General features: G+C 58.9%; 46 protein-coding genes (1 of these 46 only partly in view). 16 read left to right on the forward strand and 30 right to left on the reverse strand.

Annotated features, from left to right (window positions below; translation table 11 throughout):
- Positions 1-772 (reverse strand): RNA-guided endonuclease InsQ/TnpB family protein (locus BN1125_RS06785; RefSeq protein ID WP_156993186.1); only part of this gene is annotated, 772 nt, incomplete at its 3' end.
- A gap of 267 nt (positions 773-1,039) precedes the next feature.
- Between BN1125_RS06785 and BN1125_RS06790 the strand changes: the two genes are divergently transcribed.
- Positions 1,040-1,882 (forward strand): hypothetical protein, encoded by an 843-nt coding sequence (locus BN1125_RS06790; protein WP_042011388.1) that lies wholly within the window; start codon positions 1,040-1,042, stop codon positions 1,880-1,882.
- 117 nt (positions 1,883-1,999) lie between these two features.
- Complete coding sequence (rplY, locus tag BN1125_RS06795) at positions 2,000-2,287, forward strand: 50S ribosomal protein L25 (protein WP_042011389.1); 288 nt, start codon at positions 2,000-2,002, stop codon at positions 2,285-2,287.
- A 115-nt stretch (positions 2,288-2,402) separates the two neighbouring features.
- On the opposite strand, the gene BN1125_RS06800 is transcribed toward rplY, so the two are convergent.
- Positions 2,403-2,798 carry a MerR family transcriptional regulator gene (locus BN1125_RS06800; protein ID WP_042011391.1) on the reverse strand — a complete coding sequence of 132 codons (396 nt, stop codon included), beginning with the start codon at positions 2,796-2,798 and terminating at the stop codon, positions 2,403-2,405.
- A gap of 122 nt (positions 2,799-2,920) precedes the next feature.
- On the opposite strand from BN1125_RS06800, the gene BN1125_RS06805 reads away from it, so the two are divergent.
- Positions 2,921-4,084: a thiolase family protein gene (locus tag BN1125_RS06805; protein WP_042011392.1), complete on the forward strand. Its 1,164-nt coding sequence runs from the start codon at positions 2,921-2,923 to the stop codon at positions 4,082-4,084.
- On the opposite strand, the gene BN1125_RS06810 is transcribed toward BN1125_RS06805, so the two are convergent.
- The 10 genes from BN1125_RS06810 to BN1125_RS06860 all read right to left on the reverse strand — a co-directional run bounded on the left by BN1125_RS06810 (position 4,081) and on the right by BN1125_RS06860 (position 15,133).
- Complete coding sequence (locus BN1125_RS06810; protein WP_042011393.1) at positions 4,081-5,304, reverse strand: EAL and HDOD domain-containing protein; 1,224 nt, start codon at positions 5,302-5,304, stop codon at positions 4,081-4,083. The two genes, BN1125_RS06805 and BN1125_RS06810, sit on opposite strands and share 4 nt — an antisense overlap.
- 421 nt (positions 5,305-5,725) lie before the next feature.
- Complete coding sequence (locus BN1125_RS06820; RefSeq protein ID WP_042011395.1) at positions 5,726-7,006, reverse strand: outer membrane protein transport protein; 1,281 nt, start codon at positions 7,004-7,006, stop codon at positions 5,726-5,728.
- 402 nt (positions 7,007-7,408) lie between these two features.
- Positions 7,409-8,188, reverse strand: a complete 780-nt coding sequence (locus BN1125_RS06825) for a DUF3379 domain-containing protein (RefSeq protein ID WP_042011396.1) — start codon at positions 8,186-8,188, stop codon at positions 7,409-7,411.
- Positions 8,181-8,780, reverse strand: coding sequence for a sigma-70 family RNA polymerase sigma factor (locus BN1125_RS06830; protein ID WP_042011397.1), 600 nt, complete (start codon positions 8,778-8,780; stop codon positions 8,181-8,183). The genes BN1125_RS06825 and BN1125_RS06830 overlap by 8 nt, the downstream gene beginning before the upstream one ends.
- A gap of 13 nt (positions 8,781-8,793) precedes the next feature.
- Complete coding sequence (locus tag BN1125_RS06835; protein ID WP_042011484.1) at positions 8,794-10,305, reverse strand: BatD family protein; 1,512 nt, start codon at positions 10,303-10,305, stop codon at positions 8,794-8,796.
- Positions 10,306-10,325: 20 nt separating this feature from the next.
- Entirely contained in the window at positions 10,326-11,783 is a 1,458-nt protein-coding gene (locus tag BN1125_RS06840; RefSeq protein WP_042011398.1) for a vWA domain-containing protein, read from the reverse strand.
- Positions 11,774-12,766, reverse strand: a complete 993-nt coding sequence (locus BN1125_RS06845; protein ID WP_042011400.1) for a VWA domain-containing protein — start codon at positions 12,764-12,766, stop codon at positions 11,774-11,776. The genes BN1125_RS06840 and BN1125_RS06845 overlap by 10 nt, the downstream gene beginning before the upstream one ends.
- Positions 12,763-13,302 (reverse strand): DUF4381 family protein, encoded by a 540-nt coding sequence (locus tag BN1125_RS06850; protein WP_042011401.1) that lies wholly within the window; start codon positions 13,300-13,302, stop codon positions 12,763-12,765. Before BN1125_RS06850 ends, BN1125_RS06845 begins: the two co-directional genes overlap by 4 nt.
- Positions 13,287-14,192, reverse strand: a complete 906-nt coding sequence (locus BN1125_RS06855) for a DUF58 domain-containing protein (RefSeq protein WP_042011402.1) — start codon at positions 14,190-14,192, stop codon at positions 13,287-13,289. Before BN1125_RS06855 ends, BN1125_RS06850 begins: the two co-directional genes overlap by 16 nt.
- The gene (locus tag BN1125_RS06860; protein WP_042011403.1) at positions 14,183-15,133 is read right to left on the reverse strand and encodes an AAA family ATPase; all 951 of its coding nucleotides are present in this window, start codon (positions 15,131-15,133) and stop codon (positions 14,183-14,185) included. Before BN1125_RS06860 ends, BN1125_RS06855 begins: the two co-directional genes overlap by 10 nt.
- A 182-nt stretch (positions 15,134-15,315) precedes the next feature.
- Between BN1125_RS06860 and fadI the strand changes: the two genes are divergently transcribed.
- Complete coding sequence (fadI, locus tag BN1125_RS06865; protein ID WP_042011404.1) at positions 15,316-16,626, forward strand: acetyl-CoA C-acyltransferase FadI; 1,311 nt, start codon at positions 15,316-15,318, stop codon at positions 16,624-16,626.
- Entirely contained in the window at positions 16,626-18,773 is a 2,148-nt protein-coding gene (gene fadJ, locus BN1125_RS06870) for a fatty acid oxidation complex subunit alpha FadJ (RefSeq protein ID WP_042011485.1), read from the forward strand. Before fadI ends, fadJ begins: the two co-directional genes overlap by 1 nt.
- Before the next feature lie 165 nt (positions 18,774-18,938).
- Here fadJ and BN1125_RS06875 read toward each other — a convergent pair whose 3' ends face one another.
- From BN1125_RS06875 to BN1125_RS06890, 4 genes are all read right to left on the reverse strand, one after another.
- Complete coding sequence (locus BN1125_RS06875) at positions 18,939-20,459, reverse strand: SpoVR family protein (protein WP_042011405.1); 1,521 nt, start codon at positions 20,457-20,459, stop codon at positions 18,939-18,941.
- A 9-nt stretch (positions 20,460-20,468) separates the two neighbouring features.
- Entirely contained in the window at positions 20,469-21,740 is a 1,272-nt protein-coding gene (locus tag BN1125_RS06880; protein ID WP_042011406.1) for a YeaH/YhbH family protein, read from the reverse strand.
- Between the two features lie 23 nt (positions 21,741-21,763).
- Positions 21,764-23,686 (reverse strand): PrkA family serine protein kinase, encoded by a 1,923-nt coding sequence (locus BN1125_RS06885; RefSeq protein ID WP_042011407.1) that lies wholly within the window; start codon positions 23,684-23,686, stop codon positions 21,764-21,766.
- Between the two features lie 595 nt (positions 23,687-24,281).
- Positions 24,282-26,195 carry a RecQ family ATP-dependent DNA helicase gene (locus tag BN1125_RS06890; RefSeq protein ID WP_042011408.1) on the reverse strand — a complete coding sequence of 638 codons (1,914 nt, stop codon included), beginning with the start codon at positions 26,193-26,195 and terminating at the stop codon, positions 24,282-24,284.
- A gap of 355 nt (positions 26,196-26,550) precedes the next feature.
- Between BN1125_RS06890 and sstT the strand changes: the two genes are divergently transcribed.
- A complete protein-coding gene (sstT, locus tag BN1125_RS06895) occupies positions 26,551-27,801 on the forward strand; it encodes a serine/threonine transporter SstT (protein WP_042011409.1) in 1,251 nt (416 codons plus the stop codon).
- Between the two features lie 560 nt (positions 27,802-28,361).
- On the opposite strand, the gene BN1125_RS06900 is transcribed toward sstT, so the two are convergent.
- The 3 genes from BN1125_RS06900 to pabB form a co-directional block, all read right to left on the reverse strand.
- A complete protein-coding gene (locus BN1125_RS06900; protein WP_042011410.1) occupies positions 28,362-29,660 on the reverse strand; it encodes a serine/threonine transporter in 1,299 nt (432 codons plus the stop codon).
- A 216-nt stretch (positions 29,661-29,876) separates the two neighbouring features.
- On the reverse strand, positions 29,877-30,443 hold the full coding sequence (locus BN1125_RS06905; protein WP_042011411.1) for a CoA pyrophosphatase: 567 nt from the start codon (positions 30,441-30,443) through the stop codon (positions 29,877-29,879).
- Positions 30,444-30,485: 42 nt separating this feature from the next.
- Positions 30,486-31,769 (reverse strand): aminodeoxychorismate synthase component I, encoded by a 1,284-nt coding sequence (pabB, locus tag BN1125_RS06910; RefSeq protein WP_042011486.1) that lies wholly within the window; start codon positions 31,767-31,769, stop codon positions 30,486-30,488.
- 294 nt (positions 31,770-32,063) lie between these two features.
- On the opposite strand from pabB, the gene BN1125_RS06915 reads away from it, so the two are divergent.
- Positions 32,064-33,590, forward strand: a complete 1,527-nt coding sequence (locus tag BN1125_RS06915) for a fumarate hydratase (protein WP_042011412.1) — start codon at positions 32,064-32,066, stop codon at positions 33,588-33,590.
- Positions 33,591-33,800: 210 nt separating this feature from the next.
- On the opposite strand, the gene BN1125_RS06920 is transcribed toward BN1125_RS06915, so the two are convergent.
- Positions 33,801-34,379 (reverse strand): PhnA domain-containing protein, encoded by a 579-nt coding sequence (locus BN1125_RS06920; RefSeq protein ID WP_042011413.1) that lies wholly within the window; start codon positions 34,377-34,379, stop codon positions 33,801-33,803.
- 218 nt (positions 34,380-34,597) lie between these two features.
- Here BN1125_RS06920 and BN1125_RS06925 point away from each other — a divergent pair, with 218 nt between their 5' ends.
- The gene (locus tag BN1125_RS06925; protein ID WP_042011414.1) at positions 34,598-35,782 is read left to right on the forward strand and encodes a methyltransferase; all 1,185 of its coding nucleotides are present in this window, start codon (positions 34,598-34,600) and stop codon (positions 35,780-35,782) included.
- Between the two features lie 143 nt (positions 35,783-35,925).
- On the opposite strand, the gene smrB is transcribed toward BN1125_RS06925, so the two are convergent.
- Positions 35,926-36,450 (reverse strand): endonuclease SmrB, encoded by a 525-nt coding sequence (gene smrB / locus BN1125_RS06930; protein ID WP_005333198.1) that lies wholly within the window; start codon positions 36,448-36,450, stop codon positions 35,926-35,928.
- Between the two features lie 65 nt (positions 36,451-36,515).
- Between smrB and prmB the strand changes: the two genes are divergently transcribed.
- From prmB to BN1125_RS06945, 3 genes are all read left to right on the forward strand, one after another.
- Positions 36,516-37,451 (forward strand): 50S ribosomal protein L3 N(5)-glutamine methyltransferase, encoded by a 936-nt coding sequence (prmB, locus tag BN1125_RS06935; protein WP_042011487.1) that lies wholly within the window; start codon positions 36,516-36,518, stop codon positions 37,449-37,451.
- A 12-nt stretch (positions 37,452-37,463) separates the two neighbouring features.
- A complete protein-coding gene (gene aroC / locus BN1125_RS06940; protein ID WP_021230156.1) occupies positions 37,464-38,552 on the forward strand; it encodes a chorismate synthase in 1,089 nt (362 codons plus the stop codon).
- Positions 38,553-38,875: 323 nt separating this feature from the next.
- Positions 38,876-40,282, forward strand: coding sequence for a DEAD/DEAH box helicase (locus tag BN1125_RS06945; protein WP_042011415.1), 1,407 nt, complete (start codon positions 38,876-38,878; stop codon positions 40,280-40,282).
- Positions 40,283-40,403: 121 nt separating this feature from the next.
- Here the strand turns inward: BN1125_RS06945 and BN1125_RS06950 are convergent, their stop codons facing one another.
- The 3 genes from BN1125_RS06950 to cra form a co-directional block, all read right to left on the reverse strand.
- Entirely contained in the window at positions 40,404-40,790 is a 387-nt protein-coding gene (locus BN1125_RS06950; RefSeq protein WP_042011416.1) for an MAPEG family protein, read from the reverse strand.
- A 217-nt stretch (positions 40,791-41,007) separates the two neighbouring features.
- The gene (locus BN1125_RS06955) at positions 41,008-42,201 is read right to left on the reverse strand and encodes an aromatic amino acid transport family protein (protein WP_042011417.1); all 1,194 of its coding nucleotides are present in this window, start codon (positions 42,199-42,201) and stop codon (positions 41,008-41,010) included.
- A 557-nt stretch (positions 42,202-42,758) separates the two neighbouring features.
- Positions 42,759-43,757, reverse strand: coding sequence for a catabolite repressor/activator (gene cra / locus BN1125_RS06960; protein ID WP_042011418.1), 999 nt, complete (start codon positions 43,755-43,757; stop codon positions 42,759-42,761).
- 296 nt (positions 43,758-44,053) lie between these two features.
- On the opposite strand from cra, the gene fruB reads away from it, so the two are divergent.
- From fruB to fruA, 3 genes are read left to right on the forward strand one after another with little or no spacing between them, the layout of a single operon-like run.
- On the forward strand, positions 44,054-45,169 hold the full coding sequence (gene fruB, locus BN1125_RS06965) for a fused PTS fructose transporter subunit IIA/HPr protein (RefSeq protein ID WP_042011419.1): 1,116 nt from the start codon (positions 44,054-44,056) through the stop codon (positions 45,167-45,169).
- Entirely contained in the window at positions 45,169-46,158 is a 990-nt protein-coding gene (pfkB, locus tag BN1125_RS06970; protein WP_042011420.1) for a 1-phosphofructokinase, read from the forward strand. Before fruB ends, pfkB begins: the two co-directional genes overlap by 1 nt.
- Complete coding sequence (gene fruA / locus BN1125_RS06975; protein ID WP_042011421.1) at positions 46,155-47,885, forward strand: PTS fructose transporter subunit IIBC; 1,731 nt, start codon at positions 46,155-46,157, stop codon at positions 47,883-47,885. The genes pfkB and fruA overlap by 4 nt, the downstream gene beginning before the upstream one ends.
- 95 nt (positions 47,886-47,980) lie before the next feature.
- On the opposite strand, the gene BN1125_RS06980 is transcribed toward fruA, so the two are convergent.
- Positions 47,981-48,232: a DUF1289 domain-containing protein gene (locus BN1125_RS06980; protein ID WP_042011422.1), complete on the reverse strand. Its 252-nt coding sequence runs from the start codon at positions 48,230-48,232 to the stop codon at positions 47,981-47,983.
- Between the two features lie 148 nt (positions 48,233-48,380).
- On the opposite strand from BN1125_RS06980, the gene mltA reads away from it, so the two are divergent.
- Positions 48,381-49,532, forward strand: a complete 1,152-nt coding sequence (gene mltA, locus BN1125_RS06985; RefSeq protein WP_042011423.1) for a murein transglycosylase A — start codon at positions 48,381-48,383, stop codon at positions 49,530-49,532.
- 117 nt (positions 49,533-49,649) lie between these two features.
- On the opposite strand, the gene yfaE is transcribed toward mltA, so the two are convergent.
- From yfaE to ubiG, 5 genes are all read right to left on the reverse strand, one after another.
- Entirely contained in the window at positions 49,650-49,970 is a 321-nt protein-coding gene (yfaE, locus tag BN1125_RS06990) for a class I ribonucleotide reductase maintenance protein YfaE (RefSeq protein ID WP_042011424.1), read from the reverse strand.
- Between the two features lie 73 nt (positions 49,971-50,043).
- Positions 50,044-51,177 (reverse strand): class Ia ribonucleoside-diphosphate reductase subunit beta, encoded by a 1,134-nt coding sequence (nrdB, locus tag BN1125_RS06995; protein WP_042011425.1) that lies wholly within the window; start codon positions 51,175-51,177, stop codon positions 50,044-50,046.
- 80 nt (positions 51,178-51,257) lie between these two features.
- Positions 51,258-53,525, reverse strand: a complete 2,268-nt coding sequence (nrdA, locus tag BN1125_RS07000) for a class 1a ribonucleoside-diphosphate reductase subunit alpha (protein WP_042011426.1) — start codon at positions 53,523-53,525, stop codon at positions 51,258-51,260.
- Between the two features lie 659 nt (positions 53,526-54,184).
- On the reverse strand, positions 54,185-54,871 hold the full coding sequence (locus BN1125_RS07005) for an HAD family hydrolase (RefSeq protein WP_042011428.1): 687 nt from the start codon (positions 54,869-54,871) through the stop codon (positions 54,185-54,187).
- Positions 54,871-55,587: a bifunctional 2-polyprenyl-6-hydroxyphenol methylase/3-demethylubiquinol 3-O-methyltransferase UbiG gene (gene ubiG, locus BN1125_RS07010; protein ID WP_042011429.1), complete on the reverse strand. Its 717-nt coding sequence runs from the start codon at positions 55,585-55,587 to the stop codon at positions 54,871-54,873. Before ubiG ends, BN1125_RS07005 begins: the two co-directional genes overlap by 1 nt.
- A gap of 199 nt (positions 55,588-55,786) precedes the next feature.
- On the opposite strand from ubiG, the gene gyrA reads away from it, so the two are divergent.
- Positions 55,787-57,671 carry the 5' portion of a DNA topoisomerase (ATP-hydrolyzing) subunit A gene (gene gyrA / locus BN1125_RS07015; RefSeq protein ID WP_042011430.1) on the forward strand. Its footprint extends 863 nt past the window's final position, so the window shows 1,885 of its 2,748 coding nt (coding positions 1-1,885); its start codon is at positions 55,787-55,789; its stop codon lies beyond the right edge, outside the window.

A 57,671-nucleotide genomic window follows, 5' to 3' on the forward strand; every position in this document is an offset into this window, starting at 1 on the left:
TCGTGCGGGAGAGTTTGTGCTGAAAATCGGCGCGGGCATTGGCTACCCGTTCGTGCAGGGCGGCCAGTTGTAATCTGGCCTTACTACGATTGGCACTGCCTTTTTTCTTGCGAGACAGGGCCTTTTGCTTTCGCCGCAGATTGCGGCTCGCATTAATAAGATGGCGAGGATTGTCCGTTTTCTTGCCATTGGATTGAATCAAGTAGTGAGACAGACCGAGATCACAGCCGATTACATCTGTTATAAGAGTTGGCTTGGCTAGGCACTCACATCCATCATCACAAAGGATGGACGCATAGTATTTCCCTGTCGGGCCACGGCTGACCGTGATGCTGGATACCACGCCGATAATATCTCGGTGAATGACCGCCCTGATGGGCGTCATCTTCGGCAACAGGATAGCATCGGTCAGCACTTTCCCATTGGGGTGGTAGCTCGATTGCCTGCCTCGCTTGCTCTTGAAGGTAGGCATCCTGGCGTTGAGCTTGGGGTTGAAAAAATTGGCAAATGCCTTATCCAGGTTGATCACCGCCTGCTGTAAGGCTTGTGAATCATACTCTTTCAGCCAGCAGTATTTACGCGACTTTTTTGCTACTGCGAGCAAGGGTTTTAAATCGCGCTTTGGCTTTAAAGACACGCCATGGTGACGATACATGTGTCGCTGGATCGCAAGCGCCTTGTTGTACGCGAACCGCACCGCGCCGAACTGGGCATTCAAGAATGCCGCTTGTTGGTCGGTGGGGTAGAGGCGTACCTTGGTGGCTCTTTTCATGGTTAAAAACACAGGCTGGTTATAAAACCAGTTATAGCATACTGGTGATATGAGCAACAGCCGTAGGTGATACCATTGATGTCCAGGCACGATGGGGCAAGAGATCACAGACCAGATTAGCTCCCCTTATATCCCCGCCCGATTGGGCGAGGGTTTACGGGGCATCTGCTAAGCTGCTATCTGTTTGTTTTAGCTGTGTGATAGCGCGTGATGGGCAGGGGATGCCGGCCAGACAGCCCCTTCACACCGCAAGTCTGGGAGGCAAGGATGCTGGGGATCTGGTTGAGTGTGGCGCAGGTGGTGATCAGCGGTTATCAACCCATCGCGGAACAAACCTGGGTGCAGTTGAACTCGGAATATTACCCGCTGGTGCGTACCCCGCCTGCGATGTTTGTGGCCTGGCGTGGCAATCAGTTTCCGCCGTTGGCCCAGAAGCAGAAGCATGGTCGTTGGCAGATCCTCTTTCCGGCCAGGCTGGTGCCCCCCTTCGATCTGTTCGAGGGGGAGGCGCAGCTCTCCAAAACCTATCTGGCAAGGCTGAGGCGTATCGACGAGATGGCTTATGGGGTCGCCCCCGGCCAGGCGGTAGCGGCTGTTGTCATCGAGCAACAGGGGCGTGTTTCGCCTCTTGAACCCTCGCAACCTGTCGCGCCCTTTATCGCCGAGTTCAACACTCCTCGTGCCATGCCAGTTCAGCTGGCGGTAGTACCCCGCTACGCGTCGGAGCCACTGCTGGCGATGCTTGGTGCAGCGGTTGGCGGGATGGGGGAGGACGGTGCTGGTCTGTCGACGACCAGCGAGTCATCTGATCGCACTACGCTGACACGCTCTGTGCCGGCAACAGGCGAGGGGCGCACAGTGTGCCATCGGGTTGCAGCGGGTGAGACGTTGTGGCGCATCGCCAATCAGCTATCCCGCAGGGTGGGGGCTGATACTTACAGCTATCTGTTGGCCTTGGCCGCTGAAAATAGAGCCGGCCTTGGCAACAGCATCCGGGTCAAAATCGGGGAGGGGCTCTACTGCCCTCGTGCCGAGACGCTGGCACAGTTTGATGCCTTGAGTCCGGCCCAGCGCCAGCAGCAATTTGCCCGGCTGGAGCAGGGGGGGTAAATGCAAGGGGCGCGCCTTGTATCCGAATTTGGCACGTGGTAGTATTCGCGCTCGTTTTGCGAGGTGCTGACCGGTCGCAGTCAGTACCATAAATTCATCTTAAAAGAGATACACACTATGTCTTTCGTATTCCAAGCTGAAGTCCGTTCTGACCTGGGGAAAGGTGCGAGCCGCCGCCTGCGTCATGCTGACCAAGTTCCTGCCATCGTTTACGGTGCAGGCAAAGAAGCCCTGTCCATCACTGTTGACCACAAGAGAATGGTTCTGGCTCAAGAGAAGCCGGAATTCTATGAGTCTGTACTGACTCTGGTTATCAACGGTGAAGAAGTTAACGTAAAAGTGAAAGCTATCCAGCGTCACCCGGTACGTTACAAGCTGATCCACCTGGACTTCGTTCGCGTTTAATAGCGAGCTTTCAGGTTGAAGAAAAGCCACTCTCAGGAGTGGCTTTTTGCTACCTGGCATTTGGCATTGTGCGGACGTTGGATAAGAAGGGCGCGAAACCACCACCCCACTGCGGTTATCCCAGCTGACCCAGCGCCTGCTGGCAGCGCCGCTCGGCGGCATCCAGCTCCAGCAGCACCATCCTGATATCTTCCATCTGTTGCTGCAGCGTCTCCCGCTTCTCGGCAACCAAATTGAGCATGGTTTGCAACTGGGTGCGGCTGCTCTTGTCGGCATCATAGAGATCAAACAGCTCACGGATTTCGGCAAGAGTAAAACCGAGCCGTTTGCCACGCAGAGTCAACTTGAGACGAACCCGATCCTGCTTGCTGTAGATGCGGGCCTGTCCTTCTCTGGCGGGGTTGAGCAGTCCTTGATCCTCATAAAAGCGGATGCTGCGAGTAGTAATGTCAAATTCCCGTGCCAGCTCACTGATGCTGTAGCTCCGGGCTTCATCCTTGTTTTTGTTCATACAGACTTCTTGGCGAGCTAAATCCTGCTGGCACCTTACCTAAACGTAAACTGCACTGCAACTCTTGTGCCCATGGCATAGAAAATCTATGTTATGGCCATGTAACAAACAGAGGCAGGCAAATGGATATTGCAATTGTGGGGGCAAAACGTACGCCAATGGGGGCGTTTCAGGGGGCATTGGCAGAGGTGACTGCTGCGGAACTGGGGGCCTGTGCCATTACCGCTGCGTTGGCGCAGAGCGGGCTTGTTCCCGAGCAGATCGATGAAGTGTTTATGGGCAACGTGCTGTCGGCCGGTGTGGGACAAGCGCCGGCAAGACAGGCGATGTTGAAGGCCAGTTTACCCTCATCAGTGCCTGCCACCACGGTCAACAAGGTATGCGGATCCGGTATGAAGGCGGTGATGCTGGCGGCGGATACCATTCGTCTGGGGGATAACAAGGTGGTGGTAGCGGGGGGGATGGAGAGCATGAGCCGGGCCCCCTATCTGCTGGATAATGCCCGCAATGGTTTTCGGATGGGCCATCAACAGCTGTTGGATCACCTCTTTCTCGACGGATTGCAGGATGCCTATGATGGCCAGTTGATGGGAATACATGCCCAGCGCAGCGCCGATCAGGCCGGTTTGACCCGCCAACAGATGGATGCGTTTGCTCTGGCCTCGTTACATCGTGCCCGTGAGGCTCAGCAGGCCGGTTATTTTTCCTTTGAACTGGCCCCTTTCTGGCGCCATGACCGTTTGCTGTTGGCAGAAGATGAACAACCGGGCAAGGGCCGGCCCGAGAAGGTCCCGACCCTGAAGCCAGCCTTTGGCAAAGAGGGAACGATTACCGCCGCCAATTCGAGCTCTATCTCGGACGGCGCGGCGGCACTGATCTTGATGGATGGAGCCATGGCCGCCGCGCGACAGGTGCCGGTATTGGCACGGATTGTCGGTTATCAGAGCCATGCAGCATTGCCCGCCGAGTTTACCTCTGCGCCCATTGGCGCCATTTCACGGTTGCTGGCGCGTCTCGACTGGTCAGTGGATGAGGTCGACTTGTTTGAAGTGAATGAAGCCTTTGCCATGGTCACCATGCTGGCCATGAGCGGGGTCGGTATCCCTCATCACAAAGTCAATGTGCATGGGGGGGCATGTGCGCTCGGTCATCCGCTGGGGGCGAGTGGTGCGCGCATTCTGGTGACGCTGATTGCGGCATTGCGGCAGCGCAGAGGGAGACGAGGCATAGCCTCCCTTTGTATCGGTGGTGGCGAGGCGACGGCTATTGCGGTAGAGATCCCTTAATCACCGGTATCCATTGCTTGCAGCTGCTCGTTCACCCAGGTCGTTGCCGCGAGATAAAGGTGGCTCACCTTATCCTCGCTCAGCCCCAAGCGGGCTGTTCTGGCCGTTACCCGCGACCAGTTGGCATTCTCGTAATCTTCACAAAACGCCAGGTAGAAACCCAAATTGCCTTTGCGCTCGAGCAGTGCCAGCCGAATATCCTCGATCAGGGGGATGGTCCCCAGCAACTTGTCCATCGGCTGTTCCATCAGCACATCCAGCAGCGAAAAGAGGCCGGTGATAAAGGCTTGCTGAGCTTGTTGAGTCGGCGCATGGGTATGTGCCAGCAGCTCGCAAAAACGGGCCCGGATCATCGACATCCGATAGAGCTCGGCACTTTTGCCCTTGCCTACACTGGTCGCCGCCACCAGCGAGACAAAACGCTTTAGCTGGGGATTGCCCAGGTAAACCGCTGCCTGGCGAAATGAGGAGATGGGGTTGCTTTGGCCTCTCAGGTGGTTAACGTAGCGCAGTAACTTGAGTGACAGAGAGATATCCTGGTTGAGCAGCTGCTCAATCTTGTTGATATCGGGGTCTGTCTCGTTAACCACGTTGAGCAACTGCATCACAACGACTTGCGCTGGCTCCATGGTGGCTTGCTTGACCATCTCGGGGCGGCTGAAGAAAAAACCCTGGAACAGTTGGATCCCCAGTTTTTTAGCCCGCTCGAACTCCGCCTTGTCCTCTACTTTTTCCGCCAGATAGACGAGCCCCAGCGCCTGATGATGCTTGATGAAGACCTTGATCTGCAGCAGGGGCGTGCTACGCAGATCAAACTTGATGATATGGATAAACGGGAGGAATCGCTCCCAATCCGGTGACATGGTGAAGTCATCGAGTGCCAGCTGATAGCCCAGTTTGTGCAGCTGTTTTACCTTGTCCAGCAGGGCATCATCCGGGGGCGCGTCCTCCAGAATTTCGATCACCACCTTTTCAGGCGGCAGGCACTCTGCCAATCCCTCTAGCAGCAGTGAGTGGGGGAAATTGATAAAGCAGGGGCGGCCCCCCAACAGCTGATCGATATTTTGTTGCAGGAACTGTTCGACCACCAGGTGTGACGTCGCCTGTTGGGAGGAGATGCTCGGGAAGACATTATTCAGACTATCGCGAAAGAGCAGCTCATAGGCATGGGTATTGAGGTCTCTGTCGAGGATCGGCTGTCTGGCTACGTAGGAATACATGCCTTGCTCCAGTATGGGTACTGGGTTGATTTTATGGTGTCGCAGAACACTATGCCAGTATTGATCCGGCTCGCTGAGTCAATGACTGGCATAGTGTTTGTTTGCAAGAAAAATGAGTTAGCCGCGATCACCAGCAGGGCAATGGCGGGCGGTTTGATGATGGGATGCATGGCAAAGTTCTGGCTGTTACCAGAAGGTTAAATAGGTCATATGAATAGATGCGGGATTTTATATGGTATGACCAGCAAGCCAATGATGATGGCGGTTCACCGGGAAAAACAAGATTGAATGCTGGGGTAGTACACTCTAATAGATTGATTAAGAAGGAAAAATAAACGATTTTATGCTGCATCTGTGCGCTGAAAAGGAGTTTTTGATAAAAAAAGAGCGCCTGGTGGCGCTCTTTTAGGGGGTGTGTTAATCAGAACTTCATATTGAACTGGGCAGAGGCCAGGAAGGCGTCGCCGTGGGAAGTACCAACCCAATGTGGATTTTGTGGGGTTGCAGGACCATGAGTGCCCCCCAAGCTCTCATCTACATCTACTTCCTTGCCATCGATATAGGTCAGGCCAAAATCGAAACTCATATCGGGGTTGATGTGGTAGGTGGCGCCAGCGCTGTACCAGACGCGGTCGGCGTCAGGGATACTCAGGTTACGATATTCGGATTTAATCGGGCTTTCATCATAGGCAAAGCCGATACGGGCTTCCCATGCCGGGTTGATATACCAGGTGCCGCCGAGTGCATAGCGAGTAGAGTCTTTAAATTTTTCCTCTTTTTTTAGCAACGTTGCACCACTGCTTGAAGTTGCTTTCAGTTCTTGGAATGCACTCCAGTCAGTCCAGTTGACGGAGTAATGAACAGCAAATTGCTGATTTAAACGATGGTAACCAGCGAATTCAGCTTGTGCTGGTAAATCGAGCTCCAGATTGCCGTCAATCGTTCTACCAGCCAAGCCGCCAGCAAGCCTAGGGAGGTCATTCGAATAATCACCGTCAAAGCTCATATCGACTTGTGAACGGTAGGTCAGTGCGAAGCGGTGGTTTTCATTGACTTCATACAGGGTACCAACGTTCCAGCCAAAGCCCCAAGTGTCACCTTTCATGTGAGCAACACGAGTATTATTAGGTAGTTGAGGAATCAAATCTCCGTTGTAGCGATTCAATTCAGCCGAGCCATAAACGGCATTAATACCAGCACCGATGCTGAATTGCTCGTTGATTCGGTAGGCAATGTTGGGGTTGATGTTGAAAGTTACGAGAGATGTATCACCTGCGCCGGTGCCTGCTGCAAAGCTTTTATCGTATTCAGTAGACAAGCCATAGTTGGAGAACAAACCAATACCCCATGCCCATTGATCATTCAATGGTTGGATAAAATATGAGGCGGGTACAAATGCTGCGGGGGCAATGTCATTTTGGCTGGCATTAACTCCACGTAACGGAACGGTTCCATCCACATCCACATCCGGCTTGATATAGGTACCGGACACAGACACCGCCATCTTGTCGAAGGTGGTCATGGCGGCCGGGTTACGGGCCAGCACGGAGGCGTTGTCGGCAATCGCTGCTTCACCGGCATAGGCACGACCCAGACCGGAGGCCGAGTGCTCGTTCAGCTGGAATGCCGCAGCATGGACTTGACCGGTGGCCAGTGCAATGGTGGCGGCAATCAGGCTCTTTTTGAAAATAGTTGTCGTCATGGAGTTCTCTCTTGTAGGCAGATTTTTTTGCCGATATTGGCTGCACGTTCAATGCAAACCTCGACAAAATCCGTTTTTATTTCAGCTTCTTCCCAATTCATTCTGGCGTGATTCTATGGGTCTGGTAGGAGGTAAGAAATCAGACCAGTGACAGCAGAATACATAAAAGTGATCGATGTGTTAATCATTTGTTTTAACTAGCTGTTTAATTCATCGTTTTCAGGGTTTGAAGGCGGATTATTGACCTGGATTGCCGATCTCCGTCACAAAAATAATTTTGTCAATTTTTCGAAATCGTGAGGCAAATGAGTGACAAAGGGGAGTAAACAGGGGGGGAACAGGCAGCAGCGGGTGACCGCCGCCTGCTATTGAGGATGGCTCTGAGGTTGTTAACGGGCGATGTTAAATATCCCACTGCAGACGTGACTGCAGGGCGTTGGCAACAGGGGCAAGTGGCTCTTTCATCTCGCCAATCAGTACCATATTGGCGCCTTTGAGCTGGACTATCTCCCCTTTGAGGGTGCCATCTTCAAAGTTGGCCTGTTGCAGGGTTAATGGCACATGTTTGGGCACTATAAAGAGGGTGACTGGCCCCCTCTTTCCCTGGAGCACCATGTGCAGGGCCGGTCCCTGATAAAACGAACAGTGATTGACATAGGTCACCTTGAGCCCATCCATCCCGCTTAAGGTGGCGCCATACTTCTCCATCTTGGCATTGATGTTTTGCAGATTGACCTGCTCATCGACACCTTCGATAAAGGGCGCTTCGCCATAGACATGAGCCATCGCCACTTGTGCGAGGGAGAGGGCCGTGGACGTTTTCTCTGGCAGCGTGATCCAGCGGGTGCTCATTCCGAGCAGGAAGGCGACCGATGCGGCCATGGCGATCTGGCGCCAGGATGTCGAGCTCCGGAGCTTGACTGGCGCCATGCCAAGGGGCCGGGATGGCGGCAAATCATTTTGCGCATCGCTGTCTTGCTGCATGGCTTGCCTGAGCAGGATCCGCTCGGCCAGTCCGGCGGGGACCTCTACCTGCATGGCACGCTTGAGGCTTCTGTCGAACTGCTTCATCTCGTCGAGGTAGTTCCTATTGGCCTGGCTGGTTTCGGCGGTTTTGAGAAAATCCGGCTGTTGATCGTTGGGCTGGATCATGGCGTTGCGGCGAAATTCGAGTTCATCCATGTCCGTGTCCTCTTGCTTGGTTCTTCTGTTCCATCGCCTCCTTGATCTGGTTGCGGGCGCGAAACAGTCGGGTCATGACGGTGTTCTTGTTCAGGCAGAGCATCTCGGCGATCTCTTCACCACTGAATCCTCCCACGACTTGTAGCAGGAGTGGCTCCTGATACTCCTCGGGCAGGCGGGCGATGTGACGGTGCAACCACTCGTTCTCCATCTCCTGTTCGCTGTGCAGCGCATCGTGCTGGGGCTGAGGGTGATCGTCGAGATCCACCAACTCCAGCTGCTTGCGTTCAAAGCGGCGGGCGTTCTCCCGTCTGAGGATGGTGATCAGCCACCCTTTGGCCGCCTTGTCATCTTGCAGGGTATCGATAGCCTTCCAGGCACGCAGGAAGGTCTCTTGCACCAGATCTTCCGCCACGTTGGGATCCCGGGTCAGCCAATAGGCATACCGGTAGAGATCGCCGTGCAGCGCATGAACCAGTGCTTCAAATTTGGTTTGTTTGTCAGCCATGGGATCAGAGACCGGCGAAGTGGCTGGATCATTTCCACCAATATGCTGTTGAGCGCGTTTTTTTCTAAAAAACAGCAGTGCCATAGGGCAATCCTTGTCAGGGTTTGTGGTGGCGGGAGCGGTAACTCCCGTGCGCCAGCAGGTAAATCAGGTGCGCAATACCGGTAGTTTCATCGGCCCTGAGGGTACGCGCCAGAGCGCGCCACGCGATGGGCGGGCCAGAAGATGGCCGTGCAAAACAGGCTCGCTCGAGTTCGCCAAGCGCGTTGCCGACCCGATTATGCCCAGCGTCAGGCAACTGGCCTAATTGATAATAGGAGACCTGCCAGCGCAAGGTCGCCCACTGGATCAGCGCTTTGCGGCTGGCATCAGGCTGATGTTGGCCAAGGGATCGCTGCAGACGATAGAAGGCGCGCCAGCGGGGGCCGTGGCGCCATAGCGCACGCAGCGCCAGGGCCAGCAAGACCCACCAAAGGCTCTCTCGCAGCGCTATCTGCGAGGGTTGCTGATCAGGTTGCCGATTTGTCGTTGTCTGAAACGTCAGCGTGATGGCGGGCAGGCTGGCCTGCTCAATCCGGCCGCTTTGGGTATTAAACCAGGGCAGATCAATGGGGGGGAGCAGATAGTCGCCGCTCTGCTCCACGACCAGGGTCTGGCGCCATTGCCGCTCAAACAGCAGCTTGCCATCGCGGTAACGCTCCTGCTGTTGCTCGCCATCGGGATGGGCCTGTATGCCGCTGGGCAGTTGATGGGCCATCAGGGGGGCAAGCTGGATCTGGCCGCTGTCACCATTTTCCATGGTCAGGGTGAGGATCCGGATCAGCGGTTCACCCACTTCCCCTATGGTGGCAGGTTCAAGCCGTTGACTCAGGGTGAGCCGGGTGGCCACCGGCGTGGCAGGGGCCTTGTCCACCTTGATCTGGAGTGGCGTGGCGCGCGCCGAGAGTTTTTGCGGTTTGCCCCCTTGCTGCGTGAGCTGTGCCTGCAAGCGGGGCGAGTCGAGGTGCCAGAGACCCGGTGCTTTTGCCTGAACGAGCCAGTGGCGGGTGAGCCTGCCGGGCAGACCCGCCTGAGGGGGGGCGATCCACTCGTCACTGCCGAGGCGACGGATGGTGAAGTGGGCGGAGTTAAGCTCGCCGAGCGCCGGGTGTTGCATGCTGGTGGGCAGCCAAAGAGTCAGGCGGTAGATCACCGGCTGGCCGGGATAGATCGGGCCCTGATGATCAAGGCTGGCCTGCATCTCGAGGGGCGAGGGGGCTGGGGGCTTGGGCAGCGCCGCTGTTTGCGCCTCTCTCAATGGCACGGTGAGCGAGGGGGTGAACGCATTGCCCAGCTTGAGCGGGGCAATCACCACCTCGGTATTGGCGGGTGAATTGCTCTGGTGCAGCGGGATCTGCCAGCGAGTCAGTTGTTGTACCGGGGTCGTGACTCGGCTCATGGTCACTCTGCCCACCGCAAACTGGCGTAGTAGCGGGGTGATCTCCAGCTCTCCGCTCTGGCGCTCACCATCCGCTTCGATGACTAGCAGCCAATCGCCGGGATTGGCCCCCGGCAGCAACTCGGCCCGTGGGGGCAGGGCCCAGCCAAGCGGACTCGCCAGTGCGAGCAGTAGTCCCCATCCTGCCCGCGTCACCAGGGCTCCTCCACCTTGATCATGTCCCGGCGCAGCGCCTCTTTGCGCAGACGCTGCTCCAGCAGCAACACCGGGGGAGAGGGGGGCAGGGGCATTGCCGTTGCATGCTGATCAGTTGTTGGTTCGGGCTGCTTGCTGTTGCTGTTATCGGGAGCGGCTACCGCTCCCGCACCACCCTGTAACAGAGAGAGGTTATAGAGCGCATCTTCATGGTCGGGTTTCAGCGCCAGAGCGGCCAGATAGGCCTCTTTGGCTGAGGCAAACTCCCCCAGTTGCAGCAGGGCATTGCCGCGGTTGTAGTGGGCGGTGGCGCTGGCCGTTTCCTGATAGGCTGCGATGGCTAGCCGGTAGGCTCCGGCCCGATACCAGGCATTGCCACGCCAGATCGGGTCGTTGAAAGTGCGAGCGGCACGCTGAAAATCCCCCTGTTGATAAGCCTGCATCGCGTGCAGATCCCCCCTCTCTACCGCTTGCAGATCTTGTGGCGCAAGCAGTTGCGATCCCATCATCATTACCACCATCAGCCGTGCGCCGACTCTGGCCAGCAAGGCCAGCGGTAATAAAGGGATCAGCAACCAGGGGCCAAGATCCAGTGGCGCCGGGGTGAGGGCCGAGGTAGTGGTGGGGAGGGGGGCAAAGCGGGGGACATCGCTGCCAAGCCACTGTAGCTCACCGCCGAGACGATTGGCCAGTGCGGCAATGGCCTGACTATCGGGGGTGGGCAACTGTGCAGGCATGCGGGTGGCAAACCCCAACTCATTGGCCGGGATGGCGGGCATGGGGGCCGGTTGACCGCTGCTGGCAAGCAGGATATCGAGGCGTGCCGACTGGGTATCGCGGCAGAGAAGGCGCTGCTGGCAGGGCCACAGGGCGGCAATTTGGGTCATCTGACTCTGGGTGAGGTCGTCGGTGATCAGCAGCAGGCGCGCCTGTTCATCGGGGGCCAGCTGCTTCATGGCAAGTTCCACCGCCCGTGCCGGGTTGCTGCCTTGCAGCGGCATGATATCGGGGCGCAAGTCGGGTAGCAGCAGCGAAAGGGCCTGATGATCCCGGGTGGGCGGCATGGCGAGGTAGGCATCGCCAGCGTAGAGGATCAGCGCGATGCGCTCGCCCTTGGCACGGCTCAGTAGTTGCTGCAACTGCCACCTGACACGGGTTGCCCGATCCGGTTTGAGGTCGGTGGCGTTCATTGAGCGTGACAAGTCCAGCAGCCAGATATCGAGGGGGGCCGCAGGCTGCGCTTGCAGCCCACCACGCAGGGCTGGCCCGCTCAGGGCCAAAATCACCGGCAGGGTTGCCAGCCAGCGCCAGTGGCGCTGAGGGCGGGATGCTGGCAGCAGATAAGCCTGCATGGCTGGCGCGAGTAGCGGGGGCTGGCGATGGCGGCGCCACCCTTGCCAGAGCCAGGGAATGAGTGCGATCAGCCACAGGGGGCGGAGTAAGATCAGCTCCATCTGCGTGCGCCTCGTGCCAGCCAGCTACGCACCGTGCGAAACTCCAGTCTGCCGCGCCCTGATGGCAGAAGCAGCAAGCCACAAAGCAGTGCCAACGGCCACGGGTAGAGCTCGATCACCGGTTGGTAGTGGGCAACCGGCATGGGGGCCGGCTCAAGGGCATTGAGGGTCGTGTTGATGGCATCGAGGTCGCTCTGGGTGCGCGCCCTGAAATAACGCCCCTGGCCTGTCTGGGCCAGCTCTTGAAGAAGCGGCTCGTCCAGTTCGCTGCTGGGGTCAGCTTGACCGCTGCCTGCCTCATCGTAGGGTTGGATAAAGGTATCGGGATCGGCCCCCACCCCCAGCGTATAGATCCGTATGCCCTGTGCTGCGGCGAATTTGGCCTCCTGCAGCGGGTCGGCATTGCCTGCGGTATTGCGGCCATCGGTGACCAGCAGCAGGGCGGTGGGGCGATGGGGATCCCCATGCTGGCGTGCCAACTGGATCGCCTCGCCAAGGGCGGTGGTACGGCCGACCAGATCAAAGTCGAGCTCGTCGCTCAAGGTCAACAGCGCCGGGATCTCCTGGGTGAGGGGAGAGAGCAGGTAGGCGTGATCGGCAAAGACGATGAGGCCCACCCTGTCACCGGCCCGTTTGGCGATCAGCGCCTTGATCTGCTGGCGCACCGCCGTCAAGCGCGCTTGTTGCTCGCCGTTATCGAGCATATCAGGGGTGCGCATGCTGTCTGACAGATCCACCGCCAGCAGCAGATCCCGACTCCCGTCATATTGGATTACCGGTTCTCCCCACCATTGGGGGCGGCACAGGGCGAGGATAAGGGCGCACCAGAGCAGCATGGCGCGCCAGAGCGGTAATCCGGCCTGGGGGCGCAGCAGCGCAAACCCGGGGTGAGCCAGATAGCCGCGGCGCAGGGGCGGCAAGGCGAAGCGCACCAGCAAGGGCAGCACCAGCGCCAGCGCAAACCAGGGCCAGGCCAGGATCATGGATGCCTCCGCGCGGTTTTGCGCTCCGAGCGGAGAGATCGCTGTAAAAAGAGGGTTTGACCCCAGCGGCGATACTCTTGCCGCAACTGTTCGCACTGTTCGCGAGCCGGGTTCTGGCTGCCATAGAGCCAACTGCGCCAGTGAGGCGAGAACTGGCTGAAGTTGCTGCCGCCGTGACGATCGATGAAGGCGAGCCACGCCTCTCCCTGCAGCTGGCGTGCCTCGGGCCAGCGTTGCAGCGCTTCATGACGCAGGGCCTCCTGCATGCGCATCACCAGCAGCGCCGGATCTCCCTCCAGCTGGCGGTACCAGCGGCGGTAACGTATCACCCTACGGGCAATCAGGACGATCAGAAACAGAAGTAAACTGGCGATCAGGAGCCACCATAGCGCCTGTGCTCTGGGATCCAGGCTCTGTTCAATCAGATCCGGCCCCGGGTGAATGTCGCGCATCAAGGCGGTCAGCGGCGGGGTCATGGCGTCGGAGGCAGGGCTGGCACTGTCGAGCTCGGCGGGCGAGATCATCCCTGATGACATAACCCCTCCTGCCACTGCTGTTGCAGCGTCTGGCTGTTATCGAGCAGGTAAAGGCGCTGCACCAGCGGCAACAACTGCTGCTTGCCGTGGGCCAGTTGCTGTTCGGCCGCTTGCCGGTAGCGGCGGGAGAAACCGGCATGGCCCCCATCCAGCCAGCCCTGATAGTGCTGCCCTGGCCGATCAATGGCCACTGGCAGCTGGCCGCCTCGGGGAAGGGCTGCCTCAAGGGGATCACGGATCTGCCAATAGTGAATATCGTGGCGCCGCGAGAGCAGTTGCAACTGCTGACAGAGTGCCGATTCGCAGGGTCTGTGATCGGTGATGATCGTCAGCTTGGCGCCGTGAGGCAGCTTTACGCCGGACAAGGTGTCGGCCAGCGAGTGAGAGGGTACCCGACGTGCCAGCCCTTGCTGATAGTGATGGCAGAGGGATTCGAGCAGTGGCAGCACGCTGCCGCGCTGGCTCTGCTGGTGATGGGGGATAAGCCCGTGACAGATCAGGGTGTTGTGCTGCTTCTCCCCTTGCCAGATCAGGGCTGCCACCAACTCGCACCCCAGGCGCGCCTTGAGCTGCAGAGTGGAGCCGAAATACATGGCGGGAGAGAGATCGAGCAGCAGCCAGTGCGCCTGATCGAGCTCTTCACTATAGAGGCGGGTATAGGGGCGACCGAGGCGTGCGGTCACTCGCCAGTCGATATGGCGTACCTCGTCACCGGCCTGATAGGCGCGCAGCTCCCGAAACGTGAGCCCGGGGGAGCGGCCCGGTTTGCCGCGTTCGCTGCTGCTTCTGCCCGCGTGAGGTGGCGTCTTGGCCTTGGCCCAGAGCCGGATATTGAGCAGCCGTGGCAGCGACAGGGCGATGTCGGGATGCAGGCTGGGATCTAGGGGCATGGCACCTGATCCAGCAGTTGGGCGATCAGGATGTCATTATCCAGATTGTCGGCCAGTGCCTGATAGCTGGGGATTAGACGGTGTCGTAGCACCGGATAGGCCTGCAACTGGATATCTTCCGGCAGTACATAGTCACGCCCGGCCAGCCAGGCGCGGGCGCGGGCGGAGCGAGCCAGCCCCAGTGTCGCCCGGGGGCTGGCCCCCACGGCAATCAGCGGCTCAAGGGCAGGGCAGAGACCGCTGCCCGGGCGGGTGGCGCAGACCAGCTCCACCAGATAGTGCTCCAGTCTGCTTTGCATGGTCACCGCCAGCACGTCGCTACGGGCTCGTTGCAAGGTGGTCTGGCTCAGGGTCACCGGCGCCGTGCCAAGTTGTTCGCCACTGGCGTTGAGCTGCAAGATGGCGAGCTCCATGGTGGGGCTCGGGTAATCCACCATCAGTTTGAGCAGAAAGCGGTCGAGCTGCGCCTCAGGCAGGGGGTAGGTTCCCTCCTGCTCGATGGGGTTCTGGGTGGCGGCCACCATAAAGAGAGGCGGTAGCCGCCAGCTCTTTTTGCCCACGGTGATCTGGTGTTCGGCCATGGCTTCCAGCAGCGCTGATTGCACCTTGGCTGGCGCCCGGTTGATCTCGTCTGCCAGCACCAGATGGTTGAAGAGGGGGCCCGGTTGAAATACAAAACTGGCATCCTGCGGGTGAAACACCTCGCTGCCGGTGAGATCGGCGGGAAGCAGATCGGGAGTGAACTGGATACGGGCAAAGCGCCCCTCAACGGCGCCAGCCAGCGCCTTGACGGCGCGGGTTTTGGCAAGACCGGGAGCCCCTTCGATTAACACATGTCCTTCACATAACAGGGCAATCAGGAGTCCTTCGATGAGCTCCTCCTGCCCCAGGATCTGACTGCCAAGATAGTCCCTAAGCGCGCTGAACTCGGCCGCTGCCATGCGATAAACCCGTTGTTTTTATGGAAGTTGATCTTTTTATACTCCAGTTGCTTCCCAAGGGCGAGCAAAGGGGGCTTGCCGTGCTTAATTTAGTTTCAATCAGCTGTATGAAACTTGTGATTGGATTGTTAAGATGTGGCGCAATGAGGTCAGACCTCTGCCTTTTAAACCAAGGAGCCAGGATGAAACAGCCATTGAAACTGACGACTCGCCAGGGCGAACGGATTGCCGTCGTGGCGGGGCTGCGAACCCCCTTTGCCAAGCAGGCGACTGCCTTTCATGGCGTGCCTGCAGTCGATCTCGGCAAACTGGTGGTGTGCGAGATGCTCGCTCGCACCGATCTCGACCCCAAACTTATCGACCAGTTGGTGTTTGGTCAGGTGGTGCAGATGCCGGAAGCCCCCAACATTGCCCGCGAGATCGTGCTTGGCACCGGCATGAGCGTCAGCACCGATGCCTATAGTGTCTCCCGCGCCTGCGCCACCAGTTTTCAGGCGGTGGCTAACGTCACCGAATCCATCATGGCCGGTACGGTGGATATCGCCATCGCTGGCGGTGCCGACTCCTCTTCCGTGCTGCCCATCGGGGTAAGCAAGAAGCTGGCTCGCGCCCTGGTGGATCTCAACAAGGCGCGTAACCTACAGCAGCGTTTCAACATTCTGCGTCAATTGCGGGTCAAGGATCTGCTGCCGGTGCCGCCTGCAGTGGCGGAATACTCCACGGGACTTTCCATGGGGCAGACGGCCGAGCAGATGGCCAAGAGCCACCAGATCAGTCGCGAGGCGCAAGATGCGCTGGCTCACCGCTCCCACACCTTGGCTGCCCAGGCCTGGGCCGATGGCAAGCTCAGTGGCGAGGTGTTTACTGCCCATGTGCCGCCCTACAAGTCACCGCTGGAGCGAGACAACAACATCCGTGAAAGCTCGGATCTGGCGAGCTACGCCAAGCTCAGGCCGGTGTTTGACCGGGTTCATGGCACTGTGACGGCGGCCAACGCCACCCCGCTCACCGACGGTGCCGCCGCCGTGCTGCTGATGCGGGAAGGGCGGGCGAAGGAGCTGGGTCTCGAGCCGCTTGGGTTTATCCGCAGCTTCGCCTTCTCCGCCATCGATGTCTGGCAGGACATGCTGATGGGTCCCTCCTATGCCACGCCGCTGGCGCTGGACCGTGCTGGTATTACGCTTGCTGACCTGACGCTCATCGATATGCATGAAGCCTTTGCAGCCCAGACCCTGGCCAACCTCAAGATGTTTGCCAGCAAAGAGTTTGCCCAGAGCAAATTGGGGCGCGATCAGGCTATTGGCGAGGTGGACATGGAGAGGTTCAACGTCCTCGGTGGTTCGCTTGCCTATGGCCACCCCTTTGCCGCGACCGGTGCGCGGATGATCACCCAGACCCTGCACGAGCTGCGGCGTCGCGGCGGGGGATTGGGGCTTAACACCGCCTGCGCGGCGGGTGGATTGGGCGTGGCGATGGTGTTGGAGGTTGAATGATGAGCGCTAAGACTTTTTCCCTGGATGTTCGCAAAGATGGCATCGGTATCCTCACCATGGATGTGCCGGGCGAGAGCATGAATACCCTGAAAGCCGCCTTTGTCGAGGAGATCCGCACCGTGCTGGCCGAGGTGAAGGGTAACAAGGATCTGATCGGCCTGGTGATCGCCTCCGGCAAGAAGGACTCTTTCATCGCCGGTGCTGACATCACCATGCTGGCCGCCTGCACCAGTGCCAAGGATGCTGAAACCCTGTCACGAGATGGGCAGGCGATTTTTGCCGAGATCGAGGGGCTGACTATTCCGGTGATCGCTGCCATCCACGGCCCCTGCCTCGGTGGCGGACTGGAGTTGGCGCTGGCCTGTCATGGCCGGGTGGTGACCGAGCACGGTAAAACCGTGCTGGGATTGCCGGAAGTGCAGCTCGGTCTGTTGCCGGGATCTGGTGGTACCCAACGTCTGCCGCGCCTCATCGGGGTGGCCAAGGCGCTGGATCTGATGCTGACCGGCAAGCAGGTGCGGGCCAAACAAGCCAAGAAATTGGGGCTGGTGGACGATGTGGTGCCGCCGTCAATCTTGCTGGATGCTGCCATCAAGCTGGCCAAGAAGGGCAAACCGCGCCATCAGTTGAAGCGGGATCTGCAGGGCAAGGTGCTGGAGACCAACAAGCTGGGCCGCAAGGTGCTGTTCGATCAGGCCAGCAAGGGGGTGAAAGCCAAGACCCGTGGCAACTACCCGGCGCCGGAGCGGATCCTGGATGTTGTGCGCATCGGCGTGGAGGAGGGGATGAAGGCCGGTCTGGCCGCTGAATCCCGCCACTTTGGCGAACTGGTGATGACGGCTGAGTCTGCCGCCCTGCGCTCCCTCTTCTTTGCCACCACCGAGATGAAGAAAGAGGTCACCTATCAGGGAGCCGAGCCGCGCAAGGTGGCCCATGCCGCCGTGCTGGGCGGTGGTCTGATGGGGGGCGGCATTGCGTTCGTCACCGCCACCAAGGCGGGCGTGCCGGTGCGGATCAAGGATGTGGCAAGCGCCGGGATCGGCAATGCCATGCGCTACAGCTATGACATTCTGGCCAAGAAGCTCAAGCGCCGTCACATCTTGCGCAGCGAATTGGAAAAGCAGATGAGCCTGCTGACCGGCACCCTCGACTACGCCGGTTTTCACCGGGTGGACATGGTGGTGGAGGCGGTGTTTGAAGATCTCAATCTCAAACACCAGATGGTGAAAGACGTGGAGCGCGAGTGTGGTGAACACACAGTGTTTGCCTCCAACACCTCTTCCTTGCCCATCAACCAGATTGCGGCAGAGGCGGCGCATCCGGAGCGAGTCGTGGGGCTGCACTACTTCAGCCCAGTGGACAAGATGCCGCTGGCAGAGATCATCCCCCATGCTGGCACCAGTGCCGAGACGGTCGCCACCACCCTGGCCTTTGCCCGTGCTCAGGGCAAAACGCCCATCGTGGTGAAGGATGAAGCCGGTTTCTACGTCAACCGCATTCTCGCGCCCTACATGAACGAAGCGGCACGACTGCTGCTGGAAGGGGAGCCGGTGGAGGTGCTGGACAGCGCGCTGCTGGACTTTGGCTTCCCGGTTGGCCCCATCACCTTGCTGGATGAGGTGGGGATTGATGTGGGTGCCAAGATATCCCCCATCCTCGAGAAAGAGCTGGGGGGCGAGCAGTTCCAGGCACCCAAGGCGTTCGACAAGCTGCTGCAAAACGATCGTAAGGGACGCAAGAACGGCAAGGGCTTCTACCTCTATGGCAAGGCGGCGCCGCGTAACAAGCTGACCGGCAAAGAGGGCAAGAAGACGGTGGACGAGAGCGTCTATGGCGTGCTCGGCATCAAGCCTTCTGCCAAGCTGGCCCGTCAGGAGATCGCCGAGCGCTGCGTGCTGCTGATGCTCAACGAAGCGGCCATGGCGCTGGACAGTGGTGTGGTAGCCTCGGCTCGTGATGGTGATATTGGTGCCATCTTCGGTATCGGCTTCCCGCCTTTCCTCGGCGGCCCGTTCCGCTATATGGACACGCTCGGAATTGATCATCTGGTTGGCCGTCTGGAGCATTACCAGAAGCGCCACGGCGACCGGTTTGCCCCCTGTGCCCGACTCAAGGCGATGGCGGCAGAGCAGCAGACCTTCTACTGATCACCGCTGCAGCTTGACCGTAAGGCAAAGAGGCCCGCACCCCATGCGGGCCTCTTTCTATATTGTGGTTTGTTCGGGTTATTCAGGTGGTGCTGCGATGATGCAGGCAGAGGCGAAGGTCGAAAAAATGGCCCACCGAAGTGGGCCATTTGCGAGGTGGTTAGCTTAGATACCCGGCTTGCGCTCCGGGCAGCGGCCGATGATATCTGCAGGCAGGTCGCCGTTATCCTGTTCCAGCACCACGTCGAATCCCCACAGCTGATGCAGGTGTTTGAGCACCTCATGGCGTGAGTCGCCAAGGGGTATGCGGTTGTGGGGCACATAGCGCAGGGTAAGGGAGCGATCCCCCTTCACGGCAACGTTGTAGACCTGAATATTGGGCTCCAGATTGCTGAGGTTGTACTGGGCCGACAGGGTATTGCGCACCTGACGGTACCCCTCGTCATTGTGGATAGCGGAGACCTTCAGATAGTTCTTCAGATCGTCGTCATCGATGGCGAACAGCTTCATATCCCGCATCACCTTGGGGCTCAGGAACTGGCTGATAAAGCTCTCGTCCTTGAAGTTCTGCATGGCAAAGTGGAGGGTATCGACCCAGTTGCTGCCGGCATAGTCGGGGAACCACTGTCTGTCCTCCTCGGTCGGGTTCTCGCAGATGCGGCGCAAGTCGGTAAACATGGCAAACCCCAGCGCATAGGGATTGATCCCCGAATAGTAGCGACTGTTGTAGGCCGGTTGATAGACCACGTTGGTGTGGCTGTGGAGCACCTCCATCATGAATCTATCGCTCAGCTTGCCCTCGTCATAGAGGTGGTTGAGGATGGTGTAGTGCCAGAAGGTGGCCCACCCCTCGTTCATGACCTGGGTCTGCTTTTGCGGATAGAAATACTGGCTGATCTTGCGCACGATGCGCACCACTTCCCGCTGCCAGGGCTCCAACAAGGGGGCATTCTTCTCAATGAAGTAGAGGATGTTCTCCTGGGGCTCGGCGGGATAGCGTCTGTCTTCCACCCCCGCAGCTTTATGCTGCTTTGGCAGGGTACGCCACAGCTCGTTGACCTGGGTTTGCAGATAATCTTCCCGTGCCTTCTGACGCCGTTTCTCCTCTGCCATCGAGATCTTCTGGGGGCGCTTGTAGCGATCGACCCCGAAGTTCATCAGGGCATGGCAGGAGTCGAGCAGTTGCTCCACCGCGTCGATACCGTGCTTCTCTTCACACTCGGTGATGTATTTTTTGGCAAACAGCAGGTAGTCGATGATGGAGGAGGCATCGGTCCACGCCTTGAACAGGTAGTTGTTCTTGAAGAAGGAGTTGTGACCGTAGCAGGCGTGGGCCATCACCAGTGCCTGCATCGGCATGGTGTTCTCCTCCATCAGGTAGGCGATGCAGGGATCGGAGTTGATGACGATCTCGTAGGCCAGCCCCATCTGGCCGCGCTTGTAGTTGCGCTCGGTATGGATAAAGCGCTTGCCGAACGACCAGTGCTGATAGCCGATGGGCATGCCGACGCTGGAATAGGCATCCATCATCTGCTCGGCGGTGATCACCTCGATCTGGTTGGGGTAGGTGTCCAGCTTGTAGAAACGGGCGACCCGGGCGATCTCCTGGTGATAGGTCTCCAGCATATCGAAGTTCCAGTCTGGTCCGTCATCCAGTGGCGCTACACGTTTTTCAGTTTCGATCATGTGACCTCCTCACGCCGCTTGTTTCTTGAACAGCTCGCGGAACACCGGATAGATATCCTCGACCTTGCGAATGTGCTCCATCGCAAAGTGGGGGAACTGGCTGGCTACCGACTCATATTCGTGCCACAGGGTCTGGTGGGCACGGGTAGTGATCTCGATGTAGGAGTAATAGCGCACCCTTGGCATGATGTCCCGTGCCAGGATCTCCTTGCACTGCGGTGAGTCATCAGCCCAGTTGTCACCGTCAGATGCCTGCGCCGCATAGATGTTCCACTGATTGGCGGGGTAACGCTCGTTGATGATGTCGTTCATCATTTTGAGCGCACTGGAGACGATGGTGCCGCCTGTCTCCTGGGAGTAGAAGAACTCGTGTTCATCCACCTCCTTGGCCTGGGTGTGGTGGCGGATATAGACCACCTCGACGTTCTTGTAGGTCCGGCTCAGGAACAGATAGAGCAGGATATAGAAACGCTTGGCCATCTCCTTGGTGGCCTGATCCATGGAGCCCGAGACATCCATCAGGCAGAACATCACCGCCTGGCTGGAGGGGACGGGCCGCTTGACGAAGTTGTTGAACTTGAGATCGAAGGTATCGATAAACGGCACCGCATCGATCCGCCGTTTCAGCTCCCAGATCTCCTTCTCGAGCAGGGCGATTTCGGCAAAGTGCTCGTTGGGATCGGCGGCCAGCAGGGCCAGCCGATCTTCCAGCTCATGCAGCTGGCGTTTCTTGCCCGCCTGCAGTGCCATGCGCCGTGCCAGCGAATTTTGCAGGGAACGCACCACGTTGATGTTGGCGGGCACCCCGTTTGAGGTGTAGCCCGCCCGGTAGGTTTTCACCTCCATCAGCTGGTTGAGCTGGGTTTTCTGCAGCCTGGGCAGCTCCAGATCTTCAAACAGCAGGTCGAGGTACTCGTCCTTGGAGATCTGGAACACGAAATCATCGGCCCCTTCACCCTGATTGGATGCCTGTCCCTCACCGGAACCCTGTCCACCGCCCCCTCCTTTGGGGCGGTCAATCTTGTCGCCAGAGATGAACTGATCATTGCCGGGATGCACCATCTCCCGTTTACCGCCGTGCCCCTGATGGAAATGGGGCTCGCCGATGTCCTTGGTCGGGATGCTGATGCTCTCGCCCTTGTCTACGTCCTGAATGCTGCGTTTGGAGACAGCATCCGAGACCGCTTGTTTTATCTGCTTCTTGTAGCGGCGGATGAAGCGCTGCCGATTGACAGCGCTTTTGTTTTTGCCGTTGAGCCTGCGGTCGATAAAATGCGCCATAACTCCCCCTTGAACCGTCAGGGTCAGGATGACTTGCGTACCCTGAGATACCATTCGGAGAGCAGTCGCACCTGTTTGCGGGTGTAGCCTTTCTCCATCATCCGTTCGACAAAGTTATCGTGCTTCTTCTGCTCCTCGGCCGAGGTTTTGCTGTTGAAGGAGATAACCGGCAGCAGCTCTTCCGTGTTGGAGAACATCTTTTTCTCGATCACGGTGCGCAGCTTCTCGTAACTGGTCCAGTTGGGGTTACGGCCTGCATTGTTGGCCCGGGCACGCAGCACGAAGTTGACGATTTCGTTGCGGAAATCTTTCGGGTTGCTGATCCCGGCGGGTTTTTCAATTTTCTCCAGCTCGCTGTTGAGGGAGGCTCTGTCAAACAGCTGACCGGTTTCGGGATCACGGTACTCCTGATCCTGGATCCAGAAGTCGGCATAGGTGACGTAGCGATCGAAAATGTTCTGCCCATACTCGGAGTAAGACTCGAGATAGGCGGTCTGGATCTCCTTGCCGATGAACTCCACATAGCGGGGGGTCAGATAGCCCTTGATGAATTCAAGGTAGCGATCGTGCAGCTCTTGCGGGAACTGTTCGCGCTCGATCTGCTGCTCCAGCACATAGAAGAGATGTACCGGGTTGGCCGCTACTTCCGCGTGGTCGAAGTTGAAGACGCGGGAGAGGATCTTGAACGCAAAGCGGGTAGAGAGACCATTCATCCCCTCGTCCACCCCGGCGTAGTCACGGTACTCCTGATAGCTCTTCGCCTTGGGATCGGTGTCTTTGAGGCTCTCGCCATCATAGACCCGCATCTTGGAGTAGAGGCTGGAGTTTTCCGGCTCCTTGAGGCGTGACAGTACGGAGAATTGGCCTAGCAGCTCCAGAGTACCCGGGGCGCACTTGGCATCGGTCAGCTCGCTGTTGACCAGCAGCTTCTCATAGATCTTCACCTCTTCCGAGACGCGCAGGCAGTAAGGCACCTTGACGATGTAGACCCGGTCGAGGAAGGCTTCGTTGTTCTTGTTGTTGCGGAACTGCTGCCACTCGGATTCGTTGGAGTGGGCCAGCAGGATGCCGTCGAAGGGGAGGGCGGAGAGTCCCTCGGTGCCGTTGTAGTTCCCCTCCTGGGTCGCCGTCAACAGCGGGTGCAGCACCTTGATGGGGGCCTTGAACATCTCGACGAACTCCATGATCCCCTGGTTCGCTTTGCACAGCGCCCCCGAGTAGGAGTAAGCATCGGCGTCATCCTGGGCAAAATGCTCCAGCATGCGGATATCGACCTTGCCGACCAGTGAGGAGATATCCTGGTTGTTGTCATCACCGGGTTCGGTTTTGGCGATGGCGATCTGGTCGAGGATAGAGGGGTTGACCTTTTCCACTTTGAATTTGGTAATGTCGCCACCAAACTCGTGCAGCCGTTTGGCGACCCAGGGGGACATGATGGGGCGCAGGTAGCGGCGCGGGATGCCGTACTCTTTTTCCAGCAGCTCGCCATCTTCCTCAATGTCGAACAGGCAGAATGGGTGATCGTTGACCGGTGAGCCCTTGATGCGATAGATGGGCACTTTTTGCATCAGCGACTTGAGTTTCTCTGCCAGCGAGGATTTACCGCCGCCAACGGGACCCAGCAGATAGAGGATCTGTTTCTTCTCCTCCAGTCCCTGGGCGGAGTGTTTGAGGTAGGAGACGATCTGTTCGATGGCCTCTTCCATCCCGTAGAAATCCTTGAAGGCGGGATAGCGTGCCACGACACGGTTGGAGAAGAGTCGGCTCAGTCTGGGGTTGGCTGAGGTGTCGACCATCTCTGGCTCACCGATGGCGGTCAGCAGACGTTCGGCGGCAGAGGCGTAGCAGGCTTTGTCCTGCTTACACATATCGAGGAACTCCTGAATGGTATATTCCTCTTCTCTCGCTTTTTCATATCGCTGTTGGTAATGCTCGAAGATGCCCATAACTTTGCCCTCGTTATAGTCGCTTACCCTGAAAAGAGTGGATGACTGTTTTTGTGTTGTCCGCTGTTAAAGCCTAGTCAACAGCCCCCAGTAATCCATCACGGTAGATTGGTTAAATTATGAAGAAACCTGCCCGATCCTTTTGCGGGGAGGGTCAGCCAACAACGCCGCTATGTTACTGACTGTTAAATTATTTTTGCCACGATAGTGGGGTGAATGTCAAAGATATAAAAGATAAATGTTTATGGGGAACAGGGGACTTGTTGCGAAAAGATTAAGGCGTTTAGCGAAAGGCAATGGGGACGCGGGTTGGCGGGCTATGGATGAAAATATCGTTGCGTGAACGTCAACGTAAATCGCCTTGTTTGGGGTTTTAGCTCTAATTTTTACATTGACGCTACATTTTGAGTGCCCTAGATTGGCGATGTGTGAGCGGCAAGACGCTTTAGCAAGAGAGTTGACTGTTGCCTCACCAAGCTCTGTTTAAGCACGTTTCCGTTGGCTTGACCCTCGCAACCGCGAGGGTCTTCTTTTTGCAGCATCGGCAAAAGTGGTATTGATGTCGGCAGGGGTTGCGGCTGGGTGAACTCACGGCTCAAGGATAGGCTTGCTGCACTGCCGCCAGGACGCGGGCAAACGGGTGCGCAGCCAGCTGGCCTGCGCCCGCCAGCGATTTGGCCTTGACCCGGCTGGTCAGCGGCGTGGCGATACCGCACAGAAAACGTGCCAACACCCTTGCATCCGTCGCACCGGTCTTGGCAATGAGCGGATCGCACCAGGCGCGGATCCCTCCCTCGTTTGGCATGGTCAGTGGGGGCAGGGGGGGGAGATGTGCCACCTCACCGCGGCAGACCGAACAGTGGCCACAATGAACCGGCGCCGCCTCATCGGCGAAATAGCGGGCGAGGCGGTGGCTCAGGCACTCATCCGAAGTGAAAAAGTCGAGCATGGCTTGCAGTCTGGCCAACTCGCTCTGCTCTTTTTGCAGGAACAGGGCGTGAAGGGCGTTGGCCTCCTGCTCGCTATCCCACCCTTGACGGGTTATGCGGTAGACCTCGGTCATCTGCTTGCTTTCAAGCTCGATCCAGCCTTGCTGTTGCAGGTAGTCGAGCGCCGCAACGGCCCGCTGCCGCTCTCCCTGATAGCCCTGCCAGAGGGCGTCAAAGTCCATGGTGCACCAGCTGCGCGCTTGTGGGGCGCAGGCGAACAACTGCTCCAAAAACTGGCGGCGATCCGGATTGAAACGGCTCAATATTTCGCCTTTATTCAGCACAAACTTGAAACGATAGTCGGCGTAGTAGCTGTAGGCGGGGGTGATGATGCCCGCTATCTCCAGATAGACCAGCAGAGTCTTGAGGGGCAGCTGGCGGATATTTATTTCGTTTGAGAGGCGCAGCAAGGTGAATTCCCACTGCGGGCCGCCGTCTGTAATGATGTCAAGCAACTGGCGGATGGCCGCCAGATCCGGGGTATCGCCATAGACGAAATTTTCCAGTACCGGCAGCTGGCTCTGATTGGCCAGCACGGTGCAGTGCGAGAGTTGCCCATCCCGTCCGGCGCGGCCAATCTCCTGACTGTAGTTCTCGATGGATTTGGGCAGATCGTAGTGAATGACCCGCCGGATATCCGCTTTGTCGATCCCCATGCCAAAGGCGATGGTGGCGACGATGCAAGCCACCTTGCCAGCCATGAAGTCGTGCTGGATCTGGCTGCGCAGCGCCGGGTCGAGTCCGGCATGATAGGCGCGGGCGTTGATCCCTTGCCCAATGAGCTGCTCGGCGCAGGCTTCGGCGGTGTGCTGCAAGGTGACGTAGACGATGGTGGGGGTCGCCGGCTCTTTGGCCAACGCCTGTACGAGCCAGCTATCGCGCTGCTCGGGAGGGAGTGGCACCACGGCGAGATCGAGATTGGGGCGATAGAAGCCGGTCACGATCACGTTGTCGGGCTCGATGGCGAATTTGGCCTGCATATCCTGAATCACCGCCGGTGTGGCGGTGGCGGTCAGCAGCAACACCAGCGGGATCTTCAGATCATGGCGATAGCTCGGCAGCTTGAGGTAGTCGGGGCGAAAGTTGTGACCCCACTCCGAGATACAGTGCGCCTCATCGACGACCAGCAGTGAGAGCGGCACCTGCTGGATAAAGCGGCGAAAACGTTCGTTCTTGAGCCGCTCCACCGAGATCATCAGGATCTTGAGCTGTCCATCCAGGGCCTGCTGCATCACCCTGCGGCTCTCTTCCGGACTCTGGCTCGAGTCGAGGGTGGCGGCACTGACCTCCTTGCTTTTAAGGAAGGCCAGCTGATCGTGCATCAGCGCCAGCAGCGGCGAGATCACCAGGGTCAGGTGAGGCAGGGCGAGGGCCGGCAGCTGATAGCAGAGGGACTTGCCGGAGCCGGTGGGAAAGATGGCGGCGGCACTCTGGCCTGCCAACACTCGGCTGATCACCGCCTCTTGACCTGGCCTGAGTTCGGAGAAACCAAAATAGCGATTGAGCAGGGATGGGATCATGGTAAGGCTCCGCGGCAAATGGGGGATGATAGCACAGCGACAGGGGCCACGGATGGCACAGGAAGGGTCGTGAGGGGGATGGCAGAGCATGCCGATTAAACGTACAAAAATGGGTGGTTACGCTGTGGTTAAGGTTTTGTTGCGGTTTTTTATGATGAAAACGGGATATTTTTTGGTGAGTCTCTGGAAAAAAATGATGGCGAATGGGATATTCTGTCATGCAATCCGGTGACGGGGGGATTGGCCCGATAGAAGGCTGGCCACGGGCACCACATTCGGGCGACAGGGGTCTCCCGATGGGGGATTGCAGACAGGACTCATGATTCATGCACTACGGTGCTTAGGGACTTTTTTGATGACACAACAACACCCCCTCCTTCGGCTGGTCTATCGCACCAGTCTGGTCAGCCAGATCCTGGTTGGTCTGGTATTCGGTATCTTGCTGGCACTGTTTGCGCCCGAGTGGGCGAAAACGGCAGGTCTGCTCGGCAGCCTGTTTGTTGGCGCGCTGAAAGCGGTGGCGCCGCTGCTGGTATTCGTACTGGTCATGGCGGCCATCATTGGCCACAAGCAGGGACAGAAAACCAATATCCGCCCCTTGCTGGTACTCTATTTGTTTGGCACTTTCGCTGCGGCCGTCGTTGCGGTGATTGCCAGCTTCCTGTTCCCTTCCAACCTCCATCTGGTTGCCAACACCGCCGAGATCACTCCGCCGGGCGGCATCACAGAAGTGATGCAAACCCTGTTGTTCAACATCGTGACCAACCCGGTCAAGGCGTTGATGGATGCCAACTATATCGGGATCCTGGCGTGGGCCATTGGTCTGGGTATCGCCATGCGTCATGCCAACGAGAGTACCAAGGCGCTGATCACCGATCTCTCCCACGGTGTCTCCACCATCGTCAAGGCGGTGATCCGTTGCGCCCCGCTCGGTATCCTGGGTCTGGTCGCCTCCACCCTTGCCGAGACCGGCTTCGACGCCCTGTTTGGCTACGCCCAACTGCTGGTGGTGCTGATCGGCTGCATGCTGTTTATCGCCTTCGTGGTCAACCCGCTGATCGTGTTCTGGAAGATCAAGCGCAACCCCTATCCGCTGGTGCTGACCTGCCTCAAAGAGAGCGGCGTGACCGCCTTCTTTACCCGTAGCTCCGCCGCCAACATCCCGGTCAACATGGCGCTGTGTGAAAAACTGCGTCTGCCGGAAGATACCTATGCGGTCTCCATTCCGCTGGGTGCCACCATCAACATGGCCGGCGCCGCTATCACCATTACCGTACTGGCCATGGCGGCAGTGCATACCCTGGGGGTGGAAGTGGATCTGACCACGGCTCTGCTGCTCTCCGTGGTTGCCACCGTCAGTGCTTGCGGCGCCTCCGGTGTCGCCGGTGGCTCCTTGCTGCTGATCCCGCTGGCGTGCAGCCTGTTTGGTATCAGCAACGACATCGCCATGCAGGTAGTAGCCGTCGGCTTTATCATCGGCGTGCTGCAGGATTCTGCCGAGACAGCGCTTAACAGCTCCACCGACGTGTTGTTCACCGCCGCGGCTTGCATGGCCGAAGATGAAACCTTGCTGGATGTGGCGCCGATACCGAGCCGCGAAGCCTGATCCTGCAACAGCCTGTTTCGTAACACACTTGCGCCCTCTTCGGAGGGCGCTTTTTATTGCCGGCTCTGCTCTTTTTTTCCCTTCATTGGCCGATGTTCCCAGACGTTCTGCCATATTTGCCCAGCGTATCTCTTGCTGCGTTATCTCCAACCCTTTGTGTATTACTCCCTTCTTGTGTTGTGCGCTATGCATCTGTTTTGCCAGTTCACCCCGAGCTGAAGAGTGTGATTGCCATGGGATAACCCAGAGTGGGAAAAGATGGCTGCATCACCAATGAACGGAAATGTATGGTTGCGGCAGATTAACTCGCCCCATTAGATACGCCATCATGGTTTGGTGAGCGGGAGTAAACCTGTTGGCGATATTGAGTGGCGGGCATTGGCGTAGTTCATGGTGATAACCGACATGTTCAGTCATGGCGATGATGAGCATGCAGACAGCCAATAGAATGGGAGGTGCAATAAGAAGAGAGCAGGGCAATCGCGCAGGCACAGATCGCAGAGATAAAAAAGCCAGCCGCATATTCGGCTGGCTTGTTGCTATCAGTGGTTGGTGTGGGATTAACCGACCAGCTGATAGAGGATGGCAGAGATGGCGATCATCCCCATGGTTGCAACGAAGACGTTGCTGATATGACCCTGATATTTCGCCATGGCCGGTACGCGCTTGATGGCGTACATCGGCATGATGAACAGGATGGTGGCGATGATCGGGCCACCCAAGGATTCAATCATGCCCAGGATGGAGGGGTTGGCAATGGCTGTGCCCCACAGGGTCAGGATAAAGAAGGCGATGATGAACATCTCGACTTTCTTGGCGTTTGGCTCTTTGCCGGACTTGCGCATGTTCTGCACGATCATCCCTTTCAGACCTTCACGGGCACCCAGATAGTGACCGAAGAAGGAGGAGACGATGGCGACAAACGCAACCAGCGGACCGAAGTAGGAGATGATGGGGCTGGCATGCTGGTTAGCCAGATAGGAGAGCACGGCGATGTTTTGTGCCTTGGCTTCTGCCAGCTGGGCCGGTGTCAGGCTCATGACGCAGGAGAAGACGAAGAACATCACGAAGCCCAGCAGCACCATGGCAGTACGCTTGAGGATGGCATCGGCTTTCTCGACAGCCTGATCACCGTTGTCGCGGCGCTGTGCCAGGGAGAAGCTGGAGATGGCCGGGCTGTGGTTGAAGGAGAAGACCAGGACCGGGATGGTCAGCCACAGGGTAGTGGCGAAATCCTTGGCAGAGGGCACTTGCTCCAGCGCGGCGCCGGTCCAGTCAGGGATCAGGTACAAAGAGATACCGGCCAGAATGACGATGAGCGGGTAAACCAGGAACTCGGTCACTTTCAGCATCAGCTTTTCACCAGCCAGCATCACCGACATCATGCCCATGATCAGCACGATGGAGAGGATCCAGCGCGGAGGTGGAGTCATCTGCAACTGGTTGACCATGAAGCTCTCGACCGTGTTGGTGATACCCACGCCGTAGATCAGCACGATGGGGTAGATGGCGAAGAAGTAGAGCAGGGTGATGAGTTTACCGGCCCCCACGCCGAAGTGCTCTTCCACCACTTCGGTGATGTCTGCATTTGGCTTTTTGGAGGAGAGTACGAAGCGGGCCAGACCACGGTGGGCCAGATAGGTCATGGGGCCAACCAGCAGCGCCATCACCACCAGCGGCCAGAAACCGCCCATGCCAGCATTGATCGGCAGGAACAGGATCCCTGCGCCAACAGCGGTGCCGAACAGGCTGATGACCCAGGTAGAGTCGCGTTTTTCCCAACGAGTGGTTTGAGTAGAGCGGATCCCTTGCTCTGTTGTCGCCGCAACCCCCTGCGAGCCAGTAACTGTATTTGACATCTATCTCACCTCGAATGTGTGGTTCTTATTAAGTCGGCGCAAGGATACGGTTTTTCTAATCAAAAATGTTGATCAAATTCATCCTTACGGCCCGAAAAGCCACACTTTTTTGTGGAAATGTGATCAAAACAAGAAAGCTTCAATTTTTGTTTATTCATTGACGTGTTATTTGAATGTTAATGATTAAATCTCGCTCGGCCAAATATGGGTAAATTGTTATTTTGCAAGATGCTGGGCTAGCTGATTTATCATGCTGGCGGTTGCCCCCCAGATAAAGTGCTGTTGCCAAGGGATCCAGTAGATGGTGTGCGATTTCCCCCCTCTGGCAAGGGTCAGGGGGATGTGGTTGCGCCGATCCAGCAGATGGGTCAGCGGCACTTCGAAGGCGTGATCCACCTCATCCTGACTCAGAACAAGGGGATAGTGGCTATCGAGCAGCCCCAACACCGGCAGCACCTCGAAGCGTGACACCGTATTGAGTGGGTTGAGGGTGCCGATCACCTCGACAAGCTGGGGCGGAATGCCGAGCTCTTCCTCGGTTTCTCGCAGCGCCGTGGCAATCAGGTTCTCGTCACCGGGATCCTGGCGTCCGCCGGGAAAGCTTATCTGCCCTCCATGATGACGCAACCGGGCACTGCGCCGGGTGAGCAGCACAGTGAGTCCCTTCTCGCGTACCACCACAGGGATCAATACCGCCGCCGGACTGAGCCCGCCGATGGCGAGGCGATGGGCCGGGGCGGGTTGCTGCAACTGGAAGCGGGTCAGCAGTTCGTGGCGATCCATGGTGGGGAGCTCTCTTGTGCGTTGGCCTGATAGTGGGGAGGGTTACAGCGCCGACAGGGGCGGCAGGATGCGGGCGACCTTGTCATAGGTCTCCTGATATTCGCTGTCTGCATCGGAGTCGGCGATGATACCGCCACCGGCCCAACAGTGCAGACGACCCGCTTCGGCGATCAGGGTACGAATGCAGATGCTGGTATCCATCCGGCCATGCTGGCTGAGATAGCCGATGCTGCCGCAGTAGGCATTGCGGCGCTGGGGTTCCAGCTCCTCGATGATCTCCATAGCGCGGATCTTGGGGGCACCGGTGATGGAACCACCCGGGAAACAGGCGCGCAGCAAGTCGACCCCCTGCCAGCGCTCGTCGAGCTCACCGTGGATGGTGGAGACCAGATGATGCACCGCCGGAAACGACTCCACCGCAAAGAGATGAGGCACGCTGACCGAGCCCGGCCGGCTGACTCGACCGATGTCGTTGCGCAGCAGATCCACGATCATCAGATTCTCTGATCTGTCCTTGTCTGCCTCTGCCAGCGCCTGCGCAATCTGCCGATCGATAGCCGGATCCGGGTGGCGAGGGCGAGTCCCCTTGATGGGTTTGGTTTCGATATGGCGGCCATCAAGCAGCAGGAACCGCTCGGGGGAGAGGCTGAGCAGCGCGCTTTGCGGCAACCGGATAAAGGCGGAGAAGGGGGCCTTGTTGGTGCTTGCCAAGAGGCAATAGGCCTGCCACTCATCTCCCTGATAGGGAGCCGAGAAACGCTGGGTCAGGTTGATCTGGTAGCAATCTCCGGCGGCGAGGTAGGCCTGAATGCGGGCAAATTTCTCGCCATACACGGCGCGGCTCATATTGCTCTGCCACGATCCCTGCAAGGCAAAAGCGGGGGATGGTTTGGCCTGTTGCTGTTCAAGCCAGGCCAGCCGTCTGGCAAGGCCTGCTTCATCCCCCCAGTGCACCAGCTGCCAGGCGCCGCTCGCCACATCGCGCAGCAGCGCCCAGTCGTAGATGCCTACCGCCATGTCGGGCACCGCAATATCGGCGGCGGCCTGCACGGGGAGCCGCTCGAAGCGGCGGCCGAGATCATAGCCAAACAGACCGAGGGCACCGCCAATAAAGGGGAGGCGAGTGGCGCACAAGTCCAGCGCCCCCAGCAGTTGCTGCTGGGTGTGCGCCAGCAGTGCGAGGGGATCGTCATGGTGCTGACTGAGCTGGCCATGGCGGGTGAGGGTGGTCACCGGGCCCCGGGTCTCGAGGGTCGCCAGCGGATCGGCACTGATGATATCAAAGCCGTTGTCAGCGCCGAGCGGCCCTGCCGATTCCAGCAACATGGCCCAGGGCTGATGTTGCAGGCGGGCAAATTGCTGATGGAGTTCAGCATGATGGTCAAAATGATGGATATGAAGTGTTGGCGTCATTTTATGTTACACAGGCAACAGTTTAGTTCCCGAACCCTAGTCGGTGCTGGTGGGCAAGCGTATCATAGGTGTCGGTGACTTAAGAAAAAACTGCCGTGTCGTTCGTCTTTTGCTGGCTGATAGTTTTTAGCCAGCACGTCAGCACGGCCCATCATATGGAAGCCCTTGCTCTGCTTTGTGGCAGAGGCAAGGACCAGTGAGGATGATATGAGCAGTATAAAAAAACAGGATTTCATCGATTCTATCGCAGATGCCCTCCAGTACATCTCCTATTACCACCCCTTGGATTTTGTTCAAGCTGCCAAAGCGGCGTATGACCGCGAGGCCAACCCGGCCGCCAAAGACGCGCTGGCCCAGATCCTGATCAACTCCCGCATGTCCGCCGAAGGTCATCGTCCGCTCTGCCAGGACACCGGCATTGTGACCTGTTTCGTCAAGATCGGCATGCAAGTCCAGTGGGACAGCGACATGACAGTGCAGGAGATGGTGGACGAAGGGACCCGTCGTGCCTACACCAATCCTGACAACCCGCTGCGCGCCTCCGTGCTGGCCGATCCGGCCGGCAGTCGCAAAAACACCAAGGACAACGCCCCTGCCGTGGTTCATATCGACATGATCCCCGGCAACAAGGTGGAAGTGAGCATCGCGGCCAAAGGCGGCGGTTCCGAGAACAAATCCAAGATGGTGATGCTCAACCCCTCTGACGATATCGTCGAGTGGGTGCTGAAAACCGTGCCGACCATGGGCGCAGGCTGGTGCCCGCCCGGCATGCTGGGCATCGGCATCGGCGGTACTGCCGAGAAAGCGGCGGTGCTGGCCAAAGAGGCCCTGATGGAGCACATCGACATTCAGGAGTTGATCGCCCGTGGTCCCCAGACCACCGAAGAGAAGCTGCGGGTCGAGCTCTACGACAAGGTCAACAAGCTGGGGATCGGTGCCCAGGGTCTGGGTGGCCTGACTACCGTGCTGGATGTGAAGGTGAAATCTGCGCCGACTCACGCCGCCTCCAAGCCGGTGGTGATGATCCCCAACTGCGCCGCCACCCGTCACGTTCACTTCGAACTGGATGGTTCAGGCCCCGCCGAACTGACTCCGCCGAAGCTGAGCGACTGGCCGGAGATCACCCGTGAAGCGGGTGGCAACGTGCGCCGAGTCAACGTCGATGGCATCACCAAGGCCGAGCTCGCCAGCTGGAAGAGCGGTGATACCGTGCTGCTGTCCGGCAAGATCCTCACCGGTCGTGACGCAGCCCATAAGCGCATCGCCGACATGCTGAAAAATGGCGAAGGGCTGCCGGAAGGGGTCGATTTCACCAACCGCTTTATCTATTACGTTGGTCCGGTCGATGCGGTGCGTGACGAAGTAGTTGGCCCGGCAGGCCCCACCACCTCCACCCGGATGGACAAGTTCACCGACATGATGCTGGGTGAAACCGGCCTTATCGGCATGATCGGCAAGTCCGAGCGTGGCCCGAAAACCGTCGAGAGCATCAAGCAGCACAAGGCCGTCTATCTGATGGCCGTCGGCGGCGCCGCCTATCTGGTGGCCAAGGCCATCAAGAAGGCCCGCGTGGTGGCATTTGCCGATCTCGGCATGGAAGCGATCTACGAATTTGAAGTGGAAGATATGCCGGTGACCGTGGCGGTCGACTCCGAAGGCAACAATATCCACGAAACCGGCCCGGCCTACTGGTCTGCAAAAATTGCAGAGCTGGACGGCAAACTCTCCTCCTGAGTGACCATTTTCGCTGCCGGTTAACGGCATCGGCCATGTAAACAAGGCGCATCCATCCTGATGCGCCTTTTTGCTTTTGCTGGCCTGTTATGGGCTCAGGTTGGCCGTATGCGGCAAGCGGGTATAAAAAAGGATGGCGTGACGCCATCCTTTTTCGTTGCGCTTGTGCTTGTGCTCTGGCAGCAGACAGCAGAGCAATCGCCCTTGGCTTTAGGCCTTTTTCAGGTAGGCCGCAACCAGCACGATCTGCACGCCGTTGACCTTGCCTTCGATATGGAGCGGGTTGTTGGTCAGACGGATGCCCTTGACCAGGGTGCCGCGCTTGGCGGTGAAACCGGCGCCTTTCACGTCCAGATCCTTGATCAGGGTGACGGAGTCGCCCTCTTGCAGCACGGCGCCGTTGGAGTCAACGGTCGGTACGCTGTCGTCATCTTCGTCAGCAATACCAGCTTCAGCCCAGGTCTTGGCTTCGTCTTCCATGTACATCATGTCCAGCAGATCCTGCGCCCACACCTCACCCTTGCCGGAAAGGGCTTTCAGCTGGCGCCATGCCATCACTTGCACCGCAGGCACCTGGCTCCACATGCTGTCACTCAGGCAACGCCAGTGGTTGACCATCAGGGTATCCGGTTGTTCCAGCTGACCACGGCAGGTGTCACAGATAGCAACGCTGTGATCATCGTCGCTGGCGGGAGAGTGAGGCACCACGAAGGCGGTCAGCGCCTGCTCGGCGCTGCACAGTTCACACTTGGCGCCCGCACGCGCTTGCAGAATGGCGTTGATGGTCATGTTGTTGGTCCCATAGCTAGTGTAAAGCGACCCGCGTTGGGCGGGGCGCGTGAGAGAGGGGGCGTAATATAGCATAAAACCCCGCACTTTGTCAGATCTGCCCTGGGTCACAGGGTTGGCGGTGCTGTTGCGCGGCGCTGATTGCCAGGTATTGAAGGTGCAATTTGAAGCGGGATCGCTAGAATGAGCCTCTTTTTGACTGCAAGGCAGGGGCATTCGTGCTGGCTCAACGTTTTCAACAACTGGATCGACTGCTCACCCGCTATCGGCGCTGGTGGCAATATCAGCCATATCATCATCTGACCATGGCCTTTGCCGATGAGGCGCCCGATCTGGCGGCGCAGCTCAATGGGCTGACGCTGACCCAGTTGGCGGAGCTCGATGCGGATATGGATGCCCTCAGCACGCTGCTTGCCCCCTGGATTGCCGAGGGTGCCGAGTTGCAGCAGCTGAGCCAACTAGCCCCATTTACCCCGGAGCCCATCACCTGCAGCAAGGAGATGGCGCTGCATATGCCGGGGCGCAAGCAGGCCCAGATCGAGTCGTTCACCGCCTGTTTGCCGGCCCATCAGGGCCCTTATCTGGAGTGGTGTGCCGGCAAGGGGCATCTTGGGCGGCTGGTGTCACTTCATCGACAGGCTCCGATCCTCAGTCTGGAGTTGCAAGAGCAGCTCTGTGACGAAGGTCGGCTGCTGGCCGAGCGGGATGGCGCCAATATGACCTTTACCTGCGCCGATGCCTTTGCCCCCGAGTCGGCGGCGCTGATCGCCCCCGAGCACCACGCCATGGCGCTCCATGCCTGCGGCGAGCTGCACACCCATCTGCTGGAGCGGGTGGCCGAGCGCGGTGCCCGCGGCGTGACCCTCTCTCCCTGTTGTTATCACCTGATCCGCACCAGCCACTATCGCCCGCTGTCGGCCGCGGCCAACGCCAGCGAGTTGGTGTTGAGCAAGGCGGATCTCAAGCTGCCGCTACAGGAGACGGTGACTGGCGGTGCGCGGATCGCCCGCCTGCGCGAGCAGGAAGTGGTGTGGCGGCTCGGGTTTGACTGCCTGCAGCGTCAGGTGCGCGGGGTGGATGAGTATCTGCCGGTGCCCAATATGCAAAAGAGCCTGCTGACCGGCACGTTTGAGGCATTCTGCGGTTGGGCTGCCGAGCGCAAAGGGATTGTGCTGCCCGCCGGACTCGACTACTCCGCCTGGTTGGCAGAAGGGGAGCGCCGCTTTGGTGATGTCGCCCGCATGGAGCTGGTGCGCCACCTCTTTCGCCGTCCCCTCGAGGTCTGGCTGGCGCTGGATCGCGCGCTCTTTTTGCAAGAGCAGGGCTATCGGGTCGAGGTGGGGGAGTTTTGTGCCAAACCCATGACCCCGCGCAATATCCTGATCCGTGCCGTGCGTGCCTGACGTTCGGTGCTTTTACGCCTTCTCTGCAAGCACTGGTAATGGCTGGCAGGTCAAGGAAGAGGTGAACTAGCCCCCGGTGCGAGAGGTGAAAGCACCGCTTGGCGCCATGCATGGGATGTAGAATGAGCCATCCCCCACGTGATCTACTCTTCAATATCCAGCAACACCAGGATGGCGCTGTCGCCGCCCCATTCACGGGGCGCCTGATGGAAGGCGCGCACATTGGGGTGCTGGGCCAGCCAGCTGGGGATGCGCTGTTTGAGGATGTGTTTGCCGATGCCGTGCATCACCGAGGCGACGTGAATGTTCTCTTTTTGGCAGAGGGTGAGCAGGGCGGCCAGCTCCTGTTTTGCTTGCTGCTGGTTCATGCCGTGCAGATCCAGATAGATCTCCGGCGGATAAATGCCCCGCTTGAGCTTTTTCAGCTCAAATTTTGATACATCTTCCCGCACGTACCGGGTCGGCCCATCATCGTCGAGATGGGGTTGATACTCATCGCTGAAATAGTGGTCAACCCCAAGCTTTTCGCGGGTTTCACGCAATTCGCGTTTCTGCTTGACCGGGCGTAACTCGGCCCTTATGGTATCTTGCTTGATTTTCCGGGTACCTTTTATCGCATCGCGGAACAGCAGGGTTTCCTCGTCTGTCGGTGAGGGCGTTTTTTTCATCAGGTACTCGTCTTGCTCGCTTTGTAAAATTCTCGGGCCGGATATTACTCGACTTGGAGGTGGATTTGGACAAGATATTTATCGATGAGGTGGTTGCCGAGATGCACACCATCCAGGACATGTTGCGCTGGGCCATGAGTCGTTTCAACGACGCCGGGATTTTTTACGGTCATGGAACCGACAACGCCTGGGATGAAGCCGTGCAACTGGTACTGCCCGCGTTGCATCTGCCGCCGGACGTTGATCCCGCCATGCGCCACTCCCGTCTCACCAGCAGCGAACGTCACCGTATCGCCGAGCTGATTATCCGTCGGGTACAGGAGCGTATCCCAGCCGCCTACCTGACCAACAAGGCCTGGTATGCCGGTTGGGAGTTCTACGTGGACGAGCGGGTGCTCATCCCCCGTTCCCCCATTGCCGAGATGGTGGCCAATCGCTTCGCGCCCTTCCTCAAACATGAACCGACCCGGATCATGGACTTGTGCACCGGCTCCGGCTGCATCGCCATCATCATGGCTCACGAGTTCCCGCAAGCGGAAGTGGATGCCATCGACATCAGCATCGATGCGCTGAACGTGGCCGAGCGCAACATCAACGATCACGGGTTGGAGCAGCAGGTCATTCCGATCCGCTCCGATCTGTTCCGCGATCTGCCGGCCGGCGACAAATACGATCTCATCGTCTCCAATCCGCCCTATGTGGACTCCGAAGATATGTCGGATCTGCCGGACGAGTTCCGTCACGAGCCCGAGCTGGCGCTGGCGTCCGGCTCTGACGGTCTCAAGCTCACCAAGCGTCTGCTGGCCCATGCGGCCGACTTCCTTAAGGATAACGGCGTGCTGGTGGTCGAAGTGGGCAACAGCATGATCCATCTGGAAGCCCAGTTCCCCGAGATCCCCTTCACCTGGGTTGAATTCGAAAACGGCGGCCACGGCGTCTTTGTGATGACCCGTGACGAGCTGGTGCAGTATCAGGATCATTTCGCCATCTACAAGAACTAAGCAGGAGCGCGCATGGCAGGGAACAGTTTTGGTCAACTCTTTCGGGTCACCACCTTTGGCGAGAGCCACGGCCTGGCGCTGGGCGCAGTGGTCGATGGTTGCCCGCCGGGGCTCGAGATAAGCGAGGCGGATCTGCAGGGGGATCTGGATCGGCGCAAGCCCGGCACCTCCCGCTACACCACGCCGCGCCGCGAGCCGGACGAGGTGAAGATCCTCTCCGGGGTGTTTGAGGGCAAGACCACCGGCACCTCCATCGGGCTGCTCATCGAGAATACCGATCAGCGCTCCAAGGATTACTCAGACATCAAGGATCTGTTCCGGCCGGGTCATGCTGACTACACCTACCACCAGAAGTATGGTCAGCGCGACTATCGCGGCGGCGGTCGCTCCTCTGCCCGTGAGACCGCGATGCGGGTGGCGGCGGGGGCCATCGCCAAGAAGTACCTCAAACAGGTGCACGGCATCGAGATCACCGGTTTTCTCTCCCAGCTTGGCCCCATCAAGGCCGAGGCGTTTGACGCGGCGCAGATCGAGCAGAACCCCTTCTTCTTCCCCGATGCGGGCAAGCTGGAGGAACTCGATCAATACATGCGCGACCTGAAGAAAGAGGGCAACAGTATCGGTGCCAAGGTGCAGGTCATTGCGCGCAATGTGCCGGTGGGCCTTGGTGAGCCGGTGTTTGACCGCCTCGATGCCGACATCGCTCACGCCATGATGGGCATCAATGCGGTGAAAGGGGTGGAGATCGGTGACGGCTTTGCGGTGGTGGAGCAAAAAGGCTCCGAGCATCGCGACGAGATGACCCCGGCAGGCTTTGCCAGCAACCATGCGGGCGGCATTCTGGGTGGGATCTCGTCAGGTCAGGATATTGTGGTGAGCATGGCGCTCAAGCCCACCTCCAGCATCACGGTGCCGGGCAAGACCATCAATACCGAAGGCGAGGCTATCGAGATGATCACCAAAGGGCGTCACGACCCTTGCGTTGGTATCCGCGCCGTGCCCATCGCCGAAGCCATGCTGGCACTGGTGTTGATGGATCACCTGCTGCGTCACCGCGCCCAGAATCAGGGGGTGCTGACCCATACCCCGCAGCTGCGTTAAAGGGTGTGATGGGCTCGTGGCTGAGGCCATGATCAATAAGGCGACCCCAGGGTCGCCTTATTATTACCGCGCGTCCTTGTTTGCCAAAAAAGGCCCAAGGCGGGCATCAGTCAGTTGTTTATCCACCGTGCTGGGAGGAATGTCACATTTTTCTCGTTTATCCCGGGCAACTCCGTTAGACTGCGCCTCTATTCTTTCCCCTTTGCTCTGCTCCCCGGGGAAATCGTTGTTTTCTCAATAGGCCCAGATCTTGTGAGATGGCATCGGCTCAGCAGAGGAGCCCCACCACAAATCCCCGGCGCCCCTATCTCTAGCAGGTAATTATGAGTTTTACTTCCCTCGGTCTGGCCGAACCCTTGTTGCGTGCCGTTGCCGAGCAAGGCTACGACACCCCGTCTCCCATTCAGCAGCAAGCGATCCCCGCCGTTCTGGCTGGCCGCGATCTGATGGCGGCGGCCCAAACAGGGACCGGCAAGACCGCAGGCTTTACCCTGCCGATGCTGCAACGTCTGATGGAGAGCAAGCGTAAGGTGTCTCCGAACCGTATTCGTGCGCTGGTGCTGACCCCGACTCGCGAGTTGGCCGCCCAGGTGGGCGAGAGCGTGCGTAACTACGGCAAACACCTGCCGATGCGCAGCCACGTCGTGTTCGGCGGCGTCAGCATCAATCCGCAGATGATGGCGACTCGCCGTGGTCTGGACGTGCTGGTGGCCTGTCCTGGCCGCCTGATGGATCTCTACAACCAGAATGCCGTCAAGTTTGACGAAGTGGAGATCCTGGTACTGGACGAAGCGGATCGCATGCTCGACATGGGCTTTATCCGCGACATCCGCAAGATCCTGGCCCTGATGCCGAAGAAGCGCCAGAACCTGCTCTTCTCCGCCACCTTCGCCGATGAAATTCGCGAGCTGGCCACTGGCCTGCTGGACAACCCGGCTGTCATTGAAGTCGCCCCGCGCAACAGCACCGCCGAGCGTATCGAGCAGCTGGTGCACCCGTGCGACAAGGCCAACAAGATTGCCCTGCTGAGCCACCTGATCTCCAGCAACAACTGGCAGCAGGTGCTGGTCTTTACCCGTACCAAGCACATCGCCAATCGCGTTGCCGAGAAGCTTGAAAAAGACGGCATCAGTGCTGCCGCCATTCACGGCAACAAGAGCCAGGGTGCCCGTACCCGCGCACTGGCCGGTTTCAAGGATGGCAGTGTGCGCGTCATGGTGGCGACCGACATCGCCGCCCGCGGCCTCGACATCGACAAGTTGCCGCAAGTGGTGAACTTCGAACTGCCCAACGTGGCGGAAGATTACGTTCACCGCATCGGTCGTACCGGCCGTGCTGGCGCCGCCGGTCATGCTATCTCCCTGGTAGCGGCCGACGAGGGCAAGCTTATCAAGGCGATCGAGCGCCTGACCAAGCAGAATATTCCCTGCGAGCAGGTGGCGGGCTTTGAAGCCTCCCGCGAGACGCTCGATAACATAAGCCGTGGTATCGGCGCGCCGCTGCGCAAAGAGCCCCGTGATCCGAGCGAGCAGCGCCGTGCGCCCCGTCCGCAAGGTCAAGGGCAGCGTCAGGGCGCCGGTCGTTCCGGCAATGGCGCCGGTGGTAACGGTGGTGGCAATCGCGGTGGCAACGGCGGCAAGCCCAAGCCCCAGGGGGGTCAGCGTCCGGCCGAGGGCGCTGCCAAACCGGCTCAGGCCCGTCGCCCCCGTCGTTCCAGTCACAACCAGTAAGCGGCTCGGGAGCTTGTCTCCCCAGCTGTACGGTTGACTGAAAAAGCCCTGCCAATCTGGCAGGGCTTTTCTATTTCCGGTAGATAGGGTCTTGGTGGGATAGCGGTTTGCCGGCAAAACGTCAGGGGAGCAGTGCCGTGATCAGGAGATGGGCCGCGCTCATCAGGATCACCGTGAAGGTCAGCCCCATTCCCGCCACCCGGTAGCGGAAGTTCTCCGGCGTGCGGCTCATGCCAAAGGCGTGACAGACGCGACCAAGCAACAGCCCACTCCCCAGCAGATGGACGAGCCAGGGGGACTGGCTGGTGGCTTCGACAAAGTAGATGAGCAGCAGGGCGAGGGGGACATACTCGGCAAAATTGGCATGCACCCGCATGGCGCGCAGCATGGCGGGATCATCCCCGTGTCCCAGCGCCACCTTGCGGCTATGGCGGGTACGAATGGTTCGAATGCTCAGCAACACAAACAGCAAGGCGAGCAGGGCCGCGTAAACAGGCAGTATGATCATGGTATCTGGCTCCCGGTGTGATGATGTCGAGTCGCCAGTGACTTGATTGATATTGCATGGCGTCTCAATGGGTTGCCTCTGAGGGTAGCAGTCATCTGTACCAGATTGACCCGTCATATCGCGATGTTGCGAACGTTATACCGACCTAATAGCAAAAGCCCCACCCATATCCATTGGCGGGGCTTTTGCTATTAGGGGCATTGAATTGCGGTCAGCATTAGAGCGCGGGCAGCATTCCGAGGCTGACGCTGACCTGTACGCCGACAATCAGCACACCCATGGCGGCGGCCAGTCCCAGTGCTACTACGCCACCCGGGGCGCGGTAGTGGTGGGCTGGCGTCTGTTTGCGGCTCTGCCATACCAGTGCCACCGGCAACAGTACCGCGAGGATCGCCAGCGCAATGGCGGCGTAGCCAAGCGCCATGATAAAGCCCTGCGGGAAGTAGAGGGCAAACAGCAGGGGGGGCACAAAGGTGATAAGACCTGTCTGGGTGCGGCCCTGCCAGTTGTTCTTGCGGCGCGTCACCTTGGCCATAAAGTCGAACAGTCCCAGCGTCACCCCGAGGAAGGAGGTGGCGAGCGCCAGATCGGCAAACAGGTGCATCGCCTGATTAAACGCAGGCCAGCTCACCAGCTTGCCGATGTTGGCCAGCAGGCTGTCCAGCGCGCCACCGGTTTGCAGCAGGGCTTGCTGGCCGAGCAGACCGAGGATCGCTACCTGCCACAGCACGTACAGGATCAGCGGCAGGGCAGAGCCCCAGACAAAGACCCGGCGCAGCTGCTTGGGGCAGTCACCAAGGTAGAGCATTATGCTCGGAATGGAGCCATGAAAGCCGAACGAGGTGAAGATCACCGGCAGGCCCGCCAGCAACAAGCCCTGACCCAGCGGCATGGAGAGCAGGTGCTGCCCTTCGGCGCGCGGCAGCAGCAGTGCCAACACCGCCACCATGATCACCAGTTTGACGGTGAACATCAGCCGGTTGAGGTAATCCACCGAGCGGGTGCCGACGCAGACCATGCCGCCAAACAGCAAGGTAAAGGCCCAAGCGGCTTGCTCCTGGGTCAGGGTCATGCCCGCATCGACCAGCGCCTGTACCAGCAGGCTGCTGCCGCCGCTGATGTAGGCCGAAGCCAGCGAGTAGAACAGCATCAGGATACAGAAGGAGGCGATGCGCTTGCCCCAAGGGCCGAGCAGATGATCCGCCAGCTGGTGCAGGTACCACTTGCCGGTGTTGAGGCTGGCCTCTACTTGCAACATGGCGGTGAAGGCCATCAGGGCCCAGAGGCCGACCATCAGCAGCAGGGTGGCGGGGCCGCCAAGGGAGGAGGAGGCCAGCGGCAGGGCCAGCATGCCGGCCCCTATGGTGGTGCCGGCAATCAACAGCGTACAACCCAGGGTTTTGGTATTCATGTTATCCATCCGAACGTAGCGGTGTCAGTGCAAACAGGCGATGTCAGCAGTGACGTCAACAAGAGGGGGCAAATTGGCGTTATCAGCAGGCGCCTCCGGGGATAGGGCCGGAGGCTAGCAATATCGGAACGGGAACATCTGTACCTAAAACCTGTCACTTGTAAAAGATGGTTGCCACGTTAGCGGATCAAAATAGCGGAAACAACCCCTTTTAGACGGATCTTGTGCTGGTATGTGGCATTAAGTGGAAATAAATGATGACAGTGGTGACTAATTGCAGAAAAATGCGCCGAAATAACGACTGACAAGGGGCCAATGCATAAAGATAAGTCAAGTGGCAGCAGCACGGATAGGGGAACGAGGAAGGCGTTGTATTGACGTTGAGGGGCAAAAGGGGTGTGGAGGCCGGTTGCTTAGTCGGTCAGACGGGAAGAGAAAGCCAAGCGGGCGGGTAGGGTTATGGGGATAAACAATAAGGCTGCCAATCCTGGCAGACTTATTGTCATCTGTTCTCTTTACCCATCGATTGCCAGCAAACAGGGTCTGTTGCGGTCAGGTTAGCGGCGGCGTTTGAGGGTGCGGCTCACATAGTGCAGGCCGTTCTGGTATTCGCCGTTCACCGCCTTGAGCGCCAGCTCCAGCGCCTGGCTCGCCAGTGCATCATGCTGCTGGGGCAGGGAGTTGATGCCAAAGGGGAGAAAGTCGAGCAGCCGATCGTCCCCGAAGGTGGCCATGGCGAGCTGGCTCATATTGGTCTCTTGTTCCAACTCTAACTCCAGCAAGTAATCGAGCACCCCCTCCATCAGGATATAGGAAGTAGTGATCAGCGCTTCGGGCAACTGGCCCAGCTGCTGGTGCAGATCCTTGATCAGGCGATACCCCTCAAGGCGGGAGAAGTGATCCCCCTCGCACAGATGGCGAGTCGCGCTATGACTGGCGACCGCCTGCTCGAAACCCGCTTTGCGCTCCTGACTGATCGTGAGTGCTGGCAGCGCGGTGATCAAGGCGATATGGCGCAAGGTCGGGGTGAGCAGGGAGCTGGTGAGATCAAAGCTCGCTTTCTCGTTTTCACTGGCGACGGTGACGAACTTGTCGGCGGCCATCGCCCGGTCGATGGCGAGGATCTGGCTGCCTTGTGCCTGCAATTTGCCGTAGAAGGGGTCGTCTGGCGGCAGGCAGCTGGCCACCAGCAGGGCATCCACATGGCGGCTTACCAGCATCTGGGCCAGCTCTTTTTCGGTGGCGGGTTCATCTTCCGAGCAGACGATGAGCAGCTGATAGCCCTGCGCCCGCGCCCCCTGTTCCAGCCGCTTGGCCAACTTGGCGTAACTGGCGTTCTCAAGGTCGGGCAGGATAAAGCCGAGGGTCTTGGTCTGGCCACCACGCAGGGAGGCGGCGCGGCTGTCAGGCTGGTAGTTATGGGCGGTGACAACGGCCATCACCTTGTCGCGGGTGGCCTGGCTGATGCGGTATTGGTCGGCCTTGCCATTGATCACATAGCTTGCCGTGGTGCGCGAGACACCGGCGAGGGCGGCGATTTCATCCAGTTTCATCATATTGGCTCTGTTTGAGTTGCAAGGCCCACGGTCACAGCCGGGTGAGGGCACCGAAAAGTGTGCGCGGGATCATATCATTGAAAAGCACTCTTTGTGGGTACTTGATCAATTGGCTGAAACGATTCAGTCTGAGTGTAAGTGAAACGATTCAGCCTGTCAGCAACGAAGAGACCCAGTGGCCTGAAAATCGGGCCCCGATCACAGTGAACCGTGATCGGGTCTATTGTCAGCTGGCGAGTTACCCGAATGTTCAATTGTGACGTACCGGCGCAGCCGGAACCTGATGGAGAGTCTCTATGTTGAAGTTGACGCGAGAGCAGATCTTGCTGGGACAGTCGGTGGCGACCAAGTCTGACGCCATTGCCCTGCTGGCAGGCAAACTGACCGAAGCCGGTCTGGTGGAAGCGGGCTATGTCGATGGGATGCTGGCCCGTGAAGCGCAGCATGCCACCTACCTTGGCAGCGGCATCGCCATTCCCCACGGTACCACCGACACCCGCCATCTGGTGAAGAGCACCGGCGTCATGGTGGCCCAGTTCCCCCAGGGTATCGAGTGGGATGAGGGGCAGATCGCCTATGTCGCCATCGGGATTGCCGCCAAGTCCGACGAACATCTGGGCATTTTGCGCCAGCTCACCCATGTGCTGGGTGACGAGCAGGCGGCTGCCCAGCTCAAAGAGGCCACCGATGCCGACACCATCATCAACATCCTGACTGGCGCCACTGCCGCCAAAGAGGTGCAATACCTGACCTTGGCCGACTTCCCGGCCGATGATCGCGACCAACTGCTGCTGGGAGCCGCCGCCCGCGCCAAATCGGCGGGCTGGGGTGATGCCGCCATGGTGAGCGCGCTGCTGGCAAGCGAACCCGCCTATCTGGGCGAGGGGATCTGGCTGGCACGGGCCAATGTTCAGCAAACAGCATCGGCCCAGACCGGCTGGGTGCTGGCCACGCCGAGCAGCGCACTTATGGCAGAGGAGCTGCCGGTCAGTGCCCTGCTGCTGCTGTGCGCCGCCGATACGGGCCATCTGCCGCAACTTGAGAATCTGGCCAAACTGGCCGCTGCCGGTCAGCTTGCCACGCTGGCAGGCAGCGAGGGGCTTGCCATGCTGCAAGCGGGGCCTGCCAGCGGTCTCTCAGATACCTTCACCATCATCAACCCCCACGGGTTGCACGCCCGTCCCGGTGCCATGCTGGTCAAGGTGGCCAAAGAGTTTGCATCCGACATCCGGGTTGCCAATCTGGATGGCAGCGGCGAAGCGGTCTCCGCGAAGAGCCTGATGAAGGTGATCGGCTTAGGCGTCAAGTGTGGCCATCGTCTGGCGTTTCGCGCCGAAGGACCGGATGCCGAAGCCGCCCTCAAGGGGATCGGTGAGGCCATTGCCGCCGGTCTGGGCGAAGGGGCGCATTGATGAAGATTGTCACCATTACCCTCAACCCTGCCCTTGATCTCACCACCCGTCTTGAGGCGATGAGCCTGGGCGAGGTCAATCTGGTGAGCGAGGCCAACCTGCGCGCGGCGGGCAAGGGGATCAACGTCGCCATGGTGCTTAAAGATCTGGGCCACGAGGTGGGCGTCACCGGCTGGCTGGGCGCTGACAATGCGCAGAGCTTTGTCTCCCTGTTTGCCGAGCGGGCGCTGGATGATCACTTTGTGCGCGTGGCGGGCAGCACCCGCATCAACGTCAAGATTTCCGAGCAGTCCGGTCGGGTCACCGATCTCAACCTGCCGGGGCTCACCATCCACCAAGGGGAAGTGAGCGCGCTGGAGCAGGCCATCGACGAGCTGGCAGCACACGCCGAGTGGTTCGTGCTGGCGGGCAGCCTGCCCAAAGGGGTTGCCCCCGATTACTGCGCCCATCTGATCCGCCTGCTCAAGGCCAAGGGCAAGCAGGTGATCTTCGATTGCAGCGGCGTGGCCCTGAGCGAAGGGATCAAGGCCGCGCCGACCCTGGTCAAACCCAATCTGGAAGAGCTGAGCCAGTGGGCAGGCCGCCCCATCAAGACCCTGAGCGAGCAGGCCGAGTGTGCCCGTGCGCTGCAGGCAAGCGGGATCCCCAACGTGGTGATCTCCAATGGCGCAGACGGCCTCATCTGGTTTGGCCCGGATGCGGTCTGGCAGGCCATTCCGCCGCGGATGCAGGTGGTCAGCACGGTCGGTGCTGGCGACTCGCTGGTCGCCGGTCTCGCCCATGGCCTGAGCCTTGGCTGGGCGCCGGAGCAGACCTTGCGTCTGGCCACCGCCGTCTCGGCCTTGGCGGTCAGTCAGGTGGCGGTCGGTTTTAGCGATGTCAGTGTGCTCAACCCCTTACTTGAGCAGGTGCGTGTACAGCGTCTGGATCTGCAGGCACCGGTTCAATGCAATACCCCCTCAATGGAAAACTCAGGAGATGCCCAATGAAAGCAATCTTGGTTACGGCTTGCCCAGCGGGCATTGCCACCAGCTTTCTCGCTGCAAAACGGATAGAACAGCAGGCCAAACTGGCTGGCTGGGAGCTCACCCTCGACGTCGGCTCGAGCATGCAGCCCCGTCAGGTGCCGGACAAGGAGCAGATTGCCGCCGTCGATCTGGTGCTGGTTGTCGCCAGCGCCCCGGTGGATCTCGCCGCCTATGATGGCAAGCGGGTCTATCAGGGGAGCATGGATCTCGCCCTGCAAGATCCGGCTGCCTTGCTGGAAGCCGCAACCAGCGGTGCCACCCTCTATTGTCATCAAGCCGCGCCCGCTGTTGCTGCTGCCAAACCGGCCGCTGTTGGCAAGCGCATCGTGGCGGTGACCGCTTGCCCCACTGGCGTGGCCCACACCTTTATGTCGGCAGAAGCGCTGGAGACCATGGCCAAACAGCTGGGTTATGAGATCCGCGTAGAGACCCAAGGCTCGGTCGGTGCCCAGAATGCCCTGACCGCCGAGGAGATAGCCGCCGCCGATCTGGTGTTCCTCGCCACCGATATCGAAGTGGACATGGCGCGCTTTGACGGCAAGCAGGTCTATCGCACCAGCACCGGCGCTGCGCTGAAGAAAACCCGCGCCGAGCTCGAGAAGGCGTGGAATGAGGCGACACTCTATCGCCACAGCGGTGCCAGCCAGCCCAAGAAAGAGGAAAAGGCAGGCCCCTACAAGCACCTGCTGACCGGTGTTTCCTTCATGCTGCCCATGGTGGTGGCAGGTGGCCTTATCATCGCGCTCTCGTTCGTATTCGGGATTGAAGCATTCAAGGTGGAAGGCACCCTGGCTGCTGCCCTGATGCAGATAGGTGGTGGCTCAGCCTTCGCCCTGATGATCCCGGTGCTGGCCGGTTACATTGCCTACTCCATTGCTGATCGCCCGGGCCTCGCCCCCGGCATGATCGGCGGTATGCTGGCAAGCTCGCTGGGCGCCGGTTTCCTTGGCGGCATCGTGGCCGGTTTCCTGGCCGGTTACAGCGCCAAGTACCTGAGCGACAAGGTGCGCCTGCCGGTGACCCTGGAAGCGCTCAAGCCGATCCTGATCATTCCGCTCTTTGCCAGCCTCTTTACCGGTCTGGTGATGATCTACGTAGTGGGTGGCCCGGTTGCCGGCATCATGAATGCCATGACCGAGTTCCTTAACAACATGGGCTCTGCCAACGCCGTGCTGCTGGGTGTCATCATCGGCGCCATGATGTGCTTCGACATGGGCGGTCCGGTTAACAAGGCGGCTTACGCCTTCGGTGTCGGCCTGCTGGCTTCCAAAACCTATGCCCCGATGGCTGCGGTGATGGCCGCTGGTATGGTGCCAGCACTGGGGATGGGAATTGCCACCTTCCTCGCCAGCAAGAAGTTCATCAAGGCGGAGCAGGAAGCGGGCAAGGCTTCCTTTGTACTGGGTCTGTGCTTTATCTCCGAGGGGGCCATTCCGTTTGCCGCCAAGGATCCGATGCGCGTCATCCCGGCCTGCATGGTCGGCGGTGCCCTGACCGGTGCGCTCTCCATGCTGTTTGGCTGCGAGTTGATGGCACCCCACGGCGGTCTGTTCGTGCTCTTTATCCCGCACGCCATCAGCAACGTCATGATGTATATCCTGGCGATTGCCGCAGGCTCGCTGCTGACCGGCGTCTCCTACGCCATGCTCAAACGCGCGGAAGTGCAGGCCAAGTTGGCCACTGCATAAGCCTTGCTACCCGACACACGTCATCACCAAGAGCGGCCTGCGGGCCGCTTTTTTATATTTGATCGAGGGGAGTCATTGAGAAAAGGAGGGGGAGGCTAGAAATCCCAGCCGGGTTGCGGCATCTGTTCGGTGGACGCCCCTTCTCTGGCCTTGCGCCGCGCCGCCTCAACCCGGCGTTTGCGATCTCGGCACAGGCGCATCACCTCCTGCTGCTGGGTAGGGGTCATGGCGAGCCAGTTGAAACGCTCTTCGCGGCTGCGTAAACACCCTTTGCAATAGCCCTTGTTGTTCACCTCGCAGACCCCGATACAGGGGCTCTGCAGCGGGAATATTTCGAGCTGTTCCATCCATCACCTCGCATATCCTGTCACATTGTTATAACCCAGGGTCCCCCTTTGGAGAAATCTCTCTTCAAGTGATTGATGTCGTTTGCTTTCCCCCTGCAAATTTGGCATCTTCCCGCCGAGCATGGCTCTTGGTGTTAAATGAGGACATATGAACAAACACGGATACTGGCTGACTGCTATCGTGCTGGGGTTGGCCGGGTGTGCGGGTAACTCTGAGCATGTAGATGAGCCCAAAAAACAGACCGACAACAGATGTTTTCTCAACTGTGAGGTGCCAGAAAATCTGGGCAAGCAGTATCTGGATGGTACCTTGCCGGAGGATCTGGTGCGGGTCGAGCGGGTCAACAGTCGTGCCAGTGCCGATTACAGCAAATTTGGCCCCCAAAGCCGCATTGTCATACAGCGTTCCGGACGGATGGCGAGCCGCTATGGTGAACTCTATCGTCTGCTCTCCCGCTGGGTAGCGAACGGCGGCAATCCCGCTGACATTACCCGTTACGGCATCAGTCTGGCCCAGCTGGGCGGTGCGGATCGGATGGGCAATGTGCTTTTTACCGGCTACTACTCACCGGTACTGGAGGTGCGTCACCGCCCGGATGCCGAGTACAAATACCCCATCTATGCCATGCCCAACTGTGGTAGCCGTTGTCCGACCCGTGCCGAAATCCATCAGGGGGCGTTGGCCAACCGCGGATTGGAGCTGGGTTTCAGTAAATCCCTCATCGACAACTTCCTGATGGATGTGCAGGGCTCGGGCTTTGTTCACTACGGCGACGACGATAGGCTGCAATATCTGGGTTACAGCGGCAAGAACGGCCACGGCTACGTGAGCATTGGCCGGGTGCTTATCGATCGGGGTGAGGTGCCCAAAGAGCAGATGTCGTTGAAAGCCATCAAGGAGTGGGCCAACCGTCAACCGGAGGAGAGCGTCAAGGAGCTGGTGGAGCAGAACCCTTCCTATGTCTTCTTCGAGCGTCGTCCCACCAATGACGTCGTGGGCGCCGCAGGCATTCCACTGTTGCCCATGGCGGCAGTGGCGGCCGACAAGACCCTGCTGCCGATGGGCACGCCGATCCTGGCGGAAGTACCGCTGCTGGACAAAGAGGGAAACTGGACCGGCAAGCACCAGCTGCGGCTGTTGATTGCGCTGGATGTGGGTGGTGCGGTGAAGAAGGGCCACCTCGACCTATACCATGGCATGGGCGAGAAGGCCGGTGTCGCGGCGGGTCACTACAAGCACTTTGGCCGGGTCTGGAAGCTGGGCCTGCACCACGGGCCGACTGCTGCCCCCTGGTTGTAACCCTATATGGTTTGGGCGTCTGCGCAGGGCGCCCTGAAACAATATGATGAGACAAGAAAGCCGCCGGATTGCTCCGGCGGCTTTCTCTTTTGCGAGAGTGGTTAGCTTGTGGCGGCGTCAGCTCTTCTGGATATCGAGCCGGATGGCGCCCACCGGCTTGCAACAACAGGGGAGGCACTCCCCCTCGGAGACAAAGGCGAGCGGCACATTGGGGTAGTGCACCTTGCCCGTGATGAGCGGGGTTCGGCAGGCGCCGCAATAGCCGCTGCGGCACTGGAACTCGACCCGATGGCCGTAGCGCTCCAGGGTCTCCAGCACGCTTTCGCCGGGATGGGCGTGCAGCACGCCATCCCGGGTATGTACCCGTGGAGCCTGCACAGCCTGCATTTCGGCTTGTTCATGTGGGGCAGGGGGCAGCCTGTTGGTGGCGTCACTCACAGCTCGAAATCACCTAGCTCATTGGTATTCACTTCACTGTCGTGCTGGCCAACTAGCATATCAGATAACTGGTTCACAGCTCGAAGTCACCCAGATCGTCGGCATTGACTTCGCTGTCGATCTGACCCACCAGGTAGGAGCTTACCTCTACCTCTTGCGGGGCGACCTGTACGTTGTCGGAAGAGAGCCAAGTGTTGATCCAGGGGATTGGGTTCTGTTTCGCGCCCTCAAAGGCGGGTTGCAGACCCACAGCTGCCATCCGCAGGTTGGTGATGTATTCCACGTACTGGCAGAGGATATCCTTGTTCAGGCCGATCATGGATCCGTCCTGGAACAGGTACTCGGCCCACTCTTTCTCCTGTATGGCGGCCTCTTTGAACAGATCGAAGCTGGCCTGCTCGCATTCCCGTGCGATCTCGACCATCTCTGGGTCGTCCTGACCGCTGCCCATCAGGTTCAGCATATGCTGGGTACCGGTCAGGTGCAGTGCCTCGTCACGGGCGATCATCTTGATGATCTTGGCGTTGCCCTCCATCAGCTCCCGCTCGGCGAACGCGAAAGAACAGGCAAAGCTGACATAGAAGCGGATCGCCTCCAATGCGTTGACGCTCATCAGACACAGATAGAGCTTCTTCTTCAGCTCGCGCAATGTGATGGTCACCTCGCGGCCAGCTACCTGATGGGTGCCTTCACCATGCAGGTTGTAGAGGGCGGTCGCCTCGATCAAATCGTCGTAGAAGTGGCTGATGGAGCCGGCGCGCTTCAAGATCTGCTCGTTGGTGACGATATCGTCAAACACCTGAGCGGGGGTGTTGACGATGTTGCGGATGATATGGGTGTAGGAGCGAGAGTGGATGGTCTCGGAGAAGGCCCAGGTCTCGATCCAGGTTTCCAGCTCCGGGATGGAGACCAGGGGCAGCAGCGCCACGTTGGGGCTACGGCCCTGGATGGAGTCCAGCAGGGTCTGGTACTTGAGGTTGGAGATGAAGATGTGCTGTTCGTGCGGGGGCAGGGCCTGGTAGTCGATGCGATCACGGGAGACATCCACCTCTTCCGGGCGCCAGAAGAAGGAGAGTTGCTTTTCGATCAGCCGCTCGAACACTTCGTGCTTTTGCTGGTCATAACGGGCTACGTTGACCGATTGGCCAAAAAACATCGGCTCTTTGAGCTGGTCGTTTTGGGTTTGGCAGAAAGTTGAATAGGCCATGGTTACCAGAATGTCTATATGGAGAAAACAGGAGAGCGGGAGCTTGTCGCTCCCGCCCGGTTATCAGTTCTTGCCGCAACTTAGATTTTGCAAGCCCCGCCGGCACAACCGTCATCTTGCAGATCGGTCTGGGTATCGTCGGCACCATCACGGGTGTTGTGATAGTAGAGGGTCTTGAGGCCGTATTTGTAGGCGGTCAGCAAGTCCTTCAGCAACTGTTTCATCGGGACCTTGTTGCCTTCGAAACGGGCCGGGTCGTAGTTGGTATTGGCGGAGATCGCCTGATCCACAAACTTCTGCATGATACCGACCAGCTGCAGGTAGCCGTCAACGCTCGGCTGCTTCCAGAGCAGTTCATATTGATCTTTCAGGCGCTCATACTCGGGCACTACCTGTTTGAGAATGCCGTCCTTGGATGCCTTGACCGACACCAGGCCGCGCGGAGGCTCGATGCCGTTGGTGGCATTGGATATTTGGCTGGAGGTCTCGCTCGGCATCAGGGCGGTCAGGGTGGAGTTGCGCAGACCCACGGTGCGGATCTCTTCGCGCAGGGCTTCCCAATCCAGGTGCAGCGGCTCGTTGCACAGTACATCCAGATCCTTCTTGTAGGTGTCGATCGGCAAGATCCCTTGGGCATAGGTGGTCTCGCCAAACAGCGGGCAGGGGCCAAATTCGCGCGCCAGTTGCACGGAAGCTTTCAGCAGGTAGTACTGAATCGCTTCGAAGGTGCGGTGAGTCAGAGCCAGACCGGAGCCGTCAGAGTAGCGGACTCCGTTCTTGGCCAGGTAGTAGGCGTAGTTGATGACGCCGATCCCCAGAGTACGACGACCCATGCTGCCACGCTTGGCGGCGGCAATCGGATAGTCCTGATAGTCGAGCAGGGCATCGAGGGCTCGCACCGCCAGATCGGCCATCTCTTCCAGATCGTCGAGCTTGTCGATAGCGCCCAGGTTGAAGGCAGAGAGGGTGCACAGGGCGATCTCGCCGTTCTCGTCGTCGATGTTGTTGAGCGGCTTGGTCGGCAGCGCAATCTCGAGACAGAGGTTGGACTGGCGTACCGGGGCCACGCTCGGATCGAACGGGCTGTGAGTGTTGCAGTGATCGACGTTCTGGATGTAGATGCGACCGGTACCGGCACGCTCCTGCATCATCAGGGAGAAAAGCTCCACCGCCTTGAGGGTCTTCTTGCGAATGGCCGGATCCTGCTCGTACTTGATGTAGAGCGCTTCGAATTGTTCCTGATCGGCGAAGAAGGCATCGTACAGACCCGGCGCATCGGACGGGGAGAACAGGGTGATATCACCGCCCTTGATGAGGCGCTGATACATCAGCTTGTTGATCTGTACACCGTAGTCCATGTGACGAACCCGGTTCTCTTCCACCCCGCGGTTGTTCTTCAGTACCAGCAGGCTCTCCACTTCGGTGTGCCACAGCGGGTAGAACAGGGTAGCCGCACCGCCGCGCACCCCGCCCTGGGAGCAGCACTTCACGGCAGTCTGGAAGTATTTGTAGAAGGGGATGCAACCGGTGTGGAAGGCTTCGCCGCCACGGATGGGGCTACCCAGACCGCGAATTCGGCCGGCGTTGATGCCGATACCGGCGCGCTGGGAGACATAACGCACGATGGAGCTGGCGGTGGCGTTGATGGAATCCAGGCTGTCATCGCACTCGATCAGGACGCAGGAGCTGAACTGGCGGGTCGGGGTGCGCACGCCGCTCATGATCGGGGTCGGCAGGGAGATCTTGAAGGTCGAGACCGCATCATAGAAGCGCTTGATGTAGTCCAGACGAGTATCTTTTGGGTACTTGGAGAAGAGGCAGGCCGCGACCAGGATGTAGAGGAACTGCGGGCTTTCGTAGATCTCGCCGGTGACGCGGTTTTGTACCAGATATTTGCCTTCCAACTGCTTGACCGCCGCGTAGGAGAAATCCATGTCGCGCCAGTGATCCATGTGGGTGTTCAGCTCTTCGAACTCGGCCTGGGTGTAGTCTTCCAGCAGGTGTTTGTCATACTTGCCCATGTCCACCAGACGAGCCACGTGCTGGTAGAGGTGGGGCGGTTCAAACTGGCCATAGGCTTTCTTGCGCAGGTGGAAGATGGCCAGACGGGCAGCCATGTACTGGTAGTCAGGGGTCTGCTCTGAGATGAGGTCAGCCGTCGCCTTGATGATGGTTTCGTGAATGTCGGCGGTACGGATGCCGTCATAGAACTGGATGTGGGACTTGAGCTCTACCTGGGAGACCGACACGTTGTCGAGACCCTCGGCGGCCCAGTCCAGCACGCGGTGAATTTTATCCAGATCGATGGGTTCTTTGTGTCCGTTACGCTTCGTCACAAACAAGTTCATTGGCTGATGACCTTCAGTTGATTCCCGAAAAACCATCGCACGTCACCCGTCTGCCAGCGGTCACAGGAGGACGGACCGATGCAGTTGTTGGGTAACTATTGTGCGATGAATCACAAGATATAGTGTTATTTTGAATTTGATCTACAAGATAGTGAGGTCTGCCCGGCTTTGCAATCTGTGGGTAAAACAATTGCTGTGGATAAATTGTGGGTGTTGTCGATGGAGTTAGTGGACGCTCACAGCGAACGGGTTTTCATCCGTCCGATCTGGTAAATGCAAGTCTGATGATCGAACATGGAAAATTTAAATAACTTTTTTGCTTGCGAAAGCGGGGTGTTTTTACTAGTAAATTCAGCCTGGTTATCCCTTGTGCAGCAAGGGTCAACAGATGTCTTATCCCGCAGCCGCACTGCTTGTCAAACCGGCAAAACGGGGGATGATTGCCGATCCCACGTTTTGTCGCTCGAGTGACCAGATGGGCGTCATTTTTACCGCACAGCTCAAGGGATGGTCGCAAAGCTGCGTCTGTTATCCATCTCTTGCGTTATCTACGTGTGGCGTTATCCAAGACAGCCCACGCGCGGAGCTCCTCCTGATTGTCCAACTCTAGATGTATCCACGGCAGCCTTGCCCGAGTGCTCAGACAGGAGGGCGACCGCTTAGTCCAGTTCGTACCTCAGCCAGTGGTGCAGCGCCTGTACGGTATCGAACTGCAGATCCGCGCCCCAGTCGGCGGGATCCTCATTGTCATTCAGATAACCCCAGCCGGCGACGGCGGTGCGCATGCCAGCGTTGCGGCCAGCCTCGATGTCTCGCACATGATCCCCCACATAGAGGCAGTGAGCCGCCTCGATCCCCAGCTTCTCGCAGGCAAAAAACATCGGTGCGGGGTCTGGCTTGCGTACCGGCAGGGTATCGGCGCTGACCGTCACGCCGCAGTTGGCAAGCGGTGGCAGGGCGGCCAGCAGCGGCTCGGTGAGAAAGCCCGGCTTGTTGGTGACGATGCCCCAGGGCAGTGCTTTTTCATCCAGCCACTCGATAAGCGCCACCATCCCCTCATAGGGGCGGGTACCGACGCAAAGATGGGCAGCGTAGTAATCGAGCAGGGCGGTGCGCAGGCGCGTGGTCCCCAGCTCTTCAAGCAGTTCGTCGCCAAGGCCCGCCTTGAGCAACCCGAGCGCCCCGTGGGAGGTGGTCTGACGGATGATGTCGTCAGAGAGGGGGGCAAAGCCTTCATTGATCAGCACATGGTTGACGGCGGCCCCCAGATCCGGGGCGGTATCGAGCAGGGTGCCGTCCAGATCAAACAGTACGCAGCGCAGGGGCAGAGGGTGAGTGGCGCTCATCAACTTTGCTCCGGGCGGACAAACTCCACCATGTAGTTGACGTCGACGTTGCGACCCAGCTTGAAGCTGTTTGACAGCGGTGCATAGTGGACGCCGCTCATGTCACGCACCAGCAGGCCCGCCGCTTCCCCCATCTGGCACAGTTCGGCCGGCGTGATGAACTTGTTGTGATCATGGGTACCCTTGGGCACCATCTTCATCAGGTATTCGGCGCCGATGATCATCATCAAATAGGATTTGGGGTTGCGGTTGATGGTGGAGACAAACACCCGTCCACCCGGACGTACCAGCGTGGCGATGGCGCGCAGCACGGAGGCGGGGTCAGGCACGTGCTCCAGCATCTCCATACAGGTGACCACGTCATACTGACCCGGTACTTCGGCGGCATGGGCTTCGGCGGTGATCTGGCGATATTCGAGCTCGATCCCCTGTTCCAGGGCGTGCAGGCGGGCGACGCCGAGGGGCTCCTTGCCCATGTCGATGCCGGTCACCCTGGCACCGCGGCGGGCCATGCTCTCGGAGAGGATGCCACCACCACACCCGATATCAAGAATGCGCTTGCCAAACAGACCGCCACTTTTGTCGGTGATCCAGTCAAGGCGTACCGGATTGATTTGATGCAGGGGTTTGAACTCACCTTCCATGTCCCACCAGCGGGAGGCGATGGCTTCAAACTTGGCGATTTCTGTCAGATCGACATTGGCATCACTGTTCATTTTTCGAAGATCCTGTGGCAGGGCGCCCGCTTCTGAGTCATGGGCGCAATCTATTGTCCTGGCGGGCATTATAACGGACGGACTTTGTCACACCAGCCCGATGTGATACCCGATTTGTGGCTTAATGTATTTGGCTCAGTGTGTTACCATGTCGCGCTGTTTAAGCCAAAGAACAACTAATTTAGGGATAAGGCTTTCTATGAGCGATCTGGCCAGAGAGATCACGCCGGTCAACATCGAAGAAGAGCTCAAGAGTTCCTATCTTGATTACGCCATGAGCGTGATCGTAGGACGAGCTCTGCCGGATGTGCGTGATGGCTTGAAACCGGTTCACCGCCGCGTTCTGTTTGCTATGAACGAGTTGGGGAACGACTGGAACAAGCCCTATAAAAAATCGGCCCGTGTGGTCGGTGACGTAATCGGTAAATATCACCCGCACGGCGATAGCGCCGTGTATGACACCATTGTCCGGATGGCGCAGGATTTCTCCATGCGTTACATGCTGGTCGATGGTCAGGGCAACTTCGGTTCAGTCGACGGCGACAGCGCCGCGGCCATGCGATATACCGAAGTGCGGATGGCCCGCATCTCCCACGAGCTGCTGGCTGATCTGGACAAAGAGACCGTGGACTGGGTGCCGAACTATGACGGCACCGAGATGATCCCGGCGGTCATGCCCACCAAGGTGCCCAACCTGCTGGTCAACGGCTCCTCCGGTATTGCGGTGGGCATGGCGACCAACATTCCGCCTCACAACCTCACCGAGATAGTCAACGGCTGTCTGGCGCTGATCGAAAACGGCGACCTCACCATTGACGAGCTGATGACCTATATCACTGGCCCGGATTTCCCCACCGGCGGCATCATCAACGGTCGTTCCGGCATCGTGCAGGCTTACCGCACCGGTCGTGGCTCTGTCTATGTCCGTGCCAAGGCTGAAGTGGAAGTGGACGAGAAGACCAGTCGAGAGACCATCATCGTTCACGAGATCCCCTATCAGGTGAACAAGGCTCGCCTGATCGAGAAGATCGCCGAGCTGGTTAAAGAGAAGAAGATCGAGGGCATCAGTGCCCTGCGCGATGAGTCTGACAAAGACGGCATGCGCATCGTTATCGAGATCAAGCGCGGCGAGTCCGGCGAGATTGTGCTGAACAATCTCTACAAGCACACCCAGATGCAGACCACGTTCGGCATCAACATGGTGGCGCTCGATAACAACCAGCCCAAGGTGATGAACCTTAAAGAGATCCTGGATGCGTTCCTGCTGCACCGCCGTGAAGTGGTGACTCGCCGGACCGTGTTTGAACTGCGCAAGGCGCGGGATCGGGCACACATTTTGGAAGGTCTGGCGGTTGCGCTGGCCAACATCGACCCCATCATCGAGCTGATCCGTCACAGCGCAACCCCGAGCGATGCGAAAGCGGGCCTGGTTGCCAAGGGCTGGGAGCTCGGCAACGTGGCCGCCATGCTGGAGAAAGCGGGCGACGACGCGGCGCGGCCAGAGTGGCTGGAGCCGGAGTTCGGGATCCGCGAAGGTCAATACTTCCTGACCGAACAGCAAGCCCAGGCCATCCTTGATCTGCGTCTGCACAAGCTGACCGGTCTGGAGCACGAGAAGATCCTGGAAGAGTATAAGTCTCTGCTGGATCTGATTGCCGAGCTGCTGCACATCCTGGCGAGCCCGGAACGTCTGATGGAAGTGATTCGCGATGAACTGCTGGCCGTGCGCGAGCAGTATGGTGACGAACGTCGCACCGAGATCAGCATGTCCAGTGCCGAGATCAACATCGAAGATCTGATCACCCCGGAAGACGTGGTGGTTACCCTGTCTCATCAGGGTTATGTGAAGTATCAGCCGCTCTCCGACTACGAGGCCCAGCGCCGCGGTGGTCGTGGCAAGTCGGCCACCCGGATCAAGGAAGAGGACTTTGTGGAGCGTCTGCTGGTGGCCAACACCCACGACACCATTCTGTGCTTCTCTACCCGCGGCAAGGTCTACTGGCTCAAGGTTTACCAGCTGCCGGAGGCGTCCCGTGGCGCCCGTGGTCGTCCGATCATTAACCTGCTGCCGCTGGAAGAGGGTG

Origin of the sequence: Aeromonas fluvialis (assembly GCF_000819885.1) — a bacterium.
In the GTDB taxonomy this organism is placed as follows: Bacteria; Pseudomonadota; Gammaproteobacteria; order Enterobacterales; family Aeromonadaceae; genus Aeromonas; species Aeromonas fluvialis.

Coding starts and splice junctions, on each gene's coding strand:
- BN1125_RS06880 (WP_042011406.1), bottom strand. CDS start 21,740: ATGGCGCATTTTATCGACCGCAGGCTCAACGGCAAAAACAAAAGCGCT.
- mltA (WP_042011423.1), top strand. CDS start 48,381: ATGAACAAACACGGATACTGGCTGACTGCTATCGTGCTGGGGTTGGCC.
- fadI (WP_042011404.1), top strand. CDS start 15,316: ATGAAACAGCCATTGAAACTGACGACTCGCCAGGGCGAACGGATTGCC.
- BN1125_RS06855 (WP_042011402.1), bottom strand. CDS start 14,192: ATGCCCCTAGATCCCAGCCTGCATCCCGACATCGCCCTGTCGCTGCCA.
- BN1125_RS06800 (WP_042011391.1), bottom strand. CDS start 2,798: ATGAACAAAAACAAGGATGAAGCCCGGAGCTACAGCATCAGTGAGCTG.
- BN1125_RS06805 (WP_042011392.1), top strand. CDS start 2,921: ATGGATATTGCAATTGTGGGGGCAAAACGTACGCCAATGGGGGCGTTT.
- fruB (WP_042011419.1), top strand. CDS start 44,054: ATGTTGAAGTTGACGCGAGAGCAGATCTTGCTGGGACAGTCGGTGGCG.
- smrB (WP_005333198.1), bottom strand. CDS start 36,450: ATGAAAAAAACGCCCTCACCGACAGACGAGGAAACCCTGCTGTTCCGC.
- ubiG (WP_042011429.1), bottom strand. CDS start 55,587: ATGAACAGTGATGCCAATGTCGATCTGACAGAAATCGCCAAGTTTGAA.
- BN1125_RS06840 (WP_042011398.1), bottom strand. CDS start 11,783: ATGGAGCTGATCTTACTCCGCCCCCTGTGGCTGATCGCACTCATTCCC.
- cra (WP_042011418.1), bottom strand. CDS start 43,757: ATGATGAAACTGGATGAAATCGCCGCCCTCGCCGGTGTCTCGCGCACC.
- BN1125_RS06955 (WP_042011417.1), bottom strand. CDS start 42,201: ATGAATACCAAAACCCTGGGTTGTACGCTGTTGATTGCCGGCACCACC.
- fruA (WP_042011421.1), top strand. CDS start 46,155: ATGAAAGCAATCTTGGTTACGGCTTGCCCAGCGGGCATTGCCACCAGC.
- BN1125_RS06850 (WP_042011401.1), bottom strand. CDS start 13,302: ATGTCATCAGGGATGATCTCGCCCGCCGAGCTCGACAGTGCCAGCCCT.
- BN1125_RS06820 (WP_042011395.1), bottom strand. CDS start 7,006: ATGACGACAACTATTTTCAAAAAGAGCCTGATTGCCGCCACCATTGCA.
- BN1125_RS06950 (WP_042011416.1), bottom strand. CDS start 40,790: ATGATCATACTGCCTGTTTACGCGGCCCTGCTCGCCTTGCTGTTTGTG.
- nrdA (WP_042011426.1), bottom strand. CDS start 53,525: ATGAACTTGTTTGTGACGAAGCGTAACGGACACAAAGAACCCATCGAT.
- aroC (WP_021230156.1), top strand. CDS start 37,464: ATGGCAGGGAACAGTTTTGGTCAACTCTTTCGGGTCACCACCTTTGGC.
- BN1125_RS06980 (WP_042011422.1), bottom strand. CDS start 48,232: ATGGAACAGCTCGAAATATTCCCGCTGCAGAGCCCCTGTATCGGGGTC.
- BN1125_RS07005 (WP_042011428.1), bottom strand. CDS start 54,871: ATGAGCGCCACTCACCCTCTGCCCCTGCGCTGCGTACTGTTTGATCTG.
- pabB (WP_042011486.1), bottom strand. CDS start 31,769: ATGTTGCTGGAATCGGCAGGGCCGCTCGGCGCTGACAACGGCTTTGAT.
- BN1125_RS06920 (WP_042011413.1), bottom strand. CDS start 34,379: ATGACCATCAACGCCATTCTGCAAGCGCGTGCGGGCGCCAAGTGTGAA.
- BN1125_RS06905 (WP_042011411.1), bottom strand. CDS start 30,443: ATGGATCGCCACGAACTGCTGACCCGCTTCCAGTTGCAGCAACCCGCC.
- BN1125_RS06860 (WP_042011403.1), bottom strand. CDS start 15,133: ATGGCAGCGGCCGAGTTCAGCGCGCTTAGGGACTATCTTGGCAGTCAG.
- BN1125_RS06830 (WP_042011397.1), bottom strand. CDS start 8,780: ATGGCACTGCTGTTTTTTAGAAAAAAACGCGCTCAACAGCATATTGGT.
- rplY (WP_042011389.1), top strand. CDS start 2,000: ATGTCTTTCGTATTCCAAGCTGAAGTCCGTTCTGACCTGGGGAAAGGT.
- pfkB (WP_042011420.1), top strand. CDS start 45,169: ATGAAGATTGTCACCATTACCCTCAACCCTGCCCTTGATCTCACCACC.
- sstT (WP_042011409.1), top strand. CDS start 26,551: ATGACACAACAACACCCCCTCCTTCGGCTGGTCTATCGCACCAGTCTG.
- fadJ (WP_042011485.1), top strand. CDS start 16,626: ATGAGCGCTAAGACTTTTTCCCTGGATGTTCGCAAAGATGGCATCGGT.
- BN1125_RS06890 (WP_042011408.1), bottom strand. CDS start 26,195: ATGATCCCATCCCTGCTCAATCGCTATTTTGGTTTCTCCGAACTCAGG.
- BN1125_RS06875 (WP_042011405.1), bottom strand. CDS start 20,459: ATGATCGAAACTGAAAAACGTGTAGCGCCACTGGATGACGGACCAGAC.
- BN1125_RS06810 (WP_042011393.1), bottom strand. CDS start 5,304: ATGTATTCCTACGTAGCCAGACAGCCGATCCTCGACAGAGACCTCAAT.
- BN1125_RS06825 (WP_042011396.1), bottom strand. CDS start 8,188: ATGGATGAACTCGAATTTCGCCGCAACGCCATGATCCAGCCCAACGAT.
- BN1125_RS06915 (WP_042011412.1), top strand. CDS start 32,064: ATGAGCAGTATAAAAAAACAGGATTTCATCGATTCTATCGCAGATGCC.
- nrdB (WP_042011425.1), bottom strand. CDS start 51,177: ATGGCCTATTCAACTTTCTGCCAAACCCAAAACGACCAGCTCAAAGAG.
- BN1125_RS06790 (WP_042011388.1), top strand. CDS start 1,040: ATGCTGGGGATCTGGTTGAGTGTGGCGCAGGTGGTGATCAGCGGTTAT.
- BN1125_RS06885 (WP_042011407.1), bottom strand. CDS start 23,686: ATGGGCATCTTCGAGCATTACCAACAGCGATATGAAAAAGCGAGAGAA.
- BN1125_RS06845 (WP_042011400.1), bottom strand. CDS start 12,766: ATGATCCTGGCCTGGCCCTGGTTTGCGCTGGCGCTGGTGCTGCCCTTG.
- BN1125_RS06945 (WP_042011415.1), top strand. CDS start 38,876: ATGAGTTTTACTTCCCTCGGTCTGGCCGAACCCTTGTTGCGTGCCGTT.
- BN1125_RS06900 (WP_042011410.1), bottom strand. CDS start 29,660: ATGTCAAATACAGTTACTGGCTCGCAGGGGGTTGCGGCGACAACAGAG.